Raw genomic sequence first — 56,031 nt, 5'->3', positions numbered from 1 at the left:
ATCGGTGCGCATCTCGAACTCGAACTGAGGAACCTGACCAAGACCTTCGAGGAAATGCGCTCAGACAAGGTGCGCGAGGCAGCTGAACTGATTGCGGCTGCGCCACGGGTCTGGGTGCTCGGCATGGGCTCGGAAGAGGGCTTTGCCCGCTATGCGCGGCTCCTGTTCTCGCGGCTGCGCCACGGCGTCATGATCCTGGGGATCAACCAGGGATCCTGGGCCGAGGATCTGGCCATGACCGGACCGAAAGATGCCCTGCTGCTGATCACGCTGCCACCGCACCAGACCGTGCTGAAGCCGATCCTGAGCTATGCCCAGACCAGCCGGCTCAACGTGATCACCATTACCGACCGCAATTCCATGCTGGAATCGCAGCGCTATTCCAAGGTGGTCCTGCCCTGCCATGTGGCCAGCTTCGGCCTCGGCGCGTCCCACACCGCCGTTTCGAGCGCGATCAGGCTGCTGGCGCTGACCTACGCCGCCCAAGCGGGAAAATCAGCCCAGCAGCGCGCCGAAATTGTCGCCAGTATCCACGACGAGCTGGGCGATATGTGACATAGCTTGGGTCCCGAGGTATGCCAGTCAAACGCCGCTAGATGCGACGATGGCAGCGGCGACGGACGCAATCGTGACGTTTGATGTCTGCGCCTTGTCCCGGAGGCGACGATAGGCTTCGTCTTCGGTGATGTCCCGGCTCTCGCAGAGGATGGCGACTGCCTTCTCGATGACGCGGCGTGACTTCAGCGTCTCGTCCAAGGTGCGGATGCGCTGCTTGAGGCGGTTTTCGTGGTTTGCGACGCCGAGCGCGGTCGTCAGTGCCGCCAGTATTCCGAAGATGCGGATCGGCTTGGAGATCACGCCATGCGCGTTCACGCGCTGCAACTCCCCGAGGATTTCAGGTGTTTCAAAGGCAATGATGGCGATACGGGCAATTGCCTGGGCACCGGACATCCAGGACAGCGACCGGTCGTCCTGGTTCCGGTTGAGCAGAAAGAGGACGACGTCGACCTTGTCGGGAAGCGCATCCGGCGGTGGCCACCGGCATTCGACGGTGCAGCCGACGCGCTTGAGATGGGCGAGCAGGATCTCGCGCTCGGAATCCTCCGGATGAATGACGAGCATATGCACGCGGCGCAATTGCCGCAGCAGGCTTCCATCATTCACGCGAAGATTCTCCGTCATACCGGAACACGCTGGCCAATCGATCGGTCATAGGCGACCAGATAGGGATCGGCTCTCACCATCTGTGGGCCACGCCAGACGACGTCGAACTCGCCATCCTCGTTCGACAAGCCGACCAGTGGCCGCAGCAGAAAATGGTTCGTATCCGCGTCCAACACCGCGTCGCCACCCGGACTTTTGAACACGATTTCCGGGAGCGCCGCAAGCACGGCCTGGCTGTCCGTGGTTCCCAATCGCGCCACGGCCTGTGCATAGACATGCAGTTGCGTATAGCAGACTTCGGAATAGACGCCGGGCCGGGATTGCTCTCCGAAACGTCTGGCAAAGGCTTCCCGGAACCGCCTGTTATCAGGCAGGTCGAGCATGCCGAAGTAAGGCAGCACCGAGAGGTGCCCCTTTCGCGCAGCGACAGGCATCCTGGCAAGCTCCGATTCCGTCGTCGTGAGCGAGGCGATGGGCGGCATGCCCACGCCATCAAACTGCGAATGGCATTCGTAGAGCCGCACGCTTTCGTCGCCAACCGTCGTGGAAATGATGGCGTGAGCGCCCTGGTCTCGCACCGACTGGAGGAACGGTGAGAATTCTCCCGGCTGGGTGCCGAATTCGAAATATTTCGGCCCGACGATCCGGCCGCCGCTATCGGCGACGAATTCCATCACGATGCGGTTGATCTCCCGCGCATAGAGCGTGTCGGAGCCGATCAGCGCGATGTTCTTGCCGTGGTTCTCGAACACATATTCGAGGAGCGGCACGATGACCTGGTTGGGTACCGCGCCGCCATAGATCACATTGGGCGAATATTCGAAGCCCTCATAGACCGAGGGATAGAACAGGATGCCGTTGAACCGCTCCACGACCGGCAGCACGGCCTTGCGGCTGGTCGAGAGGCAGCAACCGAAAATGGCATCGACGCCGTGCTTGAGCAGCAGTTCGGTCGCGAGCTGCGCATAGCGCTGGTCGCTGCCGGCCGGATCGAGGATGATTGGTTCGATCATGCGCCCGCCCGCGCCGCCGGCCGCGTTGATCTCGTCGCATGCGAGAAGGATACCTTGCAGATGCGCGTTCTCGCTCACCGCCATCGTGCCGCTTTGCGAGAACAGGACGCCGACCTTGATTGTTTCCATCGTCATGATCCTAGACCGCGCCTCCCAACTTGTTATCGATCCAGGCCGCCACGGCAAGCAAGGCCTCATCTTTGCCCGGCCGGCCCATCAGCATCATCCCGACGGGCAGCAGGCCCCCGGCGCGCGGGATCGGGATCGTGATGCAGGGAAGACCTGCGAGATTTCCGATCCAGCAGAACCAGGTCATGCTGTCCTGGGTGCTGACGCGGCGGCCCGAAAATTCCTGCCAGTCCTCGTCCTCGCGGGGAGCGACGACAGGCAGGGTCGGCAGGACAAGCGCGTCCCAATCGCCCAGATTTTTCGTCAGCGTTTCGACGAGGTGGCCGCGAATGCGCTGGGCCTTCAGGAGGTCGAGGCCCGTCAGCATTCCGCCTGCCGTCAGATGGGCGCGTGTGACGGTCGAATAGGCGCTCATGTCGGCATCGCTGCGCTGGACGTGATAGGCCGAAGCCTCGCAATGGAGAATGGTTTCCCAGGCCGCGAAATAGCTGTCCATGTGATCGAGGGTGCTGTCCCGTACCGAGGCGTCGGAGGCTTCGAGCGCCGCCTGCAATGCGTTATTGACCTCGTCGGACCGTTCTAGCCTGGGACCCACGAGATGAATCAGTTTCGGTGTCCCGGCCGGCGGCGCGGCTTCGAAGGGCTTGGCGCCGCGTGTCGTCGGATCAAGCGAATCCTGCCCGAGGAAGTGGGGCAGCAACAGCGCAATGTCCGCGAGCGTCGTGGTTATCGGCCCCGGGGCATCCAGCGACCAGCTGAGCGGCAGCACGCCGTGGCGTGATGCCCGGCCATAGCTCGGCTTGAAGCCATAGATGCCGCAGGCCGCGGAGGGAATGCGGACCGACCCGCCGGTATCGCTGCCGAGTGCAGCGGCGACGATGCCGGCCGCTACGGCGGCGGCCGATCCACCGCTGCTGCCGCCGGTGATGCGGTTCCGGTCGTGGGGATTGCGGGTCGGTCCGAAGCTTGAGGTGCTGTTGGTGGCGCCATAGGCCCATTCATGCATGTTGGTCTTGCCCAGCACCACGGCGCCGGCGCGGCGGAGATTGGCGACAACGGTCGCGTCCTGCCCGGAAGGTTCCGACGGCAAGGCATTCGAGCAGGCGGTGGTCGGATAATCTGTCGTCAGGTAGTTGTCCTTCACGGCAATCGGGATGCCATCGATCGGGCTGAGCGGCTGCCCCAGCCGCCGTCTTTCGTCCGCCGCCCTGGCCTGTCGCATGACAATTGGCTCATCGATGGCGACGAAGGCGTTCAGGTCCGCAAACGCTTTCGCGCGGCCAAGCGCAGCTTCGGCCAGGGAGGATGCTGTCCGGCTGCCATCGGCCAGGGCGGCGATCTGGGAAGACATGGATTGCGGCGCAGGCATCATGAGCGCTCCTCGGCCACGAAGCCATGCGCCGGTTCGGGCAATGGCACCGTGAATTTCCTTAAGCCGCCACGGATGCGCCGCAGCGTCGCTTCGATCATCTTCAGTTGGTCGTCGGTGAGTTCGTTCCGGTCGGTCATGTCAGACTCCCAGCAATTCCTGCTGCAATTGGCGGTTGGCGCGGAAGCTCTCGCGATCGGTCTCGAGGCGGATTTGGCCCTTCTCCATCACGTAGAGGCGCTCGGCGATCGAAAGACAGAAATCGAGGTCCTGCTCGGCGACCAGGATGGCGATCTTCCGCCCCTTGTTGATGCGTTTGAGGATCCCCGAAATGTCGTCGATGATCGACGGCTGGACGCCTTCGGTCGGCTCGTCCAGCAGCAGGATCCGGGGCTGGATCGCCAGCGCCCGGGCGAGCGCGAGGATCTGCTGCTGCCCGCCCGAGAGACCGCCGGCAAGGTCATCAGCCTTCGCCTTCAGGATCGGAAAATCCTCCATGGCCTCGGTAACAGCGTGCTTACCGTTATGACCATTGGCCTCGGCGGCGACCGCGATGTTTTCGATGACGGTCATGCGCGGGAAGACATAGCGTCCTTGCGGCACATAGCCGATGCCGAGGCGGGCGCGTTTGGCGGGCGAGGGCGGCGCCGTGGCGCCGTCGATCTCGACGCGGCCCTGTGTGGCGGGCAACAATCCGGTGGCGAGGCGCATCAAGGTCGATTTGCCGACGCCGTTGCGGCCGAGCAGGCCGACCACCTCGCCTGCTTGCACTGTAAGCGATACGTCGCGGACGATCATTGTCTTGCCGTAGCCGCTTGTGGCATTGACGATGCTAAACATGCTGGCGCCTCCCGAGATAGATATCGAGGACGCGCTCATTGGCCCTCAGCGTGTCGATGTCACCCTCGGCGAAGACCTCGCCCTGGTGCAACACGGTGACATGGCCATCCAGCGTCCGGACGAAATCCATGTCGTGCTCGACCACGATCACGGTCGTGTGCCGGGCAAGGGTACGGACGAGGACCGAGAGTTCCCGTGTTTCCTCGTTGGTCATGCCCGCAGCCGGTTCGTCGAGGAAGACGATGCGGGGTGCGAGGCAGAGCACCATGCCGATGTCGAGCCATTGCTGCTGGCCGTGGGACAGGGCTGAAGCCTGCACGGCGGCCTGCGCGGAAAAGCCTAGCATGTCCATGATTTTGGTGCTTACCTCGTCGGCCGCCTTGGGATCACGAGTCCGGGCATAGGCGGCGATCCAGAGGTTGTCGCGAACGGAGAGAGCGCCGAACACCTGCGGCTTCTGGTTCTTCACACCCATGCCGTCGCGGACACGGGCGAAGATGGCCTTTCGGGTCACGTCGCCACCACCCATTTCGATCCGGCCGGCCTCGGGTCCGTAGATGCCGACGCAGGTCTTGAGATAGGAGCTCTTGCCCGCGCCGTTCGGCCCGATCAGGGAATAGGGCCGGCCCGGTTCGAAGCTTCGCGTGACGCGATTGACCGGGATGACGCCGCCGAAGCGCTTGAGCAGATCTGTGGTGGTGAGGCGCTTGGCAGGGCCCGCCCGGCGCGCCGCGTCGTCGAGAATGCCGTCCAGCACCGCCTCGTCAATGACAACGGGCTTGCAATCCTTGGCTGCGTCATTGGCATCGGGAAGGGCGCGCCTCCAGAGATCGCCGGCAGTGCCGACGAGTCCGTTGCGCAGGAACAACACGAGCACAATCAGCACACCACCGAGGATAAGAGTGGTCTGGCCGCTGACGGCGCCGCCGCCGAGCCAGTAGGACAGGCCGCCGATCGCAAGCGCCCCGACAAAGGCGCCGGCCAGCGTGCCGAGGCCGCCGACAAGCACATAGATCGGCACGAGAAGCGCTTCCTGCACGGAGAAGATCGATGGGCTCAGATAGTTCGACCATGCGCCGAACAGCGCTCCGGCCACGCCGGCCACCGCACCGGCATAGGCGAAATTCGCAAGCTGGTATTTGCGGATGTCGTAGCCGAGCAATTCGGCCTTCTGTGCGTCGATGCGGATGCAATCGATGACCTTGCCGAAGGTGCCCTTCAGCAGCCAGCGCGTCAGAAAGTAGACAATGGCCGAGATCAGGATCACCAGAACGAGCGCCGAAGCGGGTCCGAGCGCTTCGCCGGCAGGGTCGAGCGCAAGCACAGAGCCGGGAATGTTGGAGAGCCCATTGTCGCCACCGATTTCGGCCTCGCCGACCTTGAGCATGAGCGATTGCGACAGCGACCAGAGCAGCAGGGTCAGCGTGTAGGTCAGGATCGTGCTTTGCAACGGCCCCATTCTCGCGAAGAAGATGATGCCGCCGAGTGCGGCGGCGGTCACCGCACCGAAGGCTGCACCACCCAGTACGGCCCAGATGACCGAGCCTCCGGTGACCGGAAGGAGATTGATGGCGACGACGCTGCCGAAATAGCCGCCGAGGCCGAAGAAGGCCGTCTGCCCGAGGCTGAGCAAGCCGCCGCGGCCCCAGACGATGTCGAGGCTCAGGCCGAGCAGGCCGAAGATGATCCAGGATGTCGCGACATAGGCGAGATAGGGGTCGATGAAGCCGGCCGAGGCAAGGCCGAGGATTGTGGCGGCGGCCGGGAAGACGAGGCCGGCATTCCTGTAAAGAAAATGTGAGCTGTTCATCTGTCCGGTCCTCACATCTTGCGCCGCCAGTTGGCGGAAATGCCCGAAGGGAACAACCAGAGGATCAGGGCCGTGACGAGGAAGAAGAAGACATCGCCGGCGACCGAGGTCAGGAAGCTCGCTGTCACCGAGGTGCCGCCGCCGAGGCCGAGCGCGGCGATGACGCTGCCGGTCAACGTGACCGGTCCGGCAACGACGACGGTCAGGAAAGCCTTGATGACGAAGGCGAAACCCATGGATGGCGTTGCCGGCACGATGGGAAGAAGAACGGCGCCGGCAAAACCGGCAAGGCCGCAGCCGATCGCGAAGGTGATGGTGTTGACGCGCTTTGCCTCGATGCCGATCGCAAGTGCCATTTCCGGCTGCTGGATCGATGCACGGGCCTTCCGGCCATAGGCGGTTTTGGTCATCAGAAGATAGACGAACACGGTCATGGCCGCGGCCACCACGATCATCAGCAGCGGATAAATCGCCAGGCTGTAATCACCGATGCGCAGGCTATAGGGCGGCATGCCGATGCCCGGCGTCACCGTGCCGAAGATCAGGACGGCGAGCTGGTAGAACACCATGCTCAGGCCCCAGGTCGCGAGCATCGTATCGAGAAGTCGCCCGTAGAGCCGGCTGATGATCAGCATTTCGACGAGCGCGCCGATCGCCATCGTCACCGCGACGGCGATGGGGATGGACAGCAGATAGGGCACGCCGGCTTGCGTTGCGGACAGGGCCGCATAGGCGCCGATCATCAGGAACTCGCCATGTGCGAGGTTGATGACGCCCATCAGCCCGAAAACGACGGCGAGCCCGATCGTCGCGATCAGCAGGATCGATGCGCTTGACAGTGACGACAGCAGAACCGTCGCCAGATAGTCGACTTCCATTGGAACCTCCGGAATGGCGCGCCCGGCAGCGGGCGCGCGCCTGCCTCATTCAGCTTCGGGCGAGAAATGCTTGGCGAGCGTGGGATTCGCCACGAGATCGCACTTGTCGTTCTCGTAGAGCGGAGGCGTATCCTCGAACGTTTCGACGATCTTGAAGCTGTGCTTGTCGTCGCCTTCGGCAATGTAGATGTTCTGCCGCAGGTGATGCGATCCGGGCTCCAGCGCGACCTTTCCATTGGGGGCGTCGAAGGTCAGGCCGCTTTCGAGCGCGGCGATGACAGCCGAAGACTCGGCCGAACCGGCCTTCTTGACGGCCTCGGCCCAGAGATGAACGGCGTTCCAGACATCGACGGCCTCGGAGACGATGGGCGTGTCGGAACCGTATTTCGCGGTCCACAGCTTGACGAATTCGGCATTGACGGGGTTGTCGACGACCATGAAGTAGCCCTGGCTGGCGATCAGCCCCTTGCCGGCATCCGGCGACACCACGACCTGCTGGTTGCCTGAGCCGTAATTGGTCGAAACGACGCCGATGCTGTCCTTGAGGCCGGCGGCGGCGAACTGTTCGAGGAAGCCGGTCTGGTTGGCGCCGACCGGCAGTGCGACGACGAAGTTCGGCTTGGCCGCCTGGATCTTCTGTATGGTCGGCGAATAGTCCGTGACCGTCAGTGCCAGGAAATCCTCGCCGACGACTTCCGCGCCCATCGATTCCGCATATTCGTGGACCCAGTGAGCCGAGATAGTGCCGAAATTGTAGTCCGGCGCCATGATGTAGATCTTGTTGCCGTATTTCTTGACGGCCCAGTCGATCAGCACCGAGAGCTGCTGCGAGGCCGACGGACCGGTGACGAATGTCTGCTTGTCGCAGGCGCCGCCTTCATAGAGCGAGGCATAGAAATAGGGAACATTGGCCTTGCGCACGATCGGCCGGATCGCCTCGCGCGACGAGCTCGTCAGGCCCGCAAACAGCGCATCGACCTTGTCGCTCATCAGGGCCGTGTTGGCGTACTGGATGTACTTGCTCTGCTCGGACTGGGCGTCATACGACACGACCGAGATCGGCGCACCGAGCAGACCACCCTTGGCATTGATATCCTCGACGGCGAGGGTCAGCGCGTTGTTCTGCTGAATGCCGTAGATGTTGAGGCCGCCGGTGAGATCGAAGATCGCGCCGATCTTGGTCTCGGCCAGTGCGGTGCCTGCGAAAAGCGCTGACAGTCCCGCCAAGGACAGAGTGAGAAGCTGTTTTTTCATGTCGTGTTCCCCTTCGCTTGTGCGAGTAGGGCAGAACACCAATAGACATAAAAAAAGCGCCGTTATCCGAACCGGTGTTCCGACTACGTCGCCTAGGTTTTCGTGCGCCTCATCGCGCAGCTTTAATCATGTTCAATTGCTGACCAATGTCAAGAGCCAACTTTCTTGGCTGCCAGACGCAGCACAACGACGCTTGGCCGCTCACTCCTGCACGCGCGTCAGGTAGTCCGCCGTCACGCTCGGGCCGGGAATGATCGCCACGATCTTCATCTGCGCGATCGTGCGATTCACTGTCGCCTCGATATGGGTTTCCAGCATCGCCGCTGCGGCGGCGGTTGCGCCGCGCATGAGCAGTTCGGCGACGAGCCTGAATTCGGTGATGACGGTCGGATCGCCCGGCAGGCCCAGTCGGCCGAGGAGACGCTCGGTTGCCGTGACCGGCAACAGGTTGTTGCGGATCAGGTCCTGAAGCCGTTCGTTCGGCGTGGACAGCACGCAGATCTCGATGAAGCGGGCTTGGATGTCCTCGAGATCCTTGAGGAAATCCTTGGTCTGCCGGTGTTCGAGCTCACGGAGCCGATCGAACAGCCGTGTCAGCGCATCGCGGTCAATATACGGGGCGCCAGAGACAAGCGCCTGGGGCTCCAGCATGCCGCGCAATACGAAATGGTCCTTGACCGTCTGCGCGGTCAGCGGGCCGGCGATCCAGTGCGAGGACTGGTTCTTGCGCACCAGCCCGCGCTCGCGGAGCCGCGTCAGCACATCGCGCACCACAGTGCGGCTGACGTTGAAGTGATTGGCGATCTCGATCTCGATGATCCGGTATTGGCCGAAAACGACGCAGCCCGCCACATCGCGCTCGACGACATTATAGATCCGCTCCCAGGAGGACCGGCTCTGCAACGCCTCGTCGGCATGCTGGGGGACGATCAGGCCGAGCGTCTTGATGTCGGTGCGGTTGGGCTCCAGCGTCTTGCTGTCGGGGCCGACGAGATAGCCGCGGCCCTTGAACCGATGCACGAGGCCATCTGCCTCGAGTGCCTGCAGCGCGCGCTGCACCGGCGCGCGCGAAATCTGCAGGATCTCAGCGATGGGGCCTTCGAGCAGCACCAGGCCGGGCGGCAGGACGCCTTCCGCGATGTTGGTGCGCAATACGTCCTCGGCGATTTCGTACCGTCGCTGCGTGTTCTGTGCGGGGCGGCTATCGACCATGAAATCGCCAGATCCTCATTTCGTGTCGACACTGTTTACGGCATTTCGTCGCGAGCGTCATGATCGAGTTAAAATGACTTTTGCATACATAGTGTGCAACAATATTGTGGGAAGTCCAGCGCCTTTCTGATGCGACGCGAATTGAGTGTGGCGGGGAGATTCCGTTACTCCTATCCAGAAACAGCCAAAAACGGAGAGAGGAGCTGTGGGAGCGGCCTATTGCGAGCCATTTTTCCCTTGGCATTAACGCCCGTGGCCGAGGACAAGCGTGGGCTGCCAATCTTGAACTCATGCAACGTATACGGAAACTTAGCACGCGATAAATTTCAAAAAAGAGTATTGAATACAAAATTCATTTATGTAATAGTTCATCATGATCGCGCCACCAGAAGCGCGACGAGGTGATTTTTTTTGTAACGCCACGGATCAGTCTTGTCAGTGTGCCGCGACCCTGCGGTGCAAACGCTCTTTGCTGTCTTGCTTGCCGCATCGGAACGCGGCTGGCGAGTGCCTGGCGGACGGATTGCCGTGCCTATAATCTGGCAGGAAAACAGTGTCGGCTGTCCTACAACTTTCCAGTATAGTGAAGGCCTATGGGGATTTTCTGGCGCTCGACGGCGTCGATCTGTCTCTGCCTGAAGATTCCTACATCTCGCTGCTTGGGCCCTCGGGCTCGGGCAAGACCACGCTGCTCCGTGTGATCGCGGGCTTCGAGACGCCCGAGCGCGGCACCATCCGCTTCGGCGGCAGGGTGGTCAACACCGTGTCGCCGCATGAGCGCGGCATCGGCTTCGTCTTCCAGAATTTCGCTCTCTTCCCGCATCTGTCGGTGGAAGAGAACATCGCCTTCGGTCTCGTCAACCGCAAGATCGACCCGATCACCGACCGCAGGATCGTCGATGCCAGGGTGCGCGACATCATCGCGCTCGTCGGCCTGACGGGCCTCGAGGATCGCGCCACGACCCAGATCTCCGGCGGCCAGAAGCAACGCGTGGCGCTGGCGCGCACCCTGGTCACCGAGCCCAAGATGGTGTTGCTCGACGAGCCGCTCGGTGCGCTCGATGCCAATCTCCGGACCCGCATGCGCAGCGAACTCAGGACGATCCGCCAGCGCTGCGGCGTCACCTTCCTGCACGTCACGGGTTCCGAGACCGAGGCGCTCGCCATGGGCGACACGGTGCTGGTGCTCGATGCCAGGAAGATTGTCCAGCAGGGCGATGCGGATACGATCTACAACCGCCCGAACTCGCCCGCGGTGGCCCGATTCCTCAATTGCTACAATCTCTTCGGCGGCAAGCTGGACGATGAGGTATTCCGCAGCCCGGCCGGAACCTTTCCGGTCGGTCGGTTCGCACAGCCGGCCGCGAGCCCGGCCTACGCCATACGCTACGACCGTATCGCGATCCGCCCGCGGGAGATTGCGGCCGCCGCCGACGAGGTGCGCATCGAGGGCACCTTCGTGGCTTCCGAATATACCGGCTCGACGGTCAACTCCTTCTTCCATCTCGATGACGGAAAGGTCTTCGAGGTGGAATCCCACCTGAGCCAGTCGGCACCCGAAACCTACGAACCCCGCGGGCGCTACGGCCTGGTCTGGAAGAAGGGGGACGCGCTTGTCTACGGCTAGGCACTTCCCGGATCCCGCGGCGCGGCGCGCCATCCTCCCAGGCAAAATGAGATAGTCCGATGGTCGCAATTACCGAAACCACGAGCGAGGAGAAGGCGGCCACCGGCGCGTCGCGCCGCGATCTCTGGCTGCTCGCGCCGGGCGTCATCTGGATGACGCTCTTCCTCGTCCTGCCGATCCTGATGATGGTCTACGTCTCCTTCTGGACGCAGACGACCTTCAAGATTGAGCCGACCCTGACCCTCAAGAGCTGGGTCACCTTCTTCTCCTCCGAGACCTATCTCGGCGCGCTCTGGACAACGATTCGCATCTGGCTGACCGTTCTGGTCCTGACCGTGCTGGTCGGTTATCCCGCAGCCCTTTTCGTCGGGCTCTTCGTCAAGAACAAGACGCTGTCGACAGTGTTGCTCGTGCTCTGCGTCATTCCGTTCTGGACCTCGTTCCTGATCCGCGTGCTGGCCTGGCGGCCAATGCTGGGCAAGGAGGGCGCGATCAACATCATCCTGATGAAGCTCGGCGTCGTCAGCCAGCCGATCGAAGTGCTGCTGTTCTCAGACCTTTCTGTCATCATCGGCATGACGCAGATCTACTGCGTCTTCATGGTCGGGCCAATTGCCTTCATGCTTGGCCGCATCGACCCCTCGATCATCGAGGCGGCGCAGGATCTCGGCGCGGGCTTCTGGCGGATCTTCCGCACCATCATCCTGCCGCTCTCCATGCCGGGTGTTGTGGTCGGCGCGATCTTCGTCTCGGTCATGGTTCTCGGGGAGTTCGCGACCTCGGCAGCGCTTTCCGGCCGCAAGGTCAACCTGCTCGGCAACATCATCGTCACCCAGGTGGGATCGCTCAAATGGGCCTTCGCCGCAGTTGCCGGCGTGGTGCTCACAGTCCTGATGGGCGCGGTCGTCGCCGCGTTGCTCCGGGTCGTCGATCTCAGGAAGGAGCTCTGAACATGAATGCCGGCAGTATCAAATTCGGCCTCGGCTTCTATACGGCGCTGTTCATCGTCTTCCTCTATGCGCCGCTCGTGGTGCTCGCCATCCTGTCCTTCCAGACCGGGCCGGAGGGCGGGCCGCAGTTCCCGATCATCGAATGGTCGGTCTACTGGTACAAGCATCTCTTCAGCCTGACGCCGCCGTCGCGCATCGCGCCGCTGCCGATCAACGAGGCGCTGGTGCGCTCCCTGGTGCTGGCAATCATGACCATGGTCGTGTCCACCGTGCTCGGCGTCACCGCTGCCCAGGCGTTCCGCAAGAAGTTTCGCGGTTCGGGCGTGGTCTTCTATCTCATCGTGCTCGGCATGATGGTGCCCGGCGTGCTCGTTGGACTCGGCATGGCGCTGGTCGCCAATGCGCTCGGCATCGACCGGCACTGGTGGGGCACGGCCTTCGTGCTTCATGTCGTCTATACGTTCCCCTTCGCCTTCTTGGTGATGCTTGCGATTTTCAACCGCTTCGACCCGAGTGTCGAGGAGGCAGCCTGGTCGCTCGGCGTTTCGCCCGCCCGGACCTTTCGGAAGATCACGTTTCCCCTGATCTTTCCCGGCGTGCTTTCGGCCATGCTGTTCGCCTTCACCCTTTCTTATGACGAGTTCTCGCGCACTCTCTTCGCGTCGGGCCGGGATCTCACCTTGCCGCTTGCGATCTACGGCACCTTCTCCGTCGAGGTACATCCCAACGTCTTTGCCTTCGGCGTGCTGACGACGCTCTTCTCCTTCGCGCTGCTCTCGGTCTACGCGATCCTGATGTCCATGTCGGTTCGCCGGGCAAGGCGCGTCGCCGTGCAGGAGGAAGCGTGATGGACGCGCCGATCTCCTGCATCGTCACGGGCGCCGGTTCCGGCATCGGCAAGGCCATTGCCGTCAAACTCGCCGCGATCGGCTATGCCGTGCTGGTCAACGATCTCTCGCAGGCGCGCGCCGACAGCACTGCCGCCGAGATCAGGGCCGGCGGAGGGATCGCGGCGGCCAAGGCCGGCGATGTCTCCTCGGAAGGCGACGTCAGAGCGATCCACGCAGCCGCGGTCATGAGTCATGGCGACATCGGCCTGCTCGTCAACAATGCCGGGATCGCCCACCAGGCGCTGTTTGAAGACCTCGACGTCAGGGATTTCGACCGGATGTTCGCGGTGCATGTCCGTGGCACCTTTCTGATGACCAAAGCCGTGCTTGGCCCGATGCTCGCCCGGAAATCCGGCGTCATCATCAACATCGCCTCGCAGCTCGGACAGATCGGCGGCATAGAGCTCGCCCATTATTCCGGCGCCAAGGCCGCGATCATCGGCATGACGAAATCGCTCGCCCGCGAGGTTTCGAGCCGTGGCGTGCGCGTCAATGCGGTCGCGCCGGGCCCGATCAACACGCCGCTGGTCATGGAACTTTCCGAAGAGTGGCGCGAACGAAAGAAATCCGAATTGCCGCTCGGCCGCTTCGGCGAACCGGAGGAAGTCGCCGAGACCGTGGCTTTCCTGGCTTCGCCGGCGGCGAGCCTGTTCGTCGGCCAGACGCTCGGACCCAACTCCGGCGACGTGATGCTGTGAAGGAAAATGCGACCATGAGCAAACGTATCGTTGTCATCACCGGCGCCGGGATCGGCATCGGCCAGGCCACGGCCAGGGCCTTCGGCGCCATGGGCGACCATGTCGTCGTCACCGACATCCTCGAAAGGGAGGGCAGGGCGACGGCCGAGGCAATCGAGGCCGCGGGTGGCTCTGCCGAGTTCATTGCCTATGACGTCCGCTCCGCGGCGCGTGCCGACGAGATCGTCGCCGATGTCGAAACCCGCCACGGCGGGATCGACGTCATCGTCGCCAATGCCGGCATCGCGCACCGGACGCCGCTGGCCCAGCTCACCGACGATAAATGGGACCTTACCTTCGACATCGACCTCAAGGGCATCTTCCGGCTGGTCCGCGCCGCCGCGCCGAGCATGCGGGCACGCGGGTCCGGCAGTATCGTCGCGCTCTCCTCGATCATGGGCGTCGCCTATGGCTGGGACGAGCATGTCCATTATTCGGCGGCCAAGTCGGGCGTGGTCGGGCTGGTCAGGGGTCTTGCCGTCGAGCTTGCCCGCGACAATGTCCGCGTCAACGGCATCGCGCCGGGCTACATCCGCACCGCGCAGCTCCTCTCCGAGGAAAACTCTCTCGGGCCGGCTGGCGCCGAAAAGGCGGCCGAATTCATCCCCATGGGCCGGCTCGGCACGCCTGAGGATATTGCGGATGTCATCGCGTTTCTGGCGTCTGACGGCGCGAGATACATGACCGGCCAGGTGCTGGTCGTGGACGGAGGCCTCCTGGTGGGGCGGTACTGAACGCGGCTCGGACGGGGCTGCGAGACCAGCCCCGTCGCGCTCGCGAGACAAGAGAGGAGCTCCGGCAGCGACCGGGCTTCAGGGAACCAACGAAACTGGAGAAGAGACATGTCCACTATGGAAATCAATCGCCGCTCCCTTTTGAAGCGGTCAGCCGGTGCCATGGCGCTCGCCATGGGTGGCGCCACACCTTTCCTATCCTCGCGCGCGGCCTACGCGCAATCCGCCGACCTCGCCAAGCTGCAGTTGCGCACGATCGGACTGTCGGTGACGGTGCAGGAGCGCATTCTCGAAGACTTCAAAAAGGCCTCCGGCGTTGGCTCCGCCTCGGGCACGGCTGCAACCTTCCCGGATGCGCAGACCAAGATCCTGTCCGGCTCCAAGGACTATGATTGCTGGGAGACGATCGGTGAGCGCCTGCCATCCATTGTCATGACCAACAATGTCGAGGCGATCCCGGCCGCTTCGCTGAAGAACTGGGCGAACATCCGCGACACCTTCACCAAGCCAAGCGACAAGTGGGAACGCAAGTCCCAGATCGTCGGCCAGATCTGGGCAGACGAAGCCCAGACGACTCTGAACATGGTGCCGGTTGTCTATAACTACGACTCGATCGGCTACAATCCGGATGTCGTTTCGGCCGAGGAAGCCAATACCTGGGCCTGCATCTTCGATTCGAAGTGGAAGGGCAAATCCGGCCTCAACACCGATCCGCTGATCGCTTTCGGCCAGGCCGTCATGGCGATGAACACGCTTGGTCTTTCGGACGTCAAGAATCCCGGCAATCCGAACGCCGCCGAAATCGATGAAGCGGCCGCTTTCCTCATCTCCAAGAAGAAGGAAGGCCAGTTCCGGGCCCTCTGGGGCGATTTCGGCGAGCTCGTCAACCTCATGGCGTCGGGCGAAATGGTGGTTTGCGACGCGTGGCAGCCGGCCGTCATGGCCGTCAAGGCCCAGGGCAAGCCGGCCAAATACGCCGTGCCGAAGGAAGGCTATCGCGGCTGGGCCATTGGCCCGTCGATGATCGCGGGCACGCCGAACCAGGCTGCCGTCATCGCCTATGCCGACTACTGGCTGTCGGGCGAGCCGGGCATTACCGTCTCCGAACAGGGCTATTACTCGCCGTCGACCAACATCAAGAACGTCATGTCGCCGGAGAAATATGCCTTCTGGTACGAAGGCAAGCCATGGGTCGGCGCCGAGGAACGCGGCATCAAGGAGGGCGACCTGCGCGATGGCGGCTCGCTGGAAGAGCGCGCCGGCAATGTCGCCTACTGGCATCAGTGGCCGGATGAATACGACCACCTGATCCAGAAGTGGGACGAGTTCCTGAGCGCATAACGGGTTGACTGCCCCTCATCTGCCGTGTGGCGCGGTGAGGGGCAATACGGCATGAATGAGAACGGAGCAATGCGATGATCTTCGACCTTGAACTGGTCAATGTCGGCAAGGTGTATGACAACGGCACCATGGCTGTCGACGCCTTCAACCTGGCCGTCACCAAGGGCGAGTTCATCGCATTTCTCGGCCCGTCGGGCTGCGGCAAGACGACGACGCTCCGGATGATCGCCGGTTTCGAGGACATCTCCTCGGGCGACATGATGATCAAGGGCGTGCGCATGAACCATGTGCCGCCGCAACGCCGGCCGACCTCGATGATCTTCCAGAGCTATGCCCTGTTCCCGCATATGACGGTGCGGCGCAATGTCGGCTACGGGCTGGAGGTCAAGGGCCTGCCGAAGACCGAACGCGATGCCAAGGTGGACAGGATTCTCGCGACGCTCGGCCTCGAGGATATCGCCGAACGCAAGACGGACAAGCTGTCGGGCGGCCAGCGCCAGCGGATCGCGCTGGCGCGCGGCCTGGTCGTCGAGCCTGATATCCTGCTGCTCGACGAACCACTCGGCGCGCTCGACGCCAACCTGCGCAAGGCGATCCAGAATGAATTGAAGCTTCTCCAGAAGACGCTGGGCGTGACCTTCGTCTTCGTGACGCATGCCCAGTCAGAGGCGCTCGCGCTCTCCGACCGCATCGTCGTGATGAATCAGGGCCGGGTCGAGCAGATCAGCCCGCCGCACCAGCTCTATACGCGGCCGAACACGCCCTTCGTGGCGCAGTTCATCGGTCGCAACACCATCTTCCACGGCGAGGTGCGCGGCACGAGCGGCTCCGTCGCGACCATCGATACGCCTGCCGGCACGCTGTCCGGACAGGCCAACACGCCTTTCGTCGAGAAGTCGAAGGTGAGCCTCGTCATCCCCGCCGAGGCAATCGAGGTTCATGCGGCCCAGGGCGGCCAGCGGGATCGCATCGCGCGTGATTTCGGCGGCAATCTCATCGATGCCACGATCACCCAGTTCGACGTCGTCGGCCATGTCTCGCAGCTCGGCGCGACGCTGCCGGATGGCCGCATAGTCGCCCTCGAGGCACATATCGACAAATATCCGCCGGACGCCTTTCCCGTAGGCTCCGGCATCATCCTCTCCTGGAAGCCGACGGAAGCCACCGTCATTCCGGCGCACTAAAATCTACAGGAAACAACGAAGGAGACACTACACATGGCGAAGGAAATCTTTTGCAGTTTCGGCATCGACGTCGATGCCGTTGCCGGATGGCTCGGTTCCTATGGCGGCGAGGACTCCCCCGATGACATTTCCCGCGGCCTGTTTGCCGGCGAAGTCGGCAGCCCGCGCCTGCTGAAGCTGTTCGAGCGCTTCGGTATCAAGACCACCTGGTTCATCCCCGGTCACTCGATCGAGACCTTTCCCGAGCAGATGAAGGCGGTGGCGGAAGCTGGCCACGAAATCGGCATCCACGGCTACACTCACGAGAACCCGATCGCCATGACACGCGAGCAGGAGACCGCGGTGCTCGACAAGTGCATCGATCTCGTCACCAAGCTGTCGGGCAAGCGGCCAACCGGTTATGTCGCGCCATGGTGGGAATTCTCCAACGTCACCAACGAGCTGCTGCTCGAGCGCGGCATCAAGTACGACCATTCGCTGATGCACAACGACTTCACGCCCTATTATGTGCGCGTTGGCGACAAGTGGACGAAGATCGACTATTCCAAGAAGCCGTCCGACTGGATGGTGCCGCTGACCCGCGGAAAAGAGACCGACCTCATCGAGATCCCGGCCTCCTGGTATCTCGACGACCTGCCGCCGATGATGTTCATCAAGAAGTCACCGAACAGCCACGGCTTCGTCAACCCGCATGACATCGAGCAGATATGGCGCGACCAGTTCGACTGGGTCTATCGCGAAATGGACTACGCCGTGTTCCCAATCACCATCCATCCCGACGTGGCGGGCCGCCCGCAGGTGCTGATGATGCTGGAACGGCTCTATGCCCATATGATCAAGCACCCCGGCGTCAAGTTCGTCACCATGAACGAGATCGCCGACGACTTCGCCAAGCGCTTCCCGCGCAAGAAGTAGGGAAGAAAGACCGCTCCCAAACCCTCGCCACAAGGGGGAGGGCTTAACATGCCTCTCCCTCTGTATTCGTCTGTGGCGGCTCCGGAACGAGCGACTTGCTCTGTCGGAAGCGGTGCCGCAGATTAAGCCCTCCCCTTTGTCGGGAGGGTTGGGGAGGGGTGACCTAGTTCGGAGTCAAATCATGTGCTCGCTCTGCGGCATTCTCGGCAGCAATGAACACTGGGCTGATGCGGTCGCGCGGCCCGGCGTCTATACGCGCAATGTCGAAAGGATCGACCGTCGCCGCGAACGCGTCAACCGCGTCCGTGAGGCCAATCGCATCCTCGCTGCCTATGCGCTGACCCTGTCCGATTGGCAGGGCTCGTCCTATGTGATCGCCAATCGAACCGGCAAGAGCGAGGTAATCGAGGATCTCGGCCATCTCTGGCCGGCGGCTGAGCGTATGATCGGGCGCCCCTGCGACCCGCTCGACCCTGATATCATCACCCGGCTCGAGACGATGCGCGATGGATGATATTCCTCAGTTCACCACCATTAACCTGCTGACGGGCTTTCTCGGCTCCGGCAAGACCACGCTGCTCAAGCGCATGCTGGAGGATCCGGCACTGGCCGACACCGCGGTGCTGATCAACGAATTCGGGGAAGTCGGCCTCGACCATCAACTTGTCGAGCGGATCGACGACAACATGGTGCTGCTGCAGTCCGGCTGCCTGTGCTGTACGGTGCGTGGCGAACTCGCTGATGCCCTTCGCGACCTGCATTCACGACGCGAACGCGGCCTGGTTCCCGCCTTCTCGCGCGTGGTGATCGAGAGCACCGGCCTCGCCGATCCGTTTCCCGTACTTTCCACCATCAAGGCTGATCCTGTACTGCGCCACCACTTCCGGCCCGGCAATGTCATCACGACGGTCGACGCCGTCAATGGATTGAGCCAGCTCGACACCTATGTCGAATCCAACCGGCAGGCGGCAATCGCCGATCATCTGGTGATCACGAAGACGGATATCGGATTGCCGGATCAACTGTCGGGCCTGCGCCAACGCCTGGAGGGGATCAATCCTGATGCAGCCATCTGCGACGTCCATGCGGATGGCCTCAACGTGGGTGACCTGCTGGACGCGAATGCCGTCCCGCGCGGTGCCCGCATCCAGTCGGCAACCGGCTTCTATTGCGAGGACATCCGGGACCTGGTCACTTCCGACGGCGCTGCCCACAGCGCTGCCTTCAAGTCCTTCGTCATCTCGGTCGACCATCCGGTCGACTGGACCGCATTCGGCATCTGGCTGACCATGCTTCTCAACCGGCATGGCGACCGTGTCTTGCGGGTCAAGGGCATTCTCAATCTCGCCGGCGAGGCACGGCCTGTGGCCATTCATGGCGTGCAGCATCTCGTCCATACGCCGGTTCACATGGAGGCCTGGCCGTCCGACGACCGGCGCTCGCATGTCGTGTTTATAGTTGACGGATTGGACGCAGCATTGTTGAAGCGGTCTTTCGAAGCTTTTGCGGTGACCGGCAAAGATGCCGAGATGCCGGCCCACCCGACATACAAGCAGAACTGACCGCTGGACATGAACAGACACCAAGCACCGCCGGCAAGTCTCGCAGCGCCGGCTATTCATGTCGCCGGGCGGCCGACGCTCAGGGTGCTCGGAACGGCGATATCACTGCTCGAGGAACTCCGGATCGGCGCCGAGAAGGATCTCGGCATCAACATCGTCTTCGACAATAACGACTTTCTCACGACGCAGCACAAGGCGGCGCAGGAGCCTGATAGTTACGACATCTACGACCAGTGTTTCCACAATCTCGACATCGTGTGGTACTGGCGGGCGATCCAGCCAATCGCCATCGAGCGGATCAAGCTCTGGGACGAGATCAACGACCTGACCAAGACCGGCCATATCGGCCCGAACGCACGGTTGGGACAGGGCGACGCGCCTGTGAAGAAGCTGTTCGTGCAACCCAATCTCGAACTGGGCGACCGGCCGACGCGGCACATTTCCATGTTGCCGACGACGCATAATTTCGACAGCTTCGCCTACCGCACCGACCAGATCGCCAACCGCGCCGAAGTCGAGAGCTGGGCCGCATTGCTCGCCGACAAATGGTCGGGACGGGCAGCGCTGGTCGACGAACCGGCGATCGGCATATTCGACGCTGCATTGGCTGCGCAGGCCGCGGGGCTGATGAGCTTCCGCAACATCGGCAACATGACCGTGGCCGAAATCGACGAGCTCATCGCTATCCTGGAAGAGAGGAAGCGCGACGGCTTCTTCCAGGGCTTCTGGCGCACGGCCGAAGATGCGGCCCGGCTGATGGTGGAAAACCGCACCAGCATCCAGAGCATGTGGTCGACCGGCATCACCATCCTCAACGGACAAGGCGTGCCTGTCGAACAGGCCGTGCCGGCCGAGGGGTACCGCGCATGGCATGGCGGGCTGTGCCTGTCGCGCAACCTCGACAGCCGGATGCTCGATGTCGCCTACGACTATCTGAACTGGTGGGTATCGGGCTGGCCGGGATCGGTCGTGGCGCGGCAGGGCTATTACATTTCCACGCCGGAGCGCTCGCGCGAGCACATGACACCGGCCGAGTGGGACTACTGGTATGCCGGTTTGCCGGCGGTCGAGGACCTGCCGGGGCCCGACGGCAAGATCCACATCAGGGCCGGCTCGGTCCGTTCGGGCGGTTCCTATTGGCAGCGGGCCAATTGCATCGCGGTCTGGAACACGACGATGGACGAGCACAACTACCTCGTCCGCCGCTGGATGCAACTGGTCGGAAGAAATTAGCGGAGGGCTCATGGCCATCGACATCAGGGGAAAATCGATCGCGCAGCTTGCCATGCTCATTCAGGGCGGCGCGCTCAATCCGGTCGAGGTTGCCGAACAGACGCTCGCTCAGATCTCGGGCCACCCCGATAAGTCGATCTTCGTCATGCTGACACCGGAGCGTGCCCGCGTCGAGGCCGAGGCATCATCGCGCCGGCTGCGGGAAGGCCGTTCACTCGGCATGCTCGACGGCATTCCGATCGCCTGGAAGGATCTGTTCGATCTCGAAGGCGAGGTGACCACAGCCGGGTCGAAGGTGCTGGCCGGCGGATTGACCGCTCTGACCGATGCGACTGTCGTGACCAATCTCAAGTCGGCCGGCATGGTCGCGGTCGGCCGCACCAATATGAGCGAGTTCGCCTTTTCCGGGCTTGGCCTCAATCCGCATTACGGCACCCCGGCCAACCCGCATTCGACCGACGGCCACCGCATTCCAGGGGGCTCCTCCTCCGGTGCCGGCGTCGCGGTCGCATCCGGCCTGGTGCCGGTCGCCATGGGCACGGACACCGGCGGCTCGATCCGCATTCCGGCAGCGTACAATGGCACGGTGGGCTACAAGGCTACTCGCGGGCGCTACCCGATGTCGGGCGTCTATCCGCTCGCCAAGAGCCTCGACTCGCTTGGCCCGCTGACCCGCACGGTGCAGGATGCCGTCTGGGTGGACGCCGCGATGCGCGGTCTGAGTGCGCCTGATGTGAAGCCTGCCGATATGCTGGACCTGCGGCTGGTCGTGCCGGAAACGGTGTTCTTCGACGATATCGAGGACGGGGTCGCGACGGCATTCGAGGCGGCGCTACGCCGCCTGGAGGACCGGGGCGCCATCGTCCGGAGGCAGTCCTTCCCCGCCTTCAAGGCGTTGTTTGACCTGATGGCTGAACATGGGCCGCTGGTGGCTGCCGAGGCCTTCGCGTTGCACCGCCAGCGCATCTTCGGTGTTGAGGCCGCCGACATGGATCGCCGGGTCGTCGCCCGCGTCAAGCTCGGCGAAAAGACCTCGATGAGCGACTACATCGCCATCCTGGCGGCCCGCGAGCGAATGATCGCCGAACTGCGGACCGTCGTGGCGCAAGACGAGGTGCTGGTGTCGCCAACCCTGCCGCTTGTCGCGCCGCATGTGGCGCCGCTCGAGGCCGACGACGACCTTTTCGTGAAGATCAATGGCCGGGTGCTGCGCAACACGCTGATCGGCAACTTTTTCGACTGGTGCGGCGTCTCGATTCCCTGTGGAACGGGTGATGCCGGCATGCCGGTCGGCCTGTTGCTGTCCGGCCTGCCGAACACGGATGAACATCTCCTGAGCGTGGCGCTCGCAACTGACAGCGTGGTCCGCAGCTGACTTTCAGTGAGCTTGATAGCTGCCTATTTTGCGCTGAACAGCAGGCTGGCTCTGAAACCCGATGGAACAAGTGTTTCGAAAGTCAGGATAATCCCGTAGACCTCGGCAATTTCGTTGACGATGGCCAGTCCCAGGCCTGTGCCTGGAGTTCTGAGATCGAGCCGCGTTCCGCGCCGGATGAGATCGGGCAGCTTTTCCTCCGGCACGCCGGGGCCGTCGTCCTCGATCGTTACCAGCCATTGTGAACCTGTCCGGATCGCTTTGACGGATACGGAGGATTTTGCCCATTTGCAGGCATTTTCGAGCAGATTGCCGAGGAGTTCCCTCAGATCGTTCGGATCGATCGGAAGCATCAGCGTCTCGGGAACGGCCAGGGCAAATTCCAGCCGTTCGCCCCATTCCGTATGCTTCAGCGTTCTGATGACCTCGCTGGCAATTTGCGCGCAATCGGCATCGGATCGGCGAAGATCGGGGTTCTGGGCGATGCGCGTGCGGGCAAGTTCGTGGTTGATATGCGCAAGCATCGCCGAGCTGACCATATCGAGTTCCTCGGCGATCTGACTTTCACCCTTCTCTTCGAGCTTCAGGATGTTGTTCGATATGATGGTGAGCGGTGTCTTCAGGCCATGAGCCAGGTCCGAGGCCCGAGCGCGGGCTTTCTGCATCGCCTTTTCCTGTGCCTCGAGCAAGCTGTTCAGTTGGCGGACGATACTCGATAATTCGCTGGGAAACCGGCCGGCAAGGTGCGTTTCGCGCCGCTGGCGCAAGGCTTCCAGGGCCTTGGCCATGGCGGTGAGCGGCTGGAGCCCGATATAGAGCTGGACGGCGGACATGATCACCAGAAAGACGCCGAGCGCGGCCACATAAGGCAGTATGGTCCAGCCAAATCCCGCCGCAGTTTCATCCAGTTCGCTGGCATTGATCGCCACCGCAAGCCGAACCTCCTGGCTGCCCGAGGGCGAGGCCAGCAGGACGAGACGCTCCTGGACAATGACATCGCGTTCTTCCGGCCCCTTGAGCCGATAGCGATGGACCGTGCCGGCTACGTGGACGTCGTCGGGCAACGGCAGCGCGTAGTCGAACAGCGATTCCGACCGCAATGCCAAGCCCGTTGCGGGGTCGATGATTTGCCAGTAGAGGCCGCCATACGCTTGGTAGAATCGATTGTCCCTCGGGCCGTCGGGACGTTGCAGCTTTCCGTCAGGACCGAAACTGAGCATGCCGGCCAGCATGTTGATATGGCCAGTCAATTCGCGATCGATCCGTTCGGCCAGATTGGTAGAGAACAGTCCGATGAAGAACCATGTTGCCAGTGACAGGCTGAGGGGCACCGACACGATCGAGACGAGCAGGAAGCGAGTCCGGATCGACAGCATCAGGTCTCGTCCGCGGCGATTTGATAGCCGAAGCCCCGCCGGGTCACGATCGCACCGTGCCCGAGCTTGCGGCGCAAGCGGTTGATCAGGACCTCGATGGCGTTGCTCTCGCGCTCGTGGTCCTGGGCGTAAAGCTGTTCGGTCAGTTCCAGCTGGCTGACCGGGCGGTTGCGGTTCAACATCAGGATCGAAAGGCACCGATACTCGAGGGCCGTCAGGTCGACGGGAAGGCCGTCGAGCTCGACCTGCCTGCTGCGGGTATCGATTGTCACCGAACCGCTGGACATGACCGGACTGGATTGGCCGGCAGTCCGTCGGATGATGGCCCGGAGGCGGGCGATGAGCTCGGCCATGCGGAACGGTTTGGCAAGATAGTCGTCGGCGCCGGCATCGATCCCTTCGACCCTTTCTTCCCAGTTGCCTCGGGCCGTCAGGATAATGACCGGCATCTGCCGACCGCCCGCGCGCCAGCGCTTGAGGATGGCCAGTCCATCCATGTCGGGCAAACCGAGATCAAGCACAACAGCGGCAAAGTCTTCGGTATCGCCACGATGCCAGCCGTCCTCGCCATTTCTCGCATGTTCGACGAAATAGCCCGCTTTGGAGAGATGGGCGATAACGTCCCGGCTGATGAGCGGATCGTCCTCGATCAGAAGCAATCGCATCATTCGTTCTCGATTTCCAGGATGCGCCCGCTGGCGGCATCGACCTCTGCTTCGACCAGCTTTCCGTCCGCCTTGAGGACCCGTACCTCATAGACCAGGCGGCCGTGCTCCCGTTTGACGGTAACGCGGACGATTTCACCGTCTAGCCGGTCGGAGATCCGAGCGCGAATTTCGGCCAGAGGCAGGCTATGGCCTGATCTGACCGATTTCATCACCTCGTCCATGCTGACATCATCGTCATCGGCATGCACCGGCGCGCCAATCGCCCACAGGAGACAGGACAATATCACGGACGCGGTCAGTGTGCGGAACATCATGGCAGGACAATAGAGCGCTCGAGCTTACGGATAGCTGACGGAAGCCCTCAGGTGGATATCAGCGCACCTCAGCTAGACCTGTCGCCATCGGAAACGGCAATCCCGCCGGCCGCAGATAGGACGAAATCATGAAATTCATTTTCCTCGCAACCGTCATCGCCACGACGTTGGTCGCCGGAACGGCCATGGCCGAAGACAACCGCTCTTGCACCAAGGTTTCCAACGACAAGTGGCTGACCGAAAACGCAGTAAAGGCAAAGGCCACGGAAGCCGGCTATGACGTTCGCAAGATCAAGGTCGAAGGCAGCTGCTACGAGGTCTATGCGATCGACGCCAAGGGCAACAAGGTTGAGGCGCTGTTCGATCCGGCAACGGGCCTCCAAGTCGGCAACGAGAATGAAGGGGACGACTGATGACCGACACGGGCAGCACTGCCCGGCTTGCGGACGGCGTCTCGCCGCCCGCAACGGTCCGGGTTTGGGACCCGCTGGTCCGAATTTTCCACTGGTCGCTGGTGGGCCTCTTCGCGTTTTCCTACTTCACGGGCGATGAGTGGAAATCGGCTCATATCTGGTCCGGCTATGCGATCGCTGGCCTGATTGCGTTCCGGATCGTCTGGGGGCTGATTGGCAGTCGCCATGCGCGATTTGCGGACTTTGTGAGATCGCCGGGGACCATCGCGGCCTACATCGTCGATACCGTCCGCTTCAGAGCCAAGCGCTATATCGGCCACAACCCCGCTGGCGGTGCCATGGTGGTCGCGTTGCTCCTGATGCTCTCCGTTATTGCAGCGAGTGGCTACATGATGACGACGAATGCATTCTGGGGCGTCGAGTGGGTCTCCGAGGTCCATGAGGCTGCAGTCTATCTCACCATCGGGCTTATCGGCTTTCATGTTCTCGGCGTGGTGTTGGCGAGCCTCGAACATCGAGAGAATCTGGTTCTGTCCATGATGACCGGGCGCAAGCGCGCTCCGTAGATACGCGCTCCATATTCGGACGCCGCGTGGCTGACCCTCGCGGCGGCTTTGGAGACCTGAAATCCAGTTCAGCTGTAGCCGTCGGGGCCTGTATTCAATCGACAAATTGCTCGATCCACGCATTGCCCTGGCACGCTTGCGGCCAATTGACATAAGTCACATAGGTTTATGCTGAAACCCGTTATGAGTGCTTGGGCCTTGATGCGGTGGGTCGTGATCAATCAACAATGAGGCCCCTATGGATTTCGTCGAAAGACACTCTGCAAATGTACTCGTTGCCATCGCAGGCACGGGGCTCCTGATCGGCACCATCTTCTGGTGGATATCGCTTCCATTCTACGCCGACATTGCATGGACGATGGCGACAGCGCCGGTTCTCCTCGGTCTCTTTGCTCAGATTTTCAGGTCACTCCGACAAGGGGATGTCGGTCTTGACGTTGTTGCCGCCCTGTCCATGTCTGCGGCCCTGGCATTCGGCGAACCGCTGGCGGGCAATGTGGTGGCGATGATGTATGCCGGCGGACAGGTGCTGGAGGCGTTTGCGCAGGGTCGGGCGCGACGGGAAATGACGGCACTGATGGGTCGCGTTGCCCATACCGCCATGCGCTACGGTGAAAGCGGATTGGAGGAGGTATCGATCGGCTCGGTCCGGCCGGCCGATCGGCTGCTCATCCGTCAGGGCGAAGTTCTTCCGGTCGACGGCCGGGTCGCCAGCCCAGTGGCCGTTCTCGACCTCTCGGCGCTGACCGGCGAGTCAATGCCTCGCAAGGTGCTCAGCGGCGAGGAGGCGTTAAGTGGATCGACATCGGCCGGCGCAGCTTTCGATCTTGTCGCCATTCGAACTGCCGAGGAAAGCACCTATTCAGGTATTGTCCGTCTCGTCGAAGCAGCGCAGGCCAGCAAGGCTCCGATGGTCCGTATCGCGGATCGCTATGCAATCGGCTTTCTGTTGCTGACCCTCGCGATCGCCTCGATTACCTGGCTCCTGACGCAGGATACGATTCGCGTGCTGGCGGTTCTGGTCGTTGCCACGCCCTGTCCACTCATCCTGGCGGTTCCGGTGGCCCTTATGGCCGGCATGTCGCGAACGGCCGGAATGGGAGTATTGGTCAAAGGCGGCGCCATGCTCGAAGCGCTCGCGAAGGTCCGTACCGTCATCCTCGACAAGACCGGCACCCTGACGCACGGGCAGGCCGAGGTCAGCGAGATCATCGTGGCGGGGACGACGTCCGAAGCGGAAATCCTGCGTTTGGCCGCCAGTCTCGACCAGGCGTCGGGACATGTCGTAGCCACTGCGCTGATCCGCGCGGCGGAAGCGCGTGGTCTGGCACTGTCCCCGCCGCTCGATGTCACCGAGTTGCCTGGCACGGGTATTGAGGGAATGGTCGATGGCAAGCGGGTCGTGGTCGGCGGCAATTCCTTCGTGCGGCAACGCAGTGACGGTCGTGACCCCGATGCTCTTCTCGCCAGGAAGCAGACCGCCGCCATGACCGTTGCGGTGGCAATCGACGGCACGCTGTCAGGACTTATTGTCCTGGCTGACCGCCTGCGGGGTGATGCTGCAACCCTGCTCACGGACTTGCGAGGAGCGGGCGTCGGCAGGATAGTTCTTGCTTCCGGCGACCGACTGGAGATTGCCGCGGCGGTCGGCAAGACGCTTGGTGTGGACCTGGTGTTGGGCGATCTCTCACCCGACGCAAAGGTTAAAGCCATTCACGCGGAACGGGCCAATGGCCCGGTGATGATGGTCGGGGATGGGGTCAATGACGCTCCGGCGCTGGCGGCGGCCGACATCGGCGTTGCCATGGGGGCGCGTGGAACGGCGTCTTCGTCCGAGGTCGCGGGTGTGGTCCTGCTCGTCGATGAACTGGCGCCATTGGTCAGAGCCATGGGTGTTGCGCGCCACAGCCGCACCATTGCGCTTCAAAGCGTCTTTGCGGGACTGGGACTGTCGCTGGGTGCGATGGCTGCTGCTGCCTTTGGCTATCTGCCGCCTGTCCAAGGCGCCCTGTTTCAGGAAGTGATCGACGTGGCCGTGATTCTCAACGCTTTGCGCGCGCTGCGGTAGGATTGTTCACAGGTTGCCGATGGCCAGCAGGACGTCGAAAGAGAAATTCTCGGATCGGGCGCGGTCATCCGACTCTGGTTCAGCCAACAGATCTGATTCCGTTTGGCAATGAAGCGCGCTAGACATAGCGAACCTCCACCTTCAGCTTCTCCAGTCGATTGCGCAGGCTGTGAGGCATGCCGGTATCGGTAATGATGAGGTCGACGCGGGAGAGGGAAAATGCCTTCGACGACGCCCCGATGTCCCATTTGCTCGAATCCGCGACGAGAATGACCCGCCGGGCCATGCGGACCAGATTGCGTTTCGTGCGCGCAATATCCTCCGAGACATCGACCACGTCGAAGGACGGGTCGATGGCATGGGCACTCACGAATGCCTGATGGGCGACCATGCCGCCAAGCGCCTTGTCGGAATCCGACACGATCGTGCTGACCGTGCTGGGAAAGACCCGGCCGCCAATCATGTGGACGTCCAGGCCGGGGCGATACATCAGATGTTGCGCGATGTTCATGGCATTGGTCGCCACCACGACATTCTGAACCGGCGGCATCTGCATGGCGACCTGCAGCAATGTCGAGCCGCTGTCGAACACCAGGGATTGATTGTCGGTGATCTGGCGTGCCGCCATCTGTGCGATACGTCGCTTGGCATCGAAATTGCGGCGCATCCGCTCCTCGAACATGGCAGCGGGGGAGTCCGACGGCAAAGCGATCGCGCCGCCATGTGTCTTGATCAGTTGCTTCTTTGCCTCGAGAGTCTCCAGATCCGACCGGATCGTCACCTCTGAAACCTCGAAAGCCTCCGCCAGATCACGCGTCTTGGCCTGACCGGTGCGATGGAGCTCCAGCATGATCTGGTGTCGCCGTTGTTCTGCAAGCATCTGCGCTCCAGGGTGCGTTTGAAAAGTGGACTACTTTCGAAAGTCGAAACACATCGGCCAACTGCGAGGCCGATCTTGGCGCCATCTCGGTCTCAACGTCAGCTTCAAGTATGCTCATATCTCAAAATGAAAGAATTCGAAAGATTGAGAATTGGTTTGTTTTCGATGTAGGGTCCTAGCCGGAGTTCATTGAAACGCAATTGAGGATTATCGATATGGGCCTTGGAACCGACGTACGTCTGTCCCGTCTGTTTTCACATGCGTCGGGCCGGCTGTTCGGTGGCGCGGTCGACCATTTTGTCGGCTATGGCAATGTTCGCGAGGGTGGTCTTGCAGACCTACCTGGTGCGCTGAACCGGATCATGGCGGGCAAGCCGGATTACATCAGCATCCAGCCCGGCGCGGCACGTCATTTGTGGTCGACTTATGCCGGCAAGGCCGCGCTGGTCATCCAGGCAGGCTGCTTCACGCCGGACGACAGGATTCGCCAGTTGATCGCTACCCCCGAAGACGCCGTGCGTTACGGCGCCGACGCGCTGGCGGTGGCGATCCCCGTACGGGGCAGCACGGAAGGCGAGTATATTCGTTGGCTTACCGATACGGTCAATGCCGCTGCGCGCTTCGAAATGCCTGTGATCGCTCATGTCTATCCCCGCGATTTCGCGAATGGGGGAAAGATCGTCTTCACGCCGGATGAGATCGCCTATGCTGTGCGGATCGGTTTTGAAACCGGAGTCGACGTGATCAAGGTCGGGTATACCGGCGACTTCGACTCGTTCCGTGATACCGTGGCGACATGCCCCGTGCCGATCGTCATTGCTGGAGGCCCGAAGACCGACGATCTCCTGGGTGCCCTGACGCAGACATCCGAGGCGCTGCGCGCCGGCGCGAGGGGGGCCGTCGTCGGGCGTAATCTGTGGGGTCATGGCGATACCGCAATGGCCGCGCGGGCCTTCAGGTTCGTCATCCATGACGGCCTGGCGCCCGAAGCGGCTCTGGCAGCTGCGGCCGCGTGACGGTGGCCGGCGATCTTCAGGTGCTGGGCTTCGGCGCGCTGGCGATTGACGACATTATTTATGTCGACCGACCTTTCAGTGCCGGAAAGGGAAGGGTGACAAGCCGTACCAAGGACCACGGCGGCAATGTTGCGACGGCGCTCGTTGCCGTGGCCAAACTCGGCGGACGTGCCGGTTTCATCGGATGGCTCGGCGATCAGCCAGTCGCGGATGTCACCGCACAGGAACTGCAGCGGCACGGCGTCGACATATCCTTCGCACCCCGCCGCCCGGACGCAGGGCCGATCCGGTCGGTGATCACGGTGGGGCCGGATGGTGAACGGTTCATCGCCTATGATGACGATGTCCCGCATGGAACCTCCGAAGAGATCGCCGACGATGTCCTGACCCAGGCCCGGGTCCTGTTGATCGATGGTTATGCCACGCATGCGCATTCCGTCGTGGCGCGGGCGCGCCAGCTCGGCCTGGCGGTGGTGGCCGACATCGAATGGACGATCGGATCCGAGACCGAGCGGCTGATCGATCTGTGCGATCATCTGGTATTGCCGCTTGGTTTCGCGCAGGCTTTTGCAGGCGAGGGCGATCCGAAGGCTATCCTGGATATACTATTGTCCCCGGACCGTTCCGCGGTGGTCCTGACCGACGGTGACCAAGGTGCCTATGTTCGACAGGCGGGCGACGCCGTCTCGTGGCACGTTCCCGCCTACAAGGTGAAGGCGGTGGATACGACCGGCGCCGGAGATTGCTTTCATGGCGCCTATGCCCTGGCCTTGGCGGAGGGCAAGTCGCCGCTGGCCTGCGTTCTTTTCGCGACGGCCGCGGCTGCGATTTCGGTGACTGGGCAGGGGGGACGCATGGCCCTGCCGACACGAGAGGCCTGCCTCGCCTATATGGCTGGCGACGGTGGGAGGGAACCGGCGCCGCTTATGGGGCTGTCGCAGGCCGAAGACTAGACGAGCCGCCGGGCAGGCGGCCGCAACGGGAGGAAGACACGTGGCTGTTGTAGTGCTGGACAAGATTTGCAAGACATACGGGACGAAATTCCACGCCATCCAGGATCTCAGTCTCACGATCAATGACGGGGAGTTCCTGATACTCGTGGGTCCATCCGGATGCGGAAAATCCACCGCCTTGCGGATGATCGCCGGGCTTGAGGAGATCAGTAGCGGAACCCTGACCATCGGCGGCGAGGATGTCGTCGATCTCGCGCCCAAGGATCGCGATATCGCGATGGTCTTCCAGAATTACGCGCTCTATCCGCACATGACGGTGTTCGACAACATCGCCTTCTCGATGAAGCTTGCAGGAAAGAGCAAGGCGGAGCAGGCGAAACGGGTCAACGAAATCGCGAAAACGCTGCAGCTGACGGCTTTGCTGGATCGAAAGCCGGCGGCTTTGTCCGGTGGACAGCGCCAGCGCGTCGCGATGGGACGTGCCATGGTTCGGGAGCCCGCGGCCTTCCTGATGGACGAGCCGCTGTCGAACCTCGATGCCAAGCTTCGTGTGCAGATGCGTGCGGAAATCGTGAGCCTGCAAAGACAGCTCGGCGTGACGACGATCTATGTCACGCATGATCAGACCGAAGCGCTGACGATGGGCGACCGGGTGGCCGTCTTGAAAAGTGGAGTCCTGCAGCAGGTCGATACGCCGAAAAATCTCTACCATCGGCCGGTCAATGCCTTCGTGGCCGGGTTCATCGGCTCGCCGTCCATGAACCTGTTCGAAGGCCGTCTTGAGGATGGCGTGATCAAACTGGCGAGTTGCGCGATACCGGTACCGGCAAGCGCATTTGAGCGCGCTCCGGCTCTCGCCGCCTACGAAGGAAAAGTGGTCGTCTTCGGCATCCGCCCGGAAGATCTCCATGACGGCAATCTCGCAGGCGGCGCGCAATTTGCGACAATTCCGGCGGCCGTAAGATCGACCGAAGAGTTGGGTGCCGAGCTGATCGTTCACTTGAATATTGACGCCGTGCGCGTTGATTCCGGCGATCCGGATGCGGTGGAAGACTTGAGCGGCGCTGCAAACGCGGTGGCGCGGTTTGAGGCCGCGAGCGCTGTACAGCCAGGCGAGCGAATCAAGCTGGCCGTGGATGCGACCAAACTGCATTTCTTCGATCCCCAGACCCATCTTGTCATCTGAGGCTGCAGGTTTTTTGCAGGCCATACCCGTCGGTCATGCGACAGCTTCTGAAAGAGCGGAGGTTTCATTTGTTTACGAAAGTAAAGAAAAAATGCGCCGCGGGGAACGAAATTTGCAAAAAAATATCGACGCTGGTTCAGATGATTATGATTTTATATCAATGTCTTGCACGGACCAACAGCGCATTTTCGGGCAAGCTGAAGGTCGCCAAGACAGTTCTTCGTTGACAGCAATACCGGTGAAGGCCCCTACTTCGATCACGGTCGTGGGAGGATCGGATCAGCAATCGTCGAAATGGGAGGAATCTATGAAGGTAGGAAAATTCTTGGCCGCGATGAAGTCGGCCGTCGCCGTCTGGGCGGTGTGCGCGACTTGCGCCTTTGCCGACACGCAAATCGAATTCATCCAATGGTGGGAACCCGAAATGCCCGCCGGCGCCCTGCGCGCCATCATGGACGACTTCGAGGCTGCGAACCCTGGTATCAAGGTTACGCTGGTCAGCGGTCCCTATTCCGCGACGCGCGATCAGATCGTGGTCGGCGCGGCCTCCGGTACGCTCAGCGATGTCGTCGGTCTTGACGGCGCATGGGTCAACGGCCTTGCCAAACAGGGCGCGATCGCTTCGATGGACAGCCTGATGGCTGACGCCAAATATGATCAGACCCAGATCGCCGACATCATCAAGGTCAATGGGCAAAGCGTCATGTTCCCGCTCGCCTCGTTCGTCTATCCGGTCTTTGTGAATCTCGATCTGGCCAAGGCCGCAGGCGTCGACACGCTGCCGTCGAACCGGACCGAATTCGCCGAAGCGGCAAAGAAAATGACCAATGCCGGCAACAACCAGTATGGCTGGGTGCTGCCGCTGTCGCTGCAGAATCCCGGCGGCATCCAGAACGATGTCATGTCCTGGGTATGGGCGTCCGGGGCGTCGATGCTCAAGGACGGCAAGCCCGATCTCGAGAACGACGCGGTTGTCGGCACGCTCGAATATATCAAGTCCCTGCAGGATGCCGGCGTCATTTCACCCGGCATCTTCGCCAAGAAGGAACAGGACAAGGTCGAGGAATTCGTCAACGGCCGCGTGGCGATGATGGTCGACTCGCTCGCCCATATCAACCTGATCCGCGAGCGCAATCCGAAGCTAAATTTCGGCATCTCGGCTCTGCCGGCGGTAGATGGCTATGACGGTAAGCGTGGACTGCCCTATGCCTCCTGGGGCATCGGCATCTCCAACAGCAGCGAGCACAAGGCCGAAGCCTGGAAGCTTGTCGAATATCTGATGAGCCCTGACGTGAACAGCCGGCTGGTCTCGATCGCCAATGCCTTCCCCGGCAACGTCCATGCCAAGCCTGACTTCTCCAAGTCCGATCCGCTGTTCGAGGAAGCCTTCAAGATCTTCCAGAGCGGGCGTCTGGCCAATGAGTTCGTCGGACTGCCGGTGGCAGAGGACCTGATGCGCGACATGAACGTGGAAGTGCAGAAGATGTTCGACGGTCAACAGTCCGCGAAAGAGGCGGCAGCCAACACGCAGAAGCAGTGGCTGGTCGAATTCGCCAAGTGAAGGCTTGAAGAAATGGCGGCAGCGCGGGACACTCTCCCGCGCTGACGTCCTAGCTTTGTGATGGTCGAAAGCGATTGGAAAACCAAGCCTCATGACCCTCGTCGCTGCAAATCCGGTCGGAAGGGCCGCACGCATCCGTAAGCCCGGTTTGGTTTCCTACCGGTGGAAGAAGAGGCTGGCGCCTTATCTCTATGTCCTTCCGGCCACAGTGCTGTTCCTCGTCCTGATGCTGTTTCCCATGCTCACGGTCCTCAGATATTCGCTGATGGACGGCGCGATCATGAAGAAGGATACCGCTTTCGTCGGGTTGCAGAATTACGGCACGGTGCTGAGCGATTCCGTGTTCTGGCAGTCGGTCGGACACACGCTCTATTTCACCGTGATGAGCGTCATCTTCCATCTCGCGATCGGCCTTGCCTTTGCTCTCCTGCTAAATTCCGAGCGGATCGACCCGATCGTCAGGAGTATACTGCGCGTCCTCTTCATTTTGCCCTGGCTGTTCACCGCTGTGATCATTGCGATCATCTGGCGGCTGCTGCTCGATCCCAATGGCGTGATCAACAGCATTCTCCTGGAACTGCATATCATCGGCTACAAGGTCGAATGGTTCTCTTCGACCAGGACGGCGATCCATGCGCTTACCTTCGCCAATATCTGGGCGGGCTATCCGCTCTACATGGTGAGCCTGCTCGCCGGCCTGCAGGGCATCTCGAAGGAACTCTACGAAGCGGCGGGCATCGACGGGGCCAATGCGTGGCAGAAATTCCGCTACGTCACGATTCCGCAACTGATGCCGATCATCATCAGCATCGCTCTTCTGGATTTCATCTGGACGATGCAGGTCTTTCCCCTGGTCTGGATGACCACGGGCGGCGGCCCGATCTATGCCACCGAGATGCTGAGCACATTCACCTACAAGCTTGCATTCTCGAGCTACGAATTCTCATTGGCATCGGCCAGCGCCATCATCGTTCTCGTGATGTCGATGAGCGTCACATATTTCTACATCAAGCATCAGAAAGCCAGGTGAGCGGTCATGGCAAAGCGTTCATCCAAGAAATCCGTCCTGCCGACTTTGCTGACCTATCTCGGTCTTGCCGCGGGCCTGACCTTCGCCTGCTTTCCGATCCTGTGGATGTTCTTCACCTCGCTGAAGTCCAATACGGAAATCTTCGCCCTGCCGCCCAGGCTGCTGCCTGACGAGTTCACGCTTGTCGCCTATCGCTCGATCTTCAGCGACCCGACCAAGGTGCGCTTCTTCATCAACAGTTATCTCGTGGCCGGGGTGGTGACGCTGCTGACCCTGCTGATCGCCATCCTGACCGCCTATGCGTTCAGCCGGTATACGTTCCGGCTCAAGGGTACGCTCAACATCTTCATCATCAGCACCCAGACCGTGCCGCCGATCACGCTCCTCATTCCCTATTTCGGCATGGTGGTCGCCTTCGGCATATTCAACACCTATTTCGCGCTGATCCTGACCTATATGGTTTTCACCCTGCCCTATGCGATCCTGCTGATGACCGGATATCTGAACACCCTGCCCAGGGAGCTGGATGAGGCCGTGCTGGTGGATGGCGGGTCGAGCTGGACGGCACTCTGGCGGGTGATCGTTCCGTTGTCCGTGCCCGGCATCGTCGCGACCGCGGTCTACACGTTCCTGCTCGCGTGGAACGAATTCCTCTTCGCGCTGACACTGACCAAATCGATGGACATGCGAACCGTTCCGATCGGGATCGAGATGCTCATGGGCCAACATGCCTTCGAATGGAACGAGATGATGGCGATGAGCGTCCTGGGTTCGGCCCCGTTGCTGCTTCTCTACCTGTTCGCGCAGCGCTATTTCCTCGCAGGCATGACGGCAGGTTCGGTGAAGAGTTAAGCGATTGAGCGGAAGACGGAAATTGCTTTGCGCACATGATGGTGGCACGCTAGAGAAGCAGTTTACGAAGACCGATTAAGGCCGGGATTGCTCTTGTGAACTTGTCTGTGCAGGGGGCTTGAGGGTCGATAAACCGTTGCGCCACGGAAATAGAATTGCCGATGGAGAAGATGACCTTTAAAACCATGGACGAGTTTGCGCAGTCGTGCGGCGTTTCTCGTCCGACGCTCTCCCGGTATTTCCACGATCCGAACAGCGTCAAGCCGGCAACGCGCAAGCGCATCGAGGTGGCGCTCGCCGCGTCGGACTACCGTCCGAACCTCTATGCCCGCAATCTCAACCGCAAGCGAACCCGCAATATCGGCATTCTCGTCCCGGTCCTAACCGATCCGTTCTATGCCGAAATGGTCAATCGCCTGGAGTTGCTGCTGCGCGACGAAGGCTATTGGCCGATCGTCATCTCGTCCCATGGCTTGCCGGAGCTTGAGGCCGAGGCCGTGAACACGATTTTGTCCTTGAAGGCCGCTGGCGCGCTCATCGCGCCTCTCGGCCTGACATCCGACCCGGCCCTCTTCGAGAAGCTCGCGGCGAGCATCCCCATCGTCTATTTCGACACCTATATCGAGGGGAACACGCCCTTCATCGGCAACAACAACAGCCAGAGCGTCGCCACGATCGTCGACTATCTTTGCCGAACGGGTGAGCCGCCGGCCTTTTTCGATATTCCGCATGTCAATCACAATTCCGGAGAGAGATTGGCGAGCTATATCGCGGCCACGGAGTCGCACGGTTTCGAACCGATCGTGGTCGGCGACACCAGCAATTACAACTGGGACTTCGAACGCCTGGGCTATGAGCAGATCGATGCGATGATCACAGCGCGCAAGCTGCCCGGCAAGACCATCCTCTGCGCCAATGACCGACTGGCCTTCGGCGCCATGGCGGCTGCCTATTCGCATGGCCTGCGCATCGGCCGCAGACGCGGCTCCGACATCAGGTTTGCCGCCCATGACGACCATCCGCTCAGCCGCTACACCTGTCCGCCTTTGACCACCATGGCGCAGGACTTCGCAGCAATGGCAGGGAGCAGCGTCGAGACATTGCTTTCCATGCTCGACGAATCCGGCGTTTCATCGGACGTGACCCCACGAAAAATCAGCTTTGACGGCACTCTGGTCATGCGTCAGTCGGCCTGACCCTTGGCATGACGCCGAGATGAAAAAAGTCAGACTGGCCCCTCAGGCAAGCAGGCTGCGAGCCTCATGTTCGCCGAGCAAGGGCGGTTGCGTCACGGCACCTGCAATCGCCACAGCGCTGCGGCTTTCGCCGGAGACCAGGATCGCCTCCATGATTTCGAGAACATGCAAGGCGAGATCGCCGGAGGCACGTGGGGCCCTGCCGGTTTCGAGCGCACTGGCGAGGTCAGCAACGCCAAGCATGCGGTAGTTGGCGCGGTCGGGTGCGGCGTAAGGCCAGTTGTGGGCGCCGTAAAGCTCGCTCTCACTTTCGAAGTGCTTCCACTCGGCGCCCCGTTCGGAGAGCGAAACCGTTCCGCCGAATGTGTCGGGATCGGGCAGCCGTATCGAACCTTCCGTGCCGTGCAATTCGATCGGATGATTGGAGTGGCGGAAAACATCCCAAGAGGCACCGAAATTGACCGTTGCACCTGACTGGAATTCGAGAAGCGAGAGCACGTTGGTCGGCGTTCCGACCTTGAACCAGCTGTCTTTGAACGGTCCATCCGCGGTGATCTGCCGCTCTTCCTGACCTTTGGTCGCCATCGCCATGACGCTTTTCACCGGGCCGAGCAGATTGACCAGCATCGTCAGATAGTAGGGGCCCATGTCGAACACGGGGCCGCCGCCCGGCTGGTAGTAGAATTGCGGATTCGGGTGCCAATGTTCCATGCCGCGGCCGAACATGAACGCGGTACCGCCGACCGGCTCGCCGATAGCCCCTTCATCCATCAGCCGTCGCGCCCGCCGTCCGGCGGCGCCGAGGAATGTATCCGGCGCGGAGCCGATAAGAAGGCCGCGGCTTTTCGCTTCCTCGACCAGCCTGAGGCCTTCATTCGCCGACGTCGCAAGCGGCTTTTCGGTGAAGACATGCTTGCCGGCGGTAAGCGCCGACATCGACACGTCGTAGTGCACGGCCGGCACCGTGAGGTTCAGGACCAGCCCGACCTCGGGGTCAGCCAACAGCGCGTCGACGTCGAGCGCACGGATACCATATTCCTTTGCCCGGAGCGCTGACATGTCAGGCGAAATGTCGGCGCAGGCTCGCAATTCCACGCCATGAAACAGTGCTGCGTTTTGCAGATATGTCATCGAGATATTGCCGCAGCCTATGATCCCTATGCCGAGCTTCGCCTTCGTCGCCGTGCCCATATGTCGCCCTCCTCCCACAGATCACCATAAGTCGCCGGGCGCTCCTCTAGCGCGCCGGCACTCTTACCCGATGGCATAGAATATTTCTTGACGCGCGACAATTTTTTATGAAGCATGCGGAATAGAATGCTCAGCTCGCTTTGCAAGAGTTCGCTTGGCATGATCGACATTGCGACCTCTCAGAATCATCCTCGCGCGGCGTTCGCTCGTCGCGGGGGTTATGGGGGCCGGATCAAGGAATAGCGGATGCGCGTGCAAGACTTGAAAGTAGGCTGCCAGACATTCACGTGGGAAATGCTGGGACAATCCTGGAGCGGCGGCCCGGACGATCTTCTGAAGGCGATCTCCGACGGCGGCTACAAGGGCATCGAGATCACCGACACGATGATCGGCCACTATGCGGACAAGCCCGATGCTTTCGCCGCCAGCCTCGAAAAATGCGGCCTCGCGCTGGTGGCCTTCGCGATGGGCTCGAAAAGCGGCTTTACGGTGAAGGAAGAGCTTGCGAACGATCTGGAGAGCGTTCGGCGCTGGGTCGGCTTTGCCGGCGCTTTTCCCGGCGCTCTGGTTTCCATCGGGTCGGCAACGGTGGTTTCCGATGGGCCGCGCGACGCCAAATTCGAGATTGCTGCAGAGTTCTACAATCGGGCTGGCGAACTCGGCAGGGCCTCAGGCGTCGATATCGCCGTCCATCCAAGTTCGCACCACAATACGCTGCTCTACGATCGCGCGGACTATGACCGGATCTTCTCGCTTCTCGACAAGGATCTTATCGGCTGGGTGCCGGATACCGGCCATATCCTGCGCGGCCATCGCGATAGTCTCGACACGCTACGGACCTATCAGGACCGCATCCGCTACCTGCATCTCAAGGATGTCGATGCCCGCGGCGAATGGGCCATGCTGGGCGAGGGCGTCTGCGACACGGCTGCCGTAATCGAGATCGTGGCCGCCGCGCCGCGCTTCAACGGCTGGCTGGTGCTGGAGGAGGAATCGGACATTGCCGCCGCCGATCCCGTCACAGCCGTCAAGACGAACCGGGAAACGATGCGCCGCTACGGCGTTTGAGGACATGAGATGATCCGCAAGGAAGACCGACGGCTGCGTGTGGGCGTGCTTGGCTGCGGGCCGATCGCCCAGTTTGCGCATCTGGAATCCTGTGTGAAGGCCAGGAATGCAGACCTCTACGCGATCTGCGACGCAGCACCCGACCTGCTCGCGCGTATGGGCGCGACTTATGAGCCTGAGAAGATGTATGCCGATTATGACGCGATGCTTGCCGACCCCGCGCTCGATGCCGTCATCGTTGCCACGTCCGACGCCTATCACGTGCCGATGTCGATCAGGGCGCTCGACGCCGGCAAGCATGTGCTTTGCGAGAAACCCATCGGTGTGACGATAGAGGAGGGCAGGGCCCTGGCCGATGCGGTCAAGCGCTCCGGCAAGGTGCTGCAGGTCGGCCACATGAAGCGCTTCGATCCGGCGCTCGAGGCGGCGCGGGACTTCGTCCGCGACGACATCGGCGAGATTTTCGCGCTGAAGGCCTGGTATTGCGACTCCACCCACCGCTACACCAATACCGATGCGGTCCAGCCGCTGCCCATCACCAGCAAATTCGCCAGGAAACCGGACGGCAATCCCAAGGCCGACCTCAGGCAATATTTCATGCTCGCGCATGGCTCCCACCTCGTCGATACTGCGCGCTTCATGTGCGGCGAGATCACGGCCGTCCGCGCACGGCTGCTGGAACGCGCCGGTGCCTATTGCTGGTTCGTCGAAACGGAATTCGCCAATGGTGCGCTCGGCCATCTCGACCTCACCGTCGCCGTGCGCATGGACTGGCATGAGGGGTTCCAGCTCTATGGCGAAAACGGCTCAGTGCTCGCCAAGACCTTCAATCCCTGGTACCTGCGGGCGAGCGAGGTCGAGATCTTCCACGAGAAGGACGCGACGACCCGCAAGCCGCTCGGCGCCGACGGGCACTTCTTCCGCCGGCAGCTGGAGGGCTTCGCCGACACGGTGCTGACCGGTGCGCCGATGCGTGGCGCCGACGTCGAGGACGGCATCGCCTCCATCCGCGCCATGGTGGCCATCGCCCGCTCGGTCGAGACGGGCGGGCGCGTCGAACTCGCTTCCGTCACGGGCGCGGTCTGATGCAGCTCGGTATTTTTGCAAAGACATTCGCAGGCTCGGATGCGCTCCCGGTGCTCACCGCCGTACGCGAGAGCGGATTTGCGACGACGCAGTTCAACCTTGCCTGCGTCGGCCTGCCGTCGATGCCGGATGCCGTGCCGCCGGAGGCGATTGCGGCGATCCGGGCCGCGTCGCGCGAGACCGGCATTTCGCTTGCCGCACTGTCGGGCACCTACAATATGGCGCATCCGGACAAGTCGGTGCGCGATAAGGGGTTGAGGCAGCTTCGGTTGGTGATCGAAACCGCGGCTGAGTTGAAGATTCCCCTAGTCACGCTTTGCACCGGCACCCGCAATGCCGAGGACCAATGGGCCTATCACCCCGACAATGCCGATCCATCGGCCTGGCGCGACATGGCGGCCGAGATGGAAAAGGCGCTGGAGCTTGCAGAACAGAATGGTGTCGGTCTTGGCATCGAACCGGAGCAGGCGAACATCGTCACCTCAGCGGCCGACGCCATACGGCTGATTGGCGAGATGGGATCGAAACACTTGCGCATCGTTCTCGACCCGGCGAACCTTTTCGAGCGGGCCACGCCGGCGGAAGCATCCGATATCGTTGCCAGCGCGGTCGATATCTCCGCGGGAAACGTGGTCATGGCCCATGCGAAGGACCGTCATGCCGACGGTCGTTTTGCAACCGCCGGCCAGGGCATTGTCGATTTCCCGCGGTTCATCGCCGGCCTCCGCGCGACCGGTTTCGACGGCCCACTGGTGACGCACGGCCTCGCGGCCGAGGAGGCGCCCGGCGTCGCCAGGTTTCTCGCGGACCTGATCAGATGAACTCGATTTGGCGTATTCAACGGGACGATGCCCAACTCGCAGTCCACGATAGTGGGGCCGGCGAGCCTGTGCTCTTTCAGCATGGGTTGGGCGGGAGCGACGCGCAGGTCGCCCAGGTTTTCCCCGACAGTCCGGATTGGCGGCGCATCACTGTCGAGTGCCGGGGACACGGCGCATCGACGCTTGGCCAGCGGCGCCCGTTCTCGATCGCCATGTTTGCGGCCGATGTGATTGCGGCCGCGGATGAACGAGGCATCGATCGGTTCGTCGCAGGCGGCATCTCCATGGGCGCGGCCATCGCGCTCCATCTTGCCAAGGCATACCCGGCTCGCATCACGGGCCTGATCCTGGTCCGTCCGGCCTGGACCTTCGCCGCCGCACCCGAGAACCTCGCCCCGGTTCGCGAGGTCGCCGCACTTCTGCGCTCCCACTTGCCCGGAGAAGCCCGATCGCTCTTCGCCATCTCAGCCACAGCGGAACGGCTGCGCCACGAGGCACCGGATAATCTCGCTTCCCTGCTCGGCTATTTCGATCGCCCGGATGCGCCCGCCTTTGCCGAGGTTCTCGCCGATATCGCCGCCGACGGAACCGGTGTCACGTCGGCCGATGCGGCCGGCCTCGCGCTTCCTGCGCTGGTGATCGGCAACCGCCACGATGCTCTCCACCCGATCGCCGTTGCGGAAGTCACGGCAGAGGCGCTCGCTGACGCAGCGTTCCTGGAAGCGCCCGCCAAGGCGACGGATGCGGAGAAGCATTTTTCGGCGGTCCGCACCGCCATCGCCGAATTCCTTGCCACGAACTCAAACGATCGGAGCCCTGCCCAATCATGACACCGAAACCCCTTTCCGGTGCCGCCGCCATTGCCGCCCTGCCGCGCCACAGGCTGCTGGGCGAATTCTCGCTGTGGTCGGCGGATCTTGCCAATATGGAGCGCGATCTCGCGCGTATCGAACCCTATGTCGATCTTCATCACATCGACGTTGCCGATGCACGCTTCACGCCCGGCTTCCTGTTCTTTCCCGACTTCGTCGCGCGCATCGCCAAGCTGACGGCAAAGCCGATCCATGTGCATCTGATGGTCGAGGCCGAGATCGTCGAGGAACAGACGCGGCAATTCATCGAGGCCGGCGCGGATCTGATCAGCGTCCATGCCGAGAATGGAGAGGCCGGCTTGCGTGCGGTGCGGATTGCAAAGCAGCTCGGCGCCGCAGCCGGGGTCGTTCTGCGGTTGGAAACTCCGGTGGGAAAGGCCGAACCCTTTCTCGCTGAGGTCTCTTTCTTCACACTCCTGGGCACGTCGATCGGCGTCAAGGGACAGAGCCTGTCGAACAAGGCCTGCGACCGGCTGCATGAGGCGCGCGCGGTGCTGAGAAAGACGGGTCGGGAAGCGGCGGTCGTCCTCGCGGCGGATGGCGGCATCCGTGAGGAAACGGTACCGCTGCTGCGAGGTGCGAGTGCAGAAACCGTCGTCTTGGGATCGCTGGCCTTTGGTGCTCCCGATCTGGCAGGCCGTATCGCATGGCTCCATGCGCTGGAGAGCGGTGGCTGATGACCAAAGCTGCGCTGGCCTTCGACCTCGGCGGAACGGAATTGCGTGCTGCGCTCGTCGACAGCGAGGGTCAGGTCCTGGCATCCGATTCGATGCCAACCCTCGCGCAAGCCGGCCCGCAATCCGTGATCAGCCAGATCGAAGAGCTCGCAGCCAATGTGCGTTCCCGGGTTCCTGATGTCGTGCCTGTTGGCATCGGCTTTGGCGCCCCTGGCCCACTTGATCCTGTCGCCGGTGTCGTTATCGCTCCGCCGACTCTCGCGGGATGGAGCGAGGTGCCGCTGGCCCGAATCCTTGAAGACCGCTTCGATCTTCCGGTTCTGCTGGAAAACGACGCCAACGCGGCCGCCCTCGGTGAATGGCGCTTCGGCGCCGGCCGCGGCGCCACGTCGCTGGTCTTCGTCACTGTTTCAACCGGAATCGGCGGCGGCGTTATCGCTGACGGCCGGGTGCTGCATGGGCGGCGCGGTCTGGCAGGCGAGATCGGCCATATGACCATCACAGATCGGAGCGAACGCTGCTTTTGCGGCGCAGTCGGATGTTTTGAAGCCGTTGCATCAGGCACCGCGCTGGGGCGACGTGCATCGGCCATCACGAAACGCGGCGACGGTTCGACCCTTCGGACACTTTCTCGCGACGACGATGTAACAAGCCGTCATGTCGTGGAAGCGGCGCGTGGCGGAGATGCGATGGCGCTGGAGCTGATCGCCGAGGAGGGCCGCTGGCTTGGGATCGGCTTTACCAATTTACTGCATCTCTATTCGCCGGATAGGATCGTCATGGGCGGCGGGGTGTCCGACGGCTACGATCTCCTGCACGGCCACATCGGAAACACCATTCGCGAACGGGCGATGTCCGCTTATCGCGACGTTCCCGTCGTGCGGGCGCGTCTCGGACAGCATGCCGGGCTTGTCGGGGCCGCGAGTCTGATATTTTTCCGGCCTGGTTCTGGTGAAGAGGCTCGGGGGAGCCCTGTTTCGGACGAGGCGATGCAATAGGAACGAAGATCGGCGGTGATCGGCCTCTATCGCTCTCGCGGCACGTCTGGTGTCGCGGCATCATTCTGCGGACAATGTTCCCATCACCCATGCCATGACGACATTATCGGCAACCGGCCGGCTGGTGTCGATATCGAGGACAGGGCCGAGTTGGGTGGGCGCTGCGCGTTTTGCTAGCTCCACCAGCTCTGGAATGTATTCCGCTCCGGGATGCCCCGGAAGCCGGTCCTCAAGCCGCGCGGCATAGCGCTCTGCCAGAACCTCGCCAGGAGCATGGCACCAGATTTCCGCGATATCGGTCACGCCCGAGGAGGCGATATGCTCCTCGAGAAGCGACAGGGGCTGGAAGCCGAACCAGGCGTCGACGATGAAGGTGGACCCGCGTGGTGCGTCTCGGATGATCGAAAATATCGCCTGGTAGCTCGCCTTGCCGAGTGTCCGGTTGAACAGCCGGTCGACGCTTTCGATATGCTCGAGGAACGGGTTCTTGACCGTGTCCAGCGCCAGAATCGGCCAGCCCGTGCGTTGCGAGATCGTGTGCGAAAGGCGGCTCTTGCCGGACGCGGGAATGCCATTGACCAGCAGCACGCGTTTGCGGTCGCGCGCGCCCGACAGGTTACCGTCCGCCTCAAGAGCGGCTGCACTTGCAGCGAGACCCGCGCCGATCATACCCGCATCGTCGCCCAGCGCCGCTGCGCACACATCACAGTCGTACCAGCCTTCCAGTTTCGGCAGAAAGCCGAGGGCTTGGATCGCCGCCTGCCCCATGCCGCCGCCGAGCAACAGCACCGCAGGGTCGAAAGCGGCGGACAGCGTCCCGATCGCTGCTCTTAGCGGGGTCGCCCAGCGCGTCATGACCGAGAGCGCCCGCTCGTCCCCGGCGTGCGCGAGCGGAAGGATATCTTCGAAGCGGGTTTCGGCCGGATAGCCCACCTCGTCGAGATGACGGCGGAGCGAGGTTCCGGAGGATTCCGTTTCAAGGCAACCGCGCTGCCCGCACAGGCATTGGCGGCCCGCGTGATTGACGACCAGATGGCCGAGCTGGCCCGCGCTTCGCTGGCCATTGACGATGCGGCCGCCTTCCATCGCCGCGCCACCGATGCCGGTGCCGATCGTGAGCATCACGGCGTTTTTGACGCCACGCGCCGCGCCGACGCCGGTTTCGCCGATCAGCGCCATGCTGCAATCGTTGGCAAGGGTCACCGGCTTGCCGAAGGTCTGTTCGAGCTGCTGCTTGAAGTCGCAGCCGGACAGGTCGAGATAGCCGCCGGACAGCACCTCGCCTCGGGTCGCATCCACGCGACCGGGAACGCCGACGCCGATCGCGATGGTGTCAGGGTCGTCCATTTCGCGGATCAGGTCGGTGATCAGCCTGATCGCCGTTTCGCGGTCGCGGCTGCCGGCCACGATCTTCTTTTGCAGGATGGCTCCTGACGGCGAGATCCTTGCGGCACGAATGTTCGTGCCGCCGATATCGACGCCTATCGTGTAGTGCTGCGTAACCATGTCTGCCGCCGGGTCTCAGGCCGCCTTGCTGTGGCTCGCCCGATAATAGCGTGCAATCAGCGCCTGGATATCCCGTAATCTCGAAACGGCCGTCGTCGACAACTTCGCCTTGGAGGTCTCGCGGTCGAGCGAGATGCAATCCTTCCACAGCGACCGGCCGGCAATGACGCCCGAGGCACCGTTTTTCATCGCGGCCTCGACCTGGCCGAGGAAAGTCTGGTGATCGACGCCCGCCGACAGCACGGCCCACGGCACGTCGTCGGCCATTCGGGTGATCGCGGCGCAGGATTCCTCCGAACCGGGATAGGGTATCTTCAAGACTTTGGCGCCGAGCTCCAGGCAGGCGCGCGATCCTTCCTGGATCAGCATGGGGAGCTTCGCCTCGTAGTCTTCGGCGCTCTCGCCATCGAGGCGGTAGGTGAGAAACTCGACCACGAGGAGCAGGTCTTCGCGGGCAAAGTCCTCGATGCTCGCCTTCAGCGTCGCGAGGTTCGTGGTATTGGCTTCCGGCACGTCCATGCGCAGATAGACCATGATCTTGCCGCCGGTGCCGCCCAGTGCGCGCACGCGCCGCGCATCCACGCCCTCGACCATCTTCGAGATGCGGTAGCCTTCCGGAGACGTATCCCAGCCCGAGGCGTCGATACCGATCAGCAAGGCCGTATCGCGGGGCAATGTGCCGTCATCGACCAGTTTGGGCACGGCGCACATCGGATCGACCAGCACGCAGCCGGCATGCGAGGCGAGATGCAACGTAATGTCGGCCTTGGTGTCGCCCAATGTCTCGTTGCTGATCTTCGCCTGCTCTTCGGGTGTGGCGGCAAGCAGCGTGCGCATTCCGCCACGCTGGTCGCAGGCAATCACCATCATGGCTCCGTCGGCGCCACAGATCTGCTGGTATCCGCGCCGTTCCGCTGTTGTCATTGCTGCCATTGTACACTCCTGCTCAGGTCGAAAATCGCGGCGGCTTTTGCAAAGAAGGTGTGAAGGCGCCGGAAAAAGCCCACGCAACGTGGCGGTATTCTAGAACAGTTCCAAGCCAGGCTTTCCGACGCATTGCGATTCTGCTGTATTTCAGCGATAACTCCTTCAAGTCGCGTTCGTGTAACACGTTTCAGAAAGGAATTGCAAGCTGCCTCCGCTACCGTCCCAGGAAACTCCCGAATCGCGGGCTATGCTGCACATGGTCGCCAAGCTGCACTATGAGGCAGACATGACGCAGGTCGACATTGCCCGCAAACTTGGCGTTTCCACCGCGACGGTCTCGCGCCTGCTGCAAAAGGCCCGTACAGCCGGCATCGTCCGGATCGAGGTGCTCGATCTCGCTTCTCCCGAGGAGGTGACGCTGGAGCTGGTAGAAATCTTGGGCTTGAAGCGCGCGGCGGTAATCGACAAGCCGGCGACCGGCGTCCTCGGCGCGCTCGCGGCACCTCTGGGTAACCTGCTCAAGGAGGAGGGGCTGGGCTCGGGTTCGGTGGTCGGGATCGGATGGGGGCGCGCAATCAGGGAAGTCGTGAGCGCGGGCCTGCCGCGCATTCCGGGTGCCTTGATCGTGCCACTGAACGGCGGCATGCAGCAAGCGGCCGCGCATTTCCAGATCAACGAATTCGTGCGCCGGGCGGCCGAACAAACCGGTGGAACACCGAACTTCCTCCATGCACCCTATATTTCGTCGGCGGAATTGCGGGAGGCCTTCATGAGCGATCCGTCCGTCAGCGAGACCACCGATCTCTGGAACCGCTTGGACTGCTGCATCGTCGGCATCGGGCTCCCGCATGCCATCAACCCGCCGGAAGCGAGTGCCGCGACGTTGAACGAGCAGTCGCTCAGGGCGGTGGGGGACGTCATCCGCCATTATGTCGATTTCGAAGGTCGGATCCTCACTTGGGAGGGTGAAGACCGCATGATCGCGGCGACCCCCGCCCAATTGCGAGGTGCAGGTCTTTCGATCGGCGTGGCCGCGACGGTCGAGAAAGCGGCCGGTATTGTCGGCGCAGCGCGCTCGGGCATGATCAATGCCGTAGTGACCGACACTGCAACGGCACAGGCAATACTGAGTATCGTCCGCGACCGCTAAAGGGCGGCGATTTTCCGCAGGGCAGACAAGCGCGAAATGAAAGAAATTCGTTTCAGGAAGAAATTTCACTTGACGCAAACGAAAACCCGGGCATGACTAGAGGCGTCGCCGGTCTTCTGGAGGAGGAGGTCGGATCAAGCTTTTCGAACTCGCTTACATCAGGAGGAGACTATGGAGCGTCGTTCATTTATCAAGACCACTGCAGCCATGATGATTGCCGCGCCGGCCGGACTTGCCGCCGGTTCCGCCAGCGCTCAGGACAAGAAATTCACCATCGCCCTCATACCGGGCCTGACCACGGACGCCTTCTACATCACCATGCGCAAGGGCGCCGAGGCGGCCGCCAAGGCGGTGGGCGCTGAACTCGTCTTCCAGGGTGCGCCGGACTTCAATCCCGTCACCCAGGTTCCGGTTCTGGACGCGGTCATCGCCAAGCAGCCGAGCGCTATTCTTATCGCGCCGACCGACAAGACCCAGCTCGTACAGCCGCTCAAGAAGGCCTTTGATGCCGGCATCCCGGTCTTCACGGTCGATACCTTCATCGGAACCGGCGTCTACCAGACCGGCGCCGGCGACGCGGATTTCCCGATTTCCTACATCGCGTCCGATAACATTCTCGGCGGTGAAATCGCGGCGCGTGCTTTGGCGACGGCGATTGGCGACAAGGGCAAGGTCTACGTGTCCAACGTCAAGCCGGGCATTTCGACGACCGACCAGCGCGAGGAAGGTTTCAAGCGCGAAATGGCCAAGCATTCGGGCATCGAGGTTCTTGAAACCCAGTTCAACGACAATGACGCCAACAAGGCCGCCTCGCAGCTGCAGGCCGTCTTCGCCCGCAATCCGGATCTGGCCGGCGTCTTCGGCGCCAACCTGTTCTCCGCACTGGGTGCAGCAAACGGCGTGCAGCAAGCCGGTCAGGCCGGCAAGGTGCGTGTCGTTGCCTTCGATGCGCCCGGCAGCATTGTCGATAATCTCAATACCGGCCTCGTGGATATGGCGATTGCCCAGCATCCGGCCGAGATCGGTTATTTCGGGGTCATGGCGGCCTATGCCCACCTGACCGGAAATTCGGTGCCGACCGCCATCGGCACCGGATTTACGGTCATCGACAAGTCGAATGTCGGCGACCCCAACGTCGCCAAGTTCATCTATTCCGAATAAGCATCCTCCCGACGACTGGGCACCCGGCGGCGCGCCGGGTGCCGATTTTTTGAGGCCTTCGACAGACGGCGCGCCGAGCGTTATGCGACGGACACCGTCGTCCGGGAACCGTGATGGCAGAACAACAAGCATCTCTCGATGATGCCACCAAGCATGTGGCACCCCAGGCAGACCATGGTGAGGTCGCCAAAACGATCGTCCAGCGCATTGCCCAGTTGCGGGCATGGCTTTTCCTCGCTGCCCTGCTCCTGACCTTCGAAATCTGGGCCCGATTGGATTTCGGGGGCACCTTCGTTTTCTCGTCCTACAATTGGCAGTCGGTGGCCGTATTCGCCGTGGCGCCTCTGTTGATCGCCATTGGGCAGACATTTGTCATCATTTCGGGAGGCATCGACCTGTCGACCGGCTTCATCATGGGTCTGGCCGCGGTGGTTGCCGCTCACCTGACCAATGTTGCCGGGCTCTATATGCCGCTGCCCCTGGCAATGCTGGTCGGCATCTTGTGTGCAATCCTCGTGGCGGCGATCCCCGGCCTGGTCAACGGCCTGATGATCTCGCGGCTCAAGGTTCCGCCCTTCATCGGCACGCTCGGAATGTTCGGCGTGGCACGCGGGGCTGCCTTTCTGCTTGCCGGCGGCACCACCGTGCCCGTGTCCAACTCCTACTTCGCCGCCCTTGGCAATGGACGCATTTTCGGCATTCCCTTTCTGGTCATCGTCACAGCGGTCTTCGTGCTTCTCATGCACTATCTGCTCAGCCAGACGCGTTTCGGCCAGCATAACTATGCGATCGGCGCGAATGTCCAGGCAGCCCGGCGCGCCGGCATCGACATCAAAGCGCACATCCTGCGCCTCTACGTCCTGTCCGCCATGTGTGCCGGACTCGGTGGCGCTCTCTATGCCGCTCGCTTCACGGCGGGTGCTGCGCAGGCCGGGGAACCGCTGTTGCTCGACAGCGTCGCGGCAGTCGTGATTGGTGGAGCAAGCCTGTTCGGCGGCTCGGGTTCCATCATCGGCACCGTTGCCGGCGCCCTCGTCATCGCCGTCATCCAGTATGGTCTGGTCTTCCTCGACGTCGAACCCTTCTGGCAATTCATCGCCGTCGGCGTCGTCATCATCATATCGGTTCTGATCGACCAGGCGCAGCGGCGGTTCAGCGGAGGCAAGCAAGATGAATAGTCAGACCCCGCTGCTGGAAGTCCGCAATCTGTCGCGGCATTTCGGCGCCGTCCGCGCGCTCGATGATTGTTCCTTGGTCGTGCGGCCGGGCGAGGTGGTGGCGCTCGCGGGCGACAACGGCGCCGGCAAGACGACAATGATCAAGGCGATCTCAGGTGTCTATCGTCCGACCTCGGGCGAAATCCTGATCGAGGGACAGCCGGTGACCTTCTCGTCGCCGCAGGAGGCGCGGGCGCTTGGCATCGAGACGATCTACCAGGATCTCGCGCTCGCCGACAATCTGACGATCGGCGCAAACATTTTCCTGGGGCGCGAGCCGATGCGCAAGGCCTTCGGCTTCCTGCCGGTCATCGATCGCAAGGCGATGGCCAAGGCGGCCGCCGAGACGATGGCGCTTCTGGATTTCCATGTGAAGCGGCTCGACGCGCCGGTGAGCAACTTTTCCGGCGGTCAACGCCAGGCGGTGGCGATCGGGCGCGCGGTCTACTGGAACGCCAAGATCCTGATCATGGATGAACCGACCGCGGCATTGGGTGTGCCCGAGCAGCGCAAGGTTGTTGCGCTGATAAAGTCGCTCAAGGCACAGGGCAGGGGCGTCATCTTCATTTCCCATAATCTCCAGGACATTTTCGCCGTCTCGGATCGGATCGTGGTGCTGAGGCGCGGGATCGTTGCGGGCGAGCGAAACATCGCCGAGACCAACCACGACGAAGTCGTCAGGCTCATGATCGGCGGATAGGCGGGGCGCAACTCGATCGCGTCGAGTGCGCCCGACGCTCTATTGCACACCCAGCGCTGCAAGCAGCCCGCCATCGATCCTGTAGTCTGCGCCGGTGATGAAGCCTGCCTGGTCGGAGGCGAGGAAGGCGACGAGGCGGGCAACTTCCTCGGGTTCGCCGATGCGCCCGATGGGGTGGGCGGCGCCAAATCGGTGAAAGGCGCCCTCGATATCGGCATCATCGCCATCGAGGGTGCGTGCGGCGAGTTCCAGGATCGGGGTGCGAACGGAGCCGGGGCTGATCGAATTGACCCGGATCTTCTCCGCGGCATGATCCAGCGCCATCGCGCGCGTCAACGCATGGATTGCGCCTTTGGTGGCGACATAGGCGGCCACATTCTTCTGGCAGGCATGGCCCTGCACGGAAGCGATATTGATGATCGCGCCACCCCGGCGCATCAAGGGAATCCCATAGCGCGCCGTGAGCTGGATGGAGCCGACATTCACCGCATAGGCGCGAAGGAATATTTCCGGATCCGTGTCGACGACCGTGCCATAGGGATGGATAGCGGCCGAATTCACAATGACGTCGAGCCCGCCGAACTTCTCTTCAAGTGCGGCCATTGCGGCCTTGACCTCATCGGGCTGCGAAACATCCGTCTTTCGCACGGTGAGATCGAGTTGGTCGGTCAGCGCTATCGTTTCGAGTTCGGCATTGGCACGATCATCGATACCGAGGCATAGGACGCGGGCACCCGAGCGTGCCAGTTCCAGTGCCGAAGCGCGACCGATACCCGACGTTCCAGTGACGAGCGCGGCCTTGCCGCCAAAGTCAGCCATTGATGCTTCCCCCATTTGGATTGTCATTGATCGGGCTGACAAGCGGTCTGGTAATCGTCGAGGACGACCTGCACCGCATCGATGAGCAATTCCTGTGCGCGGAGTGGCCGACCGGCATGCTTCGCCAAACGGGGCAGATGCTGCCGGAAAAGAGGGGCTGGGATGATCTGGCGGTCGAGCGCACTCGTGAGCCGCGACACAGCTGCCTTCGCCTCCGGATGATTCCAGTAATAGCGAATGCGGTCGGAATAGGAATAGTGCCGCTGGACGCGCTGATCGGCCTCCGACCCGTGATAGTGACCCTGCCAATGGCCGGGGTTTCCCCTCATTAGTGCTTCCATGGCGGTCATGAGGCTTCGGCGCGGATAATCGGCGACGAGGTCGCTGGCGATCAGGTCAAGCCCATAAAGCGCCTCGCGGAGCACGAAGGTCAGCTCCGGCCCGACCTTCAGGATCGCAAATCCGTCTTCGACCAGTTGCCGGAGGGGCTGCTCGCCCTGGTAATCTGTCGAATGCGCTTCGTAGACAAGGCTCGGCTCGCGCTTGAGCAACTGGCTCAGATTCCGCGCCTTGGCCCGATCATAGGCGATCACATTCTCGTTGCCGAATTCGACGCCGGGCTGGACGACGAGGGCGATGACGCGCGAGAAGGCATCCGCCATGCCGGCCTTGAGAAATGTCTCGCGATGAATGTCGATGGTCCGCCGGGCCGCCTCCACGCTGGTCGGTTCGAGGTCGGCAATCACATGGTGGGCGCCGCCAGGTGGCGGCACTTCCGTGCCGATGATGTAGAGGGGCATTTCACCGCCGGTGCGTGCCGCGGCCGCGTCCGCCGCCTGAGCGAGCCGCAGTGCCCGCCCGGCCGTCGTGGCATCGTCGAGTCCTGCGGGCTCCCCCGCGCAGCCCATCGACGCATCGAGATGGATCTTGCGAAAGCCGGCACTGACATAGGCGGCTGTCATCTCTTCCGCCTTGGCCATCGCGGCTTCGGCGCTTTCGCTTCGCCAGGGGTTCGGGCCGAGATGGTCGCCGCCGAGGATGATATTGTCCTGTGACAGCTGCTCCTCCGCTGCGATGCGATGGACGAGCTGGACGAAATCCTGCGGCTGCATGCCGGTATAGCCGCCGAACTGGTTGACCTGGTTGCAGGTGGCTTCGATCAGCAGCGTGCCGGACACTAGGGCAGCGTTTCGCGCGGCAGCCCTGATGACCAGCGGGTGCGCCGAACATACCGAGGTGATGCCGGCCGGCTTGCCATCACGGCGCGACTGGGCGAGTTGTCTCAGAAACCCCGTCACAGTGCGTGCCTCCCCGTTGCCGCTATGAAATCATCAAGCTCCCGGCGGGTGCCCGCGCCTTCCATCGGCCCTCTGACGGTGACGTTGCGGGCGCCGGCGGCGTTGGCGTAGTCCAGTGCTGTGCCCGCCGGCATGCCGAGCCTGCGGCAAGCCACATAGGCGCCGCCGAAGCAATCACCCGCACCGGTCGGATCGATCTCCTCGACCTTGAAGGCTGGGCAATCGATGCGGGCGCCATCGGCGCCGAAGAAAGTCGAGCCATGCTCGCCACGCTTGAGTGCGATCTCGGTCGCATGGCCGGCGAGCAGCGAGCGGACCGCCGTGTCTTCGCCATCCATGCCGGCAGCGACGAAGAGTTCGTCGCCAGAGGGCAGGAGGAGATTGGCGATTTCGACCAACCTCGCGAACCGTTCCTGCATATCCGGCCGGCCGAGCAGCTCCTTGCGGAGGTTAGGATCGAAGGAAATGCTGCCGCCGCGGCCCTTGATGGTGCCGATGGCGTGCTCCATGATGTCCCAGGCGCCCGGAATGGCGAAGGCCGTGCCCATGACATGCAGGTGACCGGCTCGCGCGATGAGCGCTTTGGCCTCCGATGTGAGCGAGAGTTGGGCGGCTGCCGACTTTGCGATGTTGAAAACGAAATCGCGGGAGCCGTCGTCGCGGTAACGCACGAAGGCACTGCCGGTCGGATAGTCGTCGCTCACTGAAATAGCGGAGACGTCTGCGCCATCGGCGCGAAGCCTTTCGATGTTGAGCTGCCCGAAGTCATCGTTGCCGACAGAAGCAACAATGCCGGCTGCGCCGCCCATCCGTGCGCACTGGTCAATGAAGATCGCGGGCGCTCCGCTGGGATAGGGACCCGTCAGCTCGATCGGTTCAAGGAAGCCGTTGCCCCGGCTGTCGGCCATGATCTCCACCAGGATCTCGCCAATGGTGATTGTTGGGCCGAGAGCGTCCGGCGCAAGTGCGGAATGGTTTGCTGTCTGATCTAAGGGCATGGTCGCGTACTCGGCGCTGGCATCTCGGCTTTTCGGGAAGGAGACTGCGTGATCCCCAGGGCGCAGGTGCCATCTCCTTCAGACGGCGAGACAAATTGTTTTGTAGTTTCCTGCAACATATCAAGACATTGTGGAGCGGTCATCAACCCGTGTCTTCGGAAAACCGCTGGCTTTCGAGTGAAAGATAGCGCTGGTGCAGCATGCAGGCGGCGCCGAAGGCCGGACCTATCGTCTCGTTGTCATTCATGACAATGGCGGGCATCGGAAAGCTTGCCTCCTGCATCGACTGGATATGATGGGCGACGCGCGCGGCCATCAGGGGGTAGAGTGCCGCCACCGATCCGCCGAGCACGATACGGTCGGCATCGACGACGCGGCAGGCCTGGATGAGACCGATGGCGAGCGCGCGGGCCCACTCCTCGGCGATCGTGACGGCACCCGGGACACGGTCGCGGACATCGGATAGGAGCGCCTGGAACGATGGCTCCGGTTCGCGCGAAACGCCGCGATAGGCCTGCATGATGCTCTCGAGGCCAATGATCTGCTCGAGATTCCGGTCCGGCCCCGAGGCGCTGCTGATGCGGAGATGACCGACTTCGCCGGCCAGGCCGTTGGCGCCGCGAAAAAGATTGCCATTGACGACGATGCCGCCGCCCAGACCGCTTTCCATGACCAGGAAAAGGGTGACGCCGGGATGCAGTTCGTTGCGGCCATAGGTGGCGCCGATCGCGAAGGCGTTGGCATCGTTCTCTGCGGCGACCGGGACGGAAAGGGGGAGGGCTTCCCGCATCAGATCGGTGAGGGCCACATTTTCCCAACCGAGCAGCGGGGCCAGCCGGACGAAGCCGTGGCGATCCATCTGGGCTGGCGTGGCGATGCCGAACCCCTCGCAGCGATCCCGCCTCGTGGCTGGGATGGCTTCGAACGCCATCTCGATAGCGCGCCGGACGGCGGGGCCGACATCGGTCGAAGCGCCGTCGAAGGGTTCCACTTTGCTGGAAATGATGTTAGTCGCGAGGTCGATTTCCACCGTCGAGATATGCTCGACGCCGATTTCGACGCCGATGAAGAACACGGCTTCGGGGACCAGTTCGAGCATGATGCCGGGGCGCCCGGCATGTGCGTTCGCCCTGACGGACTGGCTTTCGCTGACTTCGCGCACCAGACCGTCTGCCGTCAGGCCCGCGATGATATGGCCCGACGAGGAGCGATTGAGCCCGAGCTTCCGCGCCAGGCCGGCGCGGCTGAGCGCTCCGAACTGATGAAGCGCCCTCAGCGCCGCCACTTCGTTACGCTGCCGGATGCCGCGCGGCGAATTGGTGATCGACACCGTTTCGTTCAATCAAAAGCCCCCCAATGGCGTTGTCCGACGGCCGTTAACAACAGGCCCCTGTCTTGCTTTTCTGAGGTGTAACATAGAGCCATCGTCGCCGCGTATTGCCAATCGATGGTTGGCCGTCGCGTCAGGGCCGGCCATTCGTCAGCCGCCGGCGCTTGGCTTCGTCCATCTTGAGGTCGATGAAAGCCTTGGCGTGCTGTGCAAGCGGAATATTGTCGGTCCAGGTGTCGCGCCAGATGGCGCAGGCGAGCGACAGGCCTTCGTCGACGACGGCGCTGGAGAAGGATTCGAAGGTGATATCCCTCACGTAGCCGATATCGAGCAGGGCATCGAACGTCCGGTCGAAATCGATCACACCGTCGCCGAGATAGCCGCGATTGCTCTCGCCGATATGGAAATAGCCGATCTTGTCGCCGGCAAGCCGGATCGCGGCAGCCGGGTTCGCCTCCTCGATATTCATGTGAAAGGTGTCGAGATGCAACCGGACATGGTCCGAGCCGGTGGCCGCGATGAAATCGAGTCCCTGCGCGGTCGTGTTCAGAAGATTGGTCTCGAACCGGTTGACGATTTCGAGAACGAGGTCGACGCCTGCCGCCTTTGCGACATCGCCGGTTCTCGCGATGGCTTCGATGCTGTTCTTGCGGCCACCCTCCGTCGGCATCCGGGAATATTTGGTATGGGCGGAATAGAGGATGCCGCCGAGCTTGGTGCCGCCAATGTCACGGACGGCCTTCACCGCATCCGCCAGCAGTTTTTCGCCGGCCTTTACCGTTTCGCGATCTTCGTTCGAGACGTCGGCATTCAGCGGCAGGCCCATCGTGACGGCGATGTCGAGATCGAGCGCCTTGGCTCGTTTGGCGAGGCTGTCGAGGTCGAATTTCTCCGGTCGGAGATAGGCAAACTCGATCAGCCGGTATCCGCAGGCGGCGGACTTCTCCATTGCGTCCTCGAGCATCGCCTGGGTGGCGCCGCCGGTCCAGACGAAAGAATGTATGCCCAATCGTCCCATAGTCTCCTCCTTGGGATGATTTATGTTGTTGTTTGCAACAAAATAACCGTTTTCCTTCGAAGTCAAGGGACGATTGCACCAAGTGTTTGTCCCTGCGGCACTTGCCGTTTATCGAGCAGCCTTGATGACCCCGTCAACAAGGCACCGGACTGAGCCAAAACTCTGAATAACCGATCGATTTCTTACCCCTGTGGCTTTGAATGGGAATCTTCTTGACTAATCCGCAAAGGCTACTAATTTGTCTTTTCAAGCAACATATATGCCGGCCAGGCCGGAGACGGGTAGCATAAGCGCTCGATGTGTGCGAGCAATCATTTCCCGTCTTGAATTTCTGCCCGCTTGGCGTTCTCCTTGTGTGCGTATGCATGAGGGACCGACAGAACAGACGTCGCGTGCATGCCCGCCGCGGGGAGGAGGAACCTCGATGGCAATTGGGCACGCAGAAAGACATCAGTGAGCAAGGCGTTGCGGCGCCATCCTGGGGAGGAGGAGTCATTCAATGAAGCCCGATCTGAAGATCGTTCCCGACTTCGAGATGATCATTTGTCCGCCTGCGGAATCCTTCCGCTGGAACATGCACGACTATCCCTATTTCGGCGCCAAGTGGCACTATCACCCCGAATACGAGTTGCACCTGACGCGCACGACATCGGGCGTCATGATGGTCGGCGACTATATCGGCGAGTTCGAGCCCGGCTGCCTGGTGCTGACCGGCCCCAACGTGCCGCACAATTGGGTCAGCGACATCGAGCCCGGCAAGCTGATCCGCAATCGGGACATGCTGATCCAGTTCACACCCGAATGGGCCGATCGGGTCGTCTCCTTCTGCCCCGAGCTCGCAACGATCAACCCGCTCTACGAGGACGCCGTCTACGGCGTGGAGTTTTGCGGCGCCACT

At 62.1% G+C, this 56,031-nt stretch carries 55 protein-coding genes (2 of these 55 cut by a window edge); 34 read left to right on the top strand and 21 right to left on the bottom strand.

The window, feature by feature from the left end:
• Positions 1 to 555: the 3' portion of a MurR/RpiR family transcriptional regulator gene (locus AC2YI2_RS22040; RefSeq protein WP_487388633.1), read on the top strand. It extends 291 nt beyond the left edge of the window; the window shows 555 of its 846 coding nt (coding positions 292-846); its start codon lies beyond the left edge, outside the window; the stop codon is at positions 553 to 555.
• A gap of 27 nt (positions 556 to 582) precedes the next feature.
• Here AC2YI2_RS22040 and AC2YI2_RS22035 read toward each other — a convergent pair whose 3' ends face one another.
• The 9 genes from AC2YI2_RS22035 to AC2YI2_RS21995 all read right to left on the bottom strand — a co-directional run bounded on the left by AC2YI2_RS22035 (position 583) and on the right by AC2YI2_RS21995 (position 9,669).
• Positions 583 to 1,164 carry an ANTAR domain-containing response regulator gene (locus AC2YI2_RS22035; protein WP_487388632.1) on the bottom strand — a complete coding sequence of 194 codons (582 nt, stop codon included), beginning with the start codon at positions 1,162 to 1,164 and terminating at the stop codon, positions 583 to 585.
• 14 nt (positions 1,165 to 1,178) lie between these two features.
• Positions 1,179 to 2,312 carry a transporter substrate-binding protein gene (locus AC2YI2_RS22030; protein WP_487388631.1) on the bottom strand — a complete coding sequence of 378 codons (1,134 nt, stop codon included), beginning with the start codon at positions 2,310 to 2,312 and terminating at the stop codon, positions 1,179 to 1,181.
• Positions 2,313 to 2,316: 4 nt separating this feature from the next.
• Positions 2,317 to 3,678, bottom strand: a complete 1,362-nt coding sequence (locus AC2YI2_RS22025; RefSeq protein WP_487388630.1) for an amidase — start codon at positions 3,676 to 3,678, stop codon at positions 2,317 to 2,319.
• Positions 3,675 to 3,815: a hypothetical protein gene (locus AC2YI2_RS22020; RefSeq protein WP_487388629.1), complete on the bottom strand. Its 141-nt coding sequence runs from the start codon at positions 3,813 to 3,815 to the stop codon at positions 3,675 to 3,677. Before AC2YI2_RS22020 ends, AC2YI2_RS22025 begins: the two co-directional genes overlap by 4 nt.
• A gap of 1 nt (position 3,816) precedes the next feature.
• A complete protein-coding gene (locus tag AC2YI2_RS22015) occupies positions 3,817 to 4,515 on the bottom strand; it encodes an ABC transporter ATP-binding protein (RefSeq protein ID WP_487388628.1) in 699 nt (232 codons plus the stop codon).
• Entirely contained in the window at positions 4,508 to 6,325 is a 1,818-nt protein-coding gene (locus tag AC2YI2_RS22010; RefSeq protein ID WP_487388627.1) for an ABC transporter permease subunit, read from the bottom strand. Before AC2YI2_RS22010 ends, AC2YI2_RS22015 begins: the two co-directional genes overlap by 8 nt.
• Positions 6,326 to 6,336: 11 nt before the next feature.
• A complete protein-coding gene (locus tag AC2YI2_RS22005) occupies positions 6,337 to 7,203 on the bottom strand; it encodes an ABC transporter permease subunit (protein ID WP_487388626.1) in 867 nt (288 codons plus the stop codon).
• Between the two features lie 45 nt (positions 7,204 to 7,248).
• A complete protein-coding gene (locus AC2YI2_RS22000; protein ID WP_487388625.1) occupies positions 7,249 to 8,457 on the bottom strand; it encodes an urea ABC transporter substrate-binding protein in 1,209 nt (402 codons plus the stop codon).
• Between the two features lie 201 nt (positions 8,458 to 8,658).
• Positions 8,659 to 9,669, bottom strand: a complete 1,011-nt coding sequence (locus tag AC2YI2_RS21995) for a GntR family transcriptional regulator (RefSeq protein WP_487388624.1) — start codon at positions 9,667 to 9,669, stop codon at positions 8,659 to 8,661.
• Between the two features lie 553 nt (positions 9,670 to 10,222).
• On the opposite strand from AC2YI2_RS21995, the gene AC2YI2_RS21990 reads away from it, so the two are divergent.
• The 12 genes from AC2YI2_RS21990 (at position 10,223) to AC2YI2_RS21935 (ending at position 22,217) form a co-directional block, all read left to right on the top strand.
• The gene (locus AC2YI2_RS21990) at positions 10,223 to 11,296 is read left to right on the top strand and encodes an ABC transporter ATP-binding protein (RefSeq protein WP_487388623.1); all 1,074 of its coding nucleotides are present in this window, start codon (positions 10,223 to 10,225) and stop codon (positions 11,294 to 11,296) included.
• 59 nt (positions 11,297 to 11,355) lie between these two features.
• Complete coding sequence (locus AC2YI2_RS21985) at positions 11,356 to 12,246, top strand: ABC transporter permease (protein WP_487388622.1); 891 nt, start codon at positions 11,356 to 11,358, stop codon at positions 12,244 to 12,246.
• Positions 12,247 to 12,248: 2 nt separating this feature from the next.
• Positions 12,249 to 13,094, top strand: coding sequence for an ABC transporter permease (locus tag AC2YI2_RS21980; protein ID WP_487388621.1), 846 nt, complete (start codon positions 12,249 to 12,251; stop codon positions 13,092 to 13,094).
• Positions 13,094 to 13,834, top strand: a complete 741-nt coding sequence (locus tag AC2YI2_RS21975) for an SDR family NAD(P)-dependent oxidoreductase (protein ID WP_487388620.1) — start codon at positions 13,094 to 13,096, stop codon at positions 13,832 to 13,834. Before AC2YI2_RS21980 ends, AC2YI2_RS21975 begins: the two co-directional genes overlap by 1 nt.
• A gap of 14 nt (positions 13,835 to 13,848) precedes the next feature.
• Complete coding sequence (locus AC2YI2_RS21970; RefSeq protein ID WP_487388619.1) at positions 13,849 to 14,607, top strand: SDR family NAD(P)-dependent oxidoreductase; 759 nt, start codon at positions 13,849 to 13,851, stop codon at positions 14,605 to 14,607.
• 108 nt (positions 14,608 to 14,715) lie between these two features.
• Entirely contained in the window at positions 14,716 to 15,948 is a 1,233-nt protein-coding gene (locus tag AC2YI2_RS21965) for an ABC transporter substrate-binding protein (RefSeq protein ID WP_487388618.1), read from the top strand.
• Between the two features lie 74 nt (positions 15,949 to 16,022).
• On the top strand, positions 16,023 to 17,132 hold the full coding sequence (locus AC2YI2_RS21960) for an ABC transporter ATP-binding protein (protein ID WP_487388617.1): 1,110 nt from the start codon (positions 16,023 to 16,025) through the stop codon (positions 17,130 to 17,132).
• A gap of 33 nt (positions 17,133 to 17,165) precedes the next feature.
• A complete protein-coding gene (locus AC2YI2_RS21955) occupies positions 17,166 to 18,047 on the top strand; it encodes a polysaccharide deacetylase family protein (protein ID WP_487388616.1) in 882 nt (293 codons plus the stop codon).
• A gap of 181 nt (positions 18,048 to 18,228) precedes the next feature.
• The gene (locus tag AC2YI2_RS21950; protein WP_487388615.1) at positions 18,229 to 18,561 is read left to right on the top strand and encodes a hypothetical protein; all 333 of its coding nucleotides are present in this window, start codon (positions 18,229 to 18,231) and stop codon (positions 18,559 to 18,561) included.
• Positions 18,554 to 19,609, top strand: coding sequence for a CobW family GTP-binding protein (locus AC2YI2_RS21945; protein ID WP_487388614.1), 1,056 nt, complete (start codon positions 18,554 to 18,556; stop codon positions 19,607 to 19,609). Before AC2YI2_RS21950 ends, AC2YI2_RS21945 begins: the two co-directional genes overlap by 8 nt.
• A 9-nt stretch (positions 19,610 to 19,618) precedes the next feature.
• Complete coding sequence (locus AC2YI2_RS21940) at positions 19,619 to 20,842, top strand: ABC transporter substrate-binding protein (protein ID WP_487388613.1); 1,224 nt, start codon at positions 19,619 to 19,621, stop codon at positions 20,840 to 20,842.
• A 10-nt stretch (positions 20,843 to 20,852) separates the two neighbouring features.
• Positions 20,853 to 22,217 carry an amidase gene (locus tag AC2YI2_RS21935; protein ID WP_487388612.1) on the top strand — a complete coding sequence of 455 codons (1,365 nt, stop codon included), beginning with the start codon at positions 20,853 to 20,855 and terminating at the stop codon, positions 22,215 to 22,217.
• Positions 22,218 to 22,240: 23 nt separating this feature from the next.
• Here AC2YI2_RS21935 and AC2YI2_RS21930 read toward each other — a convergent pair whose 3' ends face one another.
• The 3 genes from AC2YI2_RS21930 to AC2YI2_RS21920 are packed head-to-tail and all read right to left on the bottom strand — an operon-like array spanning position 22,241 to position 24,470.
• A complete protein-coding gene (locus tag AC2YI2_RS21930) occupies positions 22,241 to 23,593 on the bottom strand; it encodes a sensor histidine kinase (RefSeq protein ID WP_487388611.1) in 1,353 nt (450 codons plus the stop codon).
• Positions 23,593 to 24,258 carry a response regulator gene (locus AC2YI2_RS21925; protein ID WP_487388663.1) on the bottom strand — a complete coding sequence of 222 codons (666 nt, stop codon included), beginning with the start codon at positions 24,256 to 24,258 and terminating at the stop codon, positions 23,593 to 23,595. Before AC2YI2_RS21925 ends, AC2YI2_RS21930 begins: the two co-directional genes overlap by 1 nt.
• The gene (locus AC2YI2_RS21920) at positions 24,258 to 24,470 is read right to left on the bottom strand and encodes a PepSY domain-containing protein (protein WP_487388610.1); all 213 of its coding nucleotides are present in this window, start codon (positions 24,468 to 24,470) and stop codon (positions 24,258 to 24,260) included. Before AC2YI2_RS21920 ends, AC2YI2_RS21925 begins: the two co-directional genes overlap by 1 nt.
• Before the next feature lie 233 nt (positions 24,471 to 24,703).
• Between AC2YI2_RS21920 and AC2YI2_RS21915 the strand changes: the two genes are divergently transcribed.
• From AC2YI2_RS21915 to AC2YI2_RS21905, 3 genes are all read left to right on the top strand, one after another.
• Positions 24,704 to 24,988, top strand: coding sequence for a PepSY domain-containing protein (locus AC2YI2_RS21915; protein ID WP_487388609.1), 285 nt, complete (start codon positions 24,704 to 24,706; stop codon positions 24,986 to 24,988).
• Entirely contained in the window at positions 24,988 to 25,554 is a 567-nt protein-coding gene (locus AC2YI2_RS21910) for a cytochrome b/b6 domain-containing protein (protein ID WP_487388608.1), read from the top strand. Before AC2YI2_RS21915 ends, AC2YI2_RS21910 begins: the two co-directional genes overlap by 1 nt.
• A gap of 238 nt (positions 25,555 to 25,792) precedes the next feature.
• Positions 25,793 to 27,622, top strand: coding sequence for a heavy metal translocating P-type ATPase (locus tag AC2YI2_RS21905; protein WP_487388607.1), 1,830 nt, complete (start codon positions 25,793 to 25,795; stop codon positions 27,620 to 27,622).
• Positions 27,623 to 27,740: 118 nt separating this feature from the next.
• Here AC2YI2_RS21905 and AC2YI2_RS21900 read toward each other — a convergent pair whose 3' ends face one another.
• On the bottom strand, positions 27,741 to 28,502 hold the full coding sequence (locus tag AC2YI2_RS21900; protein ID WP_487388606.1) for a DeoR/GlpR family DNA-binding transcription regulator: 762 nt from the start codon (positions 28,500 to 28,502) through the stop codon (positions 27,741 to 27,743).
• A 215-nt stretch (positions 28,503 to 28,717) separates the two neighbouring features.
• Here AC2YI2_RS21900 and AC2YI2_RS21895 point away from each other — a divergent pair, with 215 nt between their 5' ends.
• From AC2YI2_RS21895 to AC2YI2_RS21865, 7 genes are all read left to right on the top strand, one after another.
• Entirely contained in the window at positions 28,718 to 29,518 is an 801-nt protein-coding gene (locus tag AC2YI2_RS21895) for an aldolase (RefSeq protein ID WP_487388605.1), read from the top strand.
• Positions 29,519 to 29,520: 2 nt separating this feature from the next.
• Positions 29,521 to 30,471, top strand: coding sequence for a PfkB family carbohydrate kinase (locus AC2YI2_RS21890; RefSeq protein ID WP_487388662.1), 951 nt, complete (start codon positions 29,521 to 29,523; stop codon positions 30,469 to 30,471).
• Positions 30,472 to 30,511: 40 nt separating this feature from the next.
• Entirely contained in the window at positions 30,512 to 31,657 is a 1,146-nt protein-coding gene (locus tag AC2YI2_RS21885; protein WP_487388604.1) for an ABC transporter ATP-binding protein, read from the top strand.
• A gap of 307 nt (positions 31,658 to 31,964) precedes the next feature.
• Complete coding sequence (locus AC2YI2_RS21880) at positions 31,965 to 33,218, top strand: ABC transporter substrate-binding protein (protein WP_487388603.1); 1,254 nt, start codon at positions 31,965 to 31,967, stop codon at positions 33,216 to 33,218.
• Between the two features lie 226 nt (positions 33,219 to 33,444).
• A complete protein-coding gene (locus AC2YI2_RS21875) occupies positions 33,445 to 34,248 on the top strand; it encodes a carbohydrate ABC transporter permease (protein ID WP_487388661.1) in 804 nt (267 codons plus the stop codon).
• A 6-nt stretch (positions 34,249 to 34,254) separates the two neighbouring features.
• A complete protein-coding gene (locus tag AC2YI2_RS21870) occupies positions 34,255 to 35,100 on the top strand; it encodes a carbohydrate ABC transporter permease (protein WP_487388602.1) in 846 nt (281 codons plus the stop codon).
• A gap of 161 nt (positions 35,101 to 35,261) precedes the next feature.
• Positions 35,262 to 36,296, top strand: a complete 1,035-nt coding sequence (locus AC2YI2_RS21865; protein WP_487388601.1) for a LacI family DNA-binding transcriptional regulator — start codon at positions 35,262 to 35,264, stop codon at positions 36,294 to 36,296.
• 42 nt (positions 36,297 to 36,338) lie between these two features.
• Here AC2YI2_RS21865 and AC2YI2_RS21860 read toward each other — a convergent pair whose 3' ends face one another.
• The gene (locus tag AC2YI2_RS21860; RefSeq protein WP_487388600.1) at positions 36,339 to 37,487 is read right to left on the bottom strand and encodes a Gfo/Idh/MocA family protein; all 1,149 of its coding nucleotides are present in this window, start codon (positions 37,485 to 37,487) and stop codon (positions 36,339 to 36,341) included.
• 246 nt (positions 37,488 to 37,733) lie between these two features.
• On the opposite strand from AC2YI2_RS21860, the gene AC2YI2_RS21855 reads away from it, so the two are divergent.
• From AC2YI2_RS21855 to AC2YI2_RS21830, 6 genes are read left to right on the top strand one after another with little or no spacing between them, the layout of a single operon-like run.
• Positions 37,734 to 38,555 carry a sugar phosphate isomerase/epimerase family protein gene (locus AC2YI2_RS21855; RefSeq protein WP_487388599.1) on the top strand — a complete coding sequence of 274 codons (822 nt, stop codon included), beginning with the start codon at positions 37,734 to 37,736 and terminating at the stop codon, positions 38,553 to 38,555.
• 9 nt (positions 38,556 to 38,564) lie between these two features.
• Positions 38,565 to 39,641 (top strand): Gfo/Idh/MocA family protein, encoded by a 1,077-nt coding sequence (locus tag AC2YI2_RS21850; protein WP_487388598.1) that lies wholly within the window; start codon positions 38,565 to 38,567, stop codon positions 39,639 to 39,641.
• A complete protein-coding gene (locus AC2YI2_RS21845) occupies positions 39,641 to 40,462 on the top strand; it encodes a sugar phosphate isomerase/epimerase family protein (protein ID WP_487388597.1) in 822 nt (273 codons plus the stop codon). Before AC2YI2_RS21850 ends, AC2YI2_RS21845 begins: the two co-directional genes overlap by 1 nt.
• Complete coding sequence (locus AC2YI2_RS21840) at positions 40,459 to 41,292, top strand: alpha/beta fold hydrolase (protein ID WP_487388596.1); 834 nt, start codon at positions 40,459 to 40,461, stop codon at positions 41,290 to 41,292. The genes AC2YI2_RS21845 and AC2YI2_RS21840 overlap by 4 nt, the downstream gene beginning before the upstream one ends.
• Positions 41,289 to 42,011 carry a ribulose-phosphate 3-epimerase gene (locus AC2YI2_RS21835; protein ID WP_487388595.1) on the top strand — a complete coding sequence of 241 codons (723 nt, stop codon included), beginning with the start codon at positions 41,289 to 41,291 and terminating at the stop codon, positions 42,009 to 42,011. The genes AC2YI2_RS21840 and AC2YI2_RS21835 overlap by 4 nt, the downstream gene beginning before the upstream one ends.
• A complete protein-coding gene (locus AC2YI2_RS21830; RefSeq protein WP_487388594.1) occupies positions 42,011 to 43,009 on the top strand; it encodes an ROK family protein in 999 nt (332 codons plus the stop codon). The genes AC2YI2_RS21835 and AC2YI2_RS21830 overlap by 1 nt, the downstream gene beginning before the upstream one ends.
• 60 nt (positions 43,010 to 43,069) lie before the next feature.
• Here AC2YI2_RS21830 and AC2YI2_RS21825 read toward each other — a convergent pair whose 3' ends face one another.
• Both AC2YI2_RS21825 and AC2YI2_RS21820 read right to left on the bottom strand, forming a co-directional pair.
• Positions 43,070 to 44,515 carry an ROK family protein gene (locus AC2YI2_RS21825; protein WP_487388593.1) on the bottom strand — a complete coding sequence of 482 codons (1,446 nt, stop codon included), beginning with the start codon at positions 44,513 to 44,515 and terminating at the stop codon, positions 43,070 to 43,072.
• Between the two features lie 15 nt (positions 44,516 to 44,530).
• Positions 44,531 to 45,448, bottom strand: coding sequence for a tagatose-bisphosphate aldolase (locus tag AC2YI2_RS21820; protein ID WP_487388592.1), 918 nt, complete (start codon positions 45,446 to 45,448; stop codon positions 44,531 to 44,533).
• 241 nt (positions 45,449 to 45,689) lie between these two features.
• Between AC2YI2_RS21820 and AC2YI2_RS21815 the strand changes: the two genes are divergently transcribed.
• From AC2YI2_RS21815 to AC2YI2_RS21800, 4 genes are all read left to right on the top strand, one after another.
• On the top strand, positions 45,690 to 46,592 hold the full coding sequence (locus tag AC2YI2_RS21815; protein WP_487388591.1) for a sugar-binding transcriptional regulator: 903 nt from the start codon (positions 45,690 to 45,692) through the stop codon (positions 46,590 to 46,592).
• Positions 46,593 to 46,763: 171 nt separating this feature from the next.
• Positions 46,764 to 47,753, top strand: a complete 990-nt coding sequence (locus AC2YI2_RS21810) for an ABC transporter substrate-binding protein (RefSeq protein WP_487388590.1) — start codon at positions 46,764 to 46,766, stop codon at positions 47,751 to 47,753.
• A 113-nt stretch (positions 47,754 to 47,866) separates the two neighbouring features.
• Positions 47,867 to 48,931, top strand: a complete 1,065-nt coding sequence (locus AC2YI2_RS21805; RefSeq protein ID WP_487388589.1) for an ABC transporter permease subunit — start codon at positions 47,867 to 47,869, stop codon at positions 48,929 to 48,931.
• The gene (locus tag AC2YI2_RS21800) at positions 48,924 to 49,670 is read left to right on the top strand and encodes an ATP-binding cassette domain-containing protein (RefSeq protein ID WP_487388588.1); all 747 of its coding nucleotides are present in this window, start codon (positions 48,924 to 48,926) and stop codon (positions 49,668 to 49,670) included. The genes AC2YI2_RS21805 and AC2YI2_RS21800 overlap by 8 nt, the downstream gene beginning before the upstream one ends.
• Before the next feature lie 39 nt (positions 49,671 to 49,709).
• On the opposite strand, the gene AC2YI2_RS21795 is transcribed toward AC2YI2_RS21800, so the two are convergent.
• The 5 genes from AC2YI2_RS21795 to AC2YI2_RS21775 form a co-directional block, all read right to left on the bottom strand.
• Entirely contained in the window at positions 49,710 to 50,489 is a 780-nt protein-coding gene (locus AC2YI2_RS21795) for an SDR family NAD(P)-dependent oxidoreductase (protein WP_487388587.1), read from the bottom strand.
• A 23-nt stretch (positions 50,490 to 50,512) separates the two neighbouring features.
• A complete protein-coding gene (locus AC2YI2_RS21790) occupies positions 50,513 to 51,787 on the bottom strand; it encodes a D-tagatose-bisphosphate aldolase, class II, non-catalytic subunit (RefSeq protein WP_487388586.1) in 1,275 nt (424 codons plus the stop codon).
• Complete coding sequence (locus tag AC2YI2_RS21785) at positions 51,784 to 52,785, bottom strand: tagatose kinase (RefSeq protein ID WP_487388585.1); 1,002 nt, start codon at positions 52,783 to 52,785, stop codon at positions 51,784 to 51,786. Before AC2YI2_RS21785 ends, AC2YI2_RS21790 begins: the two co-directional genes overlap by 4 nt.
• A gap of 142 nt (positions 52,786 to 52,927) precedes the next feature.
• Complete coding sequence (locus AC2YI2_RS21780; RefSeq protein ID WP_487388584.1) at positions 52,928 to 54,127, bottom strand: ROK family transcriptional regulator; 1,200 nt, start codon at positions 54,125 to 54,127, stop codon at positions 52,928 to 52,930.
• Positions 54,128 to 54,248: 121 nt separating this feature from the next.
• Positions 54,249 to 55,133 carry a sugar phosphate isomerase/epimerase family protein gene (locus tag AC2YI2_RS21775; protein ID WP_487388583.1) on the bottom strand — a complete coding sequence of 295 codons (885 nt, stop codon included), beginning with the start codon at positions 55,131 to 55,133 and terminating at the stop codon, positions 54,249 to 54,251.
• A gap of 499 nt (positions 55,134 to 55,632) precedes the next feature.
• On the opposite strand from AC2YI2_RS21775, the gene AC2YI2_RS21770 reads away from it, so the two are divergent.
• Positions 55,633 to 56,031 carry the beginning of a helix-turn-helix domain-containing protein gene (locus tag AC2YI2_RS21770; protein ID WP_487388582.1) on the top strand. The gene runs 555 nt beyond the window's last position, so only the first 399 of its 954 coding nucleotides appear in the window; it begins with the start codon at positions 55,633 to 55,635; the stop codon falls past the right edge of the window.

It is taken from the genome of Rhizobium sp. SRI_017, from assembly GCF_057586295.1.
Note: the sequence above shows the minus strand (reverse complement) of the source record. Positions and strands in the feature narration are given on the sequence as shown.

What these genes read in the sequence shown, in the direction of transcription:
- AC2YI2_RS22030 (WP_487388631.1), bottom strand. Translation starts at nt 2,312, where the DNA reads ATGACGATGGAAACAATCAAGGTCGGCGTCCTGTTCTCGCAAAGCGGC.
- AC2YI2_RS22025 (WP_487388630.1), bottom strand. Translation starts at nt 3,678, where the DNA reads ATGATGCCTGCGCCGCAATCCATGTCTTCCCAGATCGCCGCCCTGGCC.
- AC2YI2_RS22020 (WP_487388629.1), bottom strand. Translation starts at nt 3,815, where the DNA reads ATGACCGACCGGAACGAACTCACCGACGACCAACTGAAGATGATCGAA.
- AC2YI2_RS22015 (WP_487388628.1), bottom strand. Translation starts at nt 4,515, where the DNA reads ATGTTTAGCATCGTCAATGCCACAAGCGGCTACGGCAAGACAATGATC.
- AC2YI2_RS22010 (WP_487388627.1), bottom strand. Translation starts at nt 6,325, where the DNA reads ATGAACAGCTCACATTTTCTTTACAGGAATGCCGGCCTCGTCTTCCCG.
- AC2YI2_RS22005 (WP_487388626.1), bottom strand. Translation starts at nt 7,203, where the DNA reads ATGGAAGTCGACTATCTGGCGACGGTTCTGCTGTCGTCACTGTCAAGC.
- AC2YI2_RS22000 (WP_487388625.1), bottom strand. Translation starts at nt 8,457, where the DNA reads ATGAAAAAACAGCTTCTCACTCTGTCCTTGGCGGGACTGTCAGCGCTT.
- AC2YI2_RS21995 (WP_487388624.1), bottom strand. Translation starts at nt 9,669, where the DNA reads ATGGTCGATAGCCGCCCCGCACAGAACACGCAGCGACGGTACGAAATC.
- AC2YI2_RS21985 (WP_487388622.1), top strand. Translation starts at nt 11,356, where the DNA reads ATGGTCGCAATTACCGAAACCACGAGCGAGGAGAAGGCGGCCACCGGC.
- AC2YI2_RS21980 (WP_487388621.1), top strand. Translation starts at nt 12,249, where the DNA reads ATGAATGCCGGCAGTATCAAATTCGGCCTCGGCTTCTATACGGCGCTG.
- AC2YI2_RS21975 (WP_487388620.1), top strand. Translation starts at nt 13,094, where the DNA reads ATGGACGCGCCGATCTCCTGCATCGTCACGGGCGCCGGTTCCGGCATC.
- AC2YI2_RS21970 (WP_487388619.1), top strand. Translation starts at nt 13,849, where the DNA reads ATGAGCAAACGTATCGTTGTCATCACCGGCGCCGGGATCGGCATCGGC.
- AC2YI2_RS21965 (WP_487388618.1), top strand. Translation starts at nt 14,716, where the DNA reads ATGTCCACTATGGAAATCAATCGCCGCTCCCTTTTGAAGCGGTCAGCC.
- AC2YI2_RS21960 (WP_487388617.1), top strand. Translation starts at nt 16,023, where the DNA reads ATGATCTTCGACCTTGAACTGGTCAATGTCGGCAAGGTGTATGACAAC.
- AC2YI2_RS21955 (WP_487388616.1), top strand. Translation starts at nt 17,166, where the DNA reads ATGGCGAAGGAAATCTTTTGCAGTTTCGGCATCGACGTCGATGCCGTT.
- AC2YI2_RS21950 (WP_487388615.1), top strand. Translation starts at nt 18,229, where the DNA reads ATGTGCTCGCTCTGCGGCATTCTCGGCAGCAATGAACACTGGGCTGAT.
- AC2YI2_RS21945 (WP_487388614.1), top strand. Translation starts at nt 18,554, where the DNA reads ATGGATGATATTCCTCAGTTCACCACCATTAACCTGCTGACGGGCTTT.
- AC2YI2_RS21940 (WP_487388613.1), top strand. Translation starts at nt 19,619, where the DNA reads ATGAACAGACACCAAGCACCGCCGGCAAGTCTCGCAGCGCCGGCTATT.
- AC2YI2_RS21935 (WP_487388612.1), top strand. Translation starts at nt 20,853, where the DNA reads ATGGCCATCGACATCAGGGGAAAATCGATCGCGCAGCTTGCCATGCTC.
- AC2YI2_RS21930 (WP_487388611.1), bottom strand. Translation starts at nt 23,593, where the DNA reads ATGCTGTCGATCCGGACTCGCTTCCTGCTCGTCTCGATCGTGTCGGTG.
- AC2YI2_RS21925 (WP_487388663.1), bottom strand. Translation starts at nt 24,258, where the DNA reads ATGCGATTGCTTCTGATCGAGGACGATCCGCTCATCAGCCGGGACGTT.
- AC2YI2_RS21920 (WP_487388610.1), bottom strand. Translation starts at nt 24,470, where the DNA reads ATGAAATCGGTCAGATCAGGCCATAGCCTGCCTCTGGCCGAAATTCGC.
- AC2YI2_RS21915 (WP_487388609.1), top strand. Translation starts at nt 24,704, where the DNA reads ATGAAATTCATTTTCCTCGCAACCGTCATCGCCACGACGTTGGTCGCC.
- AC2YI2_RS21910 (WP_487388608.1), top strand. Translation starts at nt 24,988, where the DNA reads ATGACCGACACGGGCAGCACTGCCCGGCTTGCGGACGGCGTCTCGCCG.
- AC2YI2_RS21905 (WP_487388607.1), top strand. Translation starts at nt 25,793, where the DNA reads ATGGATTTCGTCGAAAGACACTCTGCAAATGTACTCGTTGCCATCGCA.
- AC2YI2_RS21900 (WP_487388606.1), bottom strand. Translation starts at nt 28,502, where the DNA reads ATGCTTGCAGAACAACGGCGACACCAGATCATGCTGGAGCTCCATCGC.
- AC2YI2_RS21895 (WP_487388605.1), top strand. Translation starts at nt 28,718, where the DNA reads ATGGGCCTTGGAACCGACGTACGTCTGTCCCGTCTGTTTTCACATGCG.
- AC2YI2_RS21880 (WP_487388603.1), top strand. Translation starts at nt 31,965, where the DNA reads ATGAAGGTAGGAAAATTCTTGGCCGCGATGAAGTCGGCCGTCGCCGTC.
- AC2YI2_RS21875 (WP_487388661.1), top strand. Translation starts at nt 33,445, where the DNA reads ATGCTGTTTCCCATGCTCACGGTCCTCAGATATTCGCTGATGGACGGC.
- AC2YI2_RS21870 (WP_487388602.1), top strand. Translation starts at nt 34,255, where the DNA reads ATGGCAAAGCGTTCATCCAAGAAATCCGTCCTGCCGACTTTGCTGACC.
- AC2YI2_RS21865 (WP_487388601.1), top strand. Translation starts at nt 35,262, where the DNA reads ATGGAGAAGATGACCTTTAAAACCATGGACGAGTTTGCGCAGTCGTGC.
- AC2YI2_RS21860 (WP_487388600.1), bottom strand. Translation starts at nt 37,487, where the DNA reads ATGGGCACGGCGACGAAGGCGAAGCTCGGCATAGGGATCATAGGCTGC.
- AC2YI2_RS21855 (WP_487388599.1), top strand. Translation starts at nt 37,734, where the DNA reads ATGCGCGTGCAAGACTTGAAAGTAGGCTGCCAGACATTCACGTGGGAA.
- AC2YI2_RS21850 (WP_487388598.1), top strand. Translation starts at nt 38,565, where the DNA reads ATGATCCGCAAGGAAGACCGACGGCTGCGTGTGGGCGTGCTTGGCTGC.
- AC2YI2_RS21845 (WP_487388597.1), top strand. Translation starts at nt 39,641, where the DNA reads ATGCAGCTCGGTATTTTTGCAAAGACATTCGCAGGCTCGGATGCGCTC.
- AC2YI2_RS21840 (WP_487388596.1), top strand. Translation starts at nt 40,459, where the DNA reads ATGAACTCGATTTGGCGTATTCAACGGGACGATGCCCAACTCGCAGTC.
- AC2YI2_RS21835 (WP_487388595.1), top strand. Translation starts at nt 41,289, where the DNA reads ATGACACCGAAACCCCTTTCCGGTGCCGCCGCCATTGCCGCCCTGCCG.
- AC2YI2_RS21830 (WP_487388594.1), top strand. Translation starts at nt 42,011, where the DNA reads ATGACCAAAGCTGCGCTGGCCTTCGACCTCGGCGGAACGGAATTGCGT.
- AC2YI2_RS21825 (WP_487388593.1), bottom strand. Translation starts at nt 44,515, where the DNA reads ATGGTTACGCAGCACTACACGATAGGCGTCGATATCGGCGGCACGAAC.
- AC2YI2_RS21820 (WP_487388592.1), bottom strand. Translation starts at nt 45,448, where the DNA reads ATGGCAGCAATGACAACAGCGGAACGGCGCGGATACCAGCAGATCTGT.
- AC2YI2_RS21815 (WP_487388591.1), top strand. Translation starts at nt 45,690, where the DNA reads ATGCTGCACATGGTCGCCAAGCTGCACTATGAGGCAGACATGACGCAG.
- AC2YI2_RS21810 (WP_487388590.1), top strand. Translation starts at nt 46,764, where the DNA reads ATGGAGCGTCGTTCATTTATCAAGACCACTGCAGCCATGATGATTGCC.
- AC2YI2_RS21805 (WP_487388589.1), top strand. Translation starts at nt 47,867, where the DNA reads ATGGCAGAACAACAAGCATCTCTCGATGATGCCACCAAGCATGTGGCA.
- AC2YI2_RS21800 (WP_487388588.1), top strand. Translation starts at nt 48,924, where the DNA reads ATGAATAGTCAGACCCCGCTGCTGGAAGTCCGCAATCTGTCGCGGCAT.
- AC2YI2_RS21795 (WP_487388587.1), bottom strand. Translation starts at nt 50,489, where the DNA reads ATGGCTGACTTTGGCGGCAAGGCCGCGCTCGTCACTGGAACGTCGGGT.
- AC2YI2_RS21785 (WP_487388585.1), bottom strand. Translation starts at nt 52,785, where the DNA reads ATGCCCTTAGATCAGACAGCAAACCATTCCGCACTTGCGCCGGACGCT.
- AC2YI2_RS21775 (WP_487388583.1), bottom strand. Translation starts at nt 55,133, where the DNA reads ATGGGACGATTGGGCATACATTCTTTCGTCTGGACCGGCGGCGCCACC.